The following is a 57,671-nucleotide window of genomic DNA, read 5'->3' as shown; positions in this document are numbered from 1 at the left end:
CACCGACTAAACGGCTCGTATTAAATTTCTCCATGTACTCGCTCATGTCAATCCGGATCATACTAGACTCATCGCCAAATACAGTTTCTGCCAATGCCTTGGCAAGTTCTGTTTTACCAACACCTGTTGGGCCTAAAAACATGAAGGATCCCATCGGCCGTTTATCATCAGAGATACCCGAACGGCTTCTACGAATTGCGTTTGCTACTGCGCTAACTGCTTCACTTTGCCCAATAACACGCTTGTGTAACTCTTTTTCCAAATTAACTAGGCGTTTCATCTCGCTTTTGCTCATTTGTGTGACTGGCACACCAGTTAAATTAGAGACGACAGCAAATACATCCGTTTCTTTTACTCGACTGATATGCTTTTTACTGATTACCTTTTCGCGTTTCTTAATCTGTTTCTCAAGCGAGGCCCTCAAGGCTTTTGCTGCTTTAAACGCTTTATTTATGACTGCTTCTTGGAGTTGTGCTTCTAAAGACACAAGTTGCTTGTCAAGTTCACGCTGTTCAAGCAAATTATTTTTAGTTGCTATTTTGACAGCTGCTGCTGCCTCATCTAGTAAGTCAATCGCCTTATCTGGTAATCTGCGACTAGGCATGTAACGAACACTTAGCTGAACAGCTGCTTTAACGGCATCATCATCAAAACTAACCTGATGAAACCCTTCAAAGGTTGCCTTTAAGCCTTGTAAAATGGCAACAGTTTCATCTGCTGTAGGCTCCTCCACAGTCACCTTTGCAAAACGACGTTCTAAGGCTGCATCTTTTTCGATATACTTTTGATACTCATTAAAAGTTGTTGCACCAATCAATTTAAACTCGCCTCGAGCCAATGCTGGTTTCATGATATTAGAGGCGTCCGTGACGGAATCTGTTCCACCTCCAGCACCAACAATCGTATGTAATTCGTCAACAAAAACAATCGTATTCGCATCTTGACTGACTTCGTCTACAATGGCTGTCATACGATCTTCAAATTCCCCACGGAATTTAGTCCCTGCAACCACATTAGCGATGTTTAGCGACATCAAGCGAAAGCCTTGCATGCTAATCGGAATATTGCCATCTACGATCCGCTGTGCAAGTCCTTCAATGATTGCAGATTTACCAACACCTGGCTCACCAACGAGGACAGGATTATTTTTGGTACGACGACTTAAAATATGGATGACGCGTTCAATCTCTTTATCTCGCCCAATCATAGGATCAATGCGACCTTGCCTTGCATCATCTGTGACGTCACGCGCTACAGAGTCAAGCGTAGGTGTCAAGCTTGACGCGGAAACATCAGACGCAGCATCGCGTTTCCCCATCGGTGTAACTGCTTTTCTAGTCACTTTTTTGACAGTCAGATTACCCAGTTCAACTAAATCTTTAACAATTTCAGTCGTCTTGATTTTATTCAATTCTAGTAGTTTCTTAGCGACATTATCATCATCTGTCAACAGGATATAAAGCAAGTGTTCAGATCCTGTTTCTGATAAGTGATTTTGCAGGGCAAAGGCATCAGCTTCTGATAATAAGCGGACGACCTTAGGTGAAAATTGAATGTTGGACACCTGCAGTGTTTTTTCGGGTAAGTGCTGGCTCTCAATTTCAGCCAAGGCCATATCAATCGTCACATCGTGATCAGTTAAAATATTTTGACTAAAGCTATCATTGACAGATAACATACCTGCTAAAACATGTTGTGTTTCCGCATAATCTGCGCCATTTCCAGCCGCAAAAATACGCGCTGTTTTCAAAATTTCTTGAAGTATAGGTGTCTGTTTTTGTGTCATTTATACGTTATTTCCTTTTTTATATGGATTACTATTCAGTCTTCAGTTGTTACGATTAAATCGAGTCGTGATCTGCTCAATACAGTTTGTCAAAGCCATGAACTAATGTTGTAAAAAGAATTGCCCGCTGTAAATCCGTTAAGACAGGACTACTTAAGGTCAACAATAATAAATTCCCTTCACGTTCATCTACAATCTTTTCATTAAAAAGCAATTGTAGTAAATCTTGTAACATACTAACTGATAATTTTTCGGGTATTTTGGGTATGAGCGCCATCAAAAAGTCATGCTCGTCAGAATATTGAATTCTCACAATCCGGATATAACCGCCACCCCCACGTTTACTCTCAACCTCAAATCCCTTAGGCAAAGTAAAGCGTGTTTTGATCACATAGTTGATTTGACTGGGTACAACCCCAAAATTAGCAGCTATTTCTGAGCGCCTAATCTCAATTTCAGTCGCCTGAGAAAGTAGCTCTTTGAGGTATTTCTCAATCATATCCGATGTATTTCTCATATAATCCTCCTCAACATGCAGTAACATGAACAAGTCTCTGCACTATTTTTAGTCATCATCTTCATAGGTCAAGTAGCTATCTACTCATCGTTTATTACACGATTTTCTATTCATTTGCAAGGGGTCATAGACATGAAAAGCACATACTATTTTCTCTGACCTTATTCGACCATTGTATCATTTTCCAGTTTTTTTTGCTACTTTAAACGCCTTAAAGCACTTGTCTGCCTTTAGTCCATCCTGTTATGACCAATTAAAAAAAGGCCCTCCATTTTATGTAGAAGACCCCATATGTTCTAGATAGCATCCTAACCTCAGATGTGACTATTTAGTTGATACTTTAACGATTTCAACTTTCATCTCACCAACTGGCAAAGGAATAATCACTTCATCACCTGTTTTTTTACCAATTAAGGCTGCTGCAATCGGTGACTCATTTGAAATTTTACCATTAAAAGGATCAGCCTCTGCTGAGCCTACAATTTTGTAGGTTTCACTATCTTTCTCACCAATTTCAGTAAAGGTTACAGTTTTACCTAGTGCAACCTCATTGCGTTTAACACCTGCGTTATCAACAATTTCAGCATTTCTGATCATTGTTTCAACTGTTGCAATGCGTCCCTCAACAAAGGCTTGTTCGTCCTTAGCTGCTTCATATTCAGAGTTCTCTGATAAGTCACCATATGAGCGTGCGATTTTAATGCGTTCAACAATTTCTGCACGCTTAACAAGCTTGAGGTTATCTAGCTCTGCTTCTAATCCTTCAAAGCCCTCACGGGTCATTTGGTATGTTTTTGTATCTGCCATCATTCATTACCTAGTCTGCTAAAAAATAGGAGGTCATATGAAACGCCTGTCGCCCATTTTAAAGTGCAAACTTCTTTCCTTTCTTTATCAAAAAATTGCTTGACAATCAGCACGCTTCATCATTCATGAGGTTTACTAGTCGACGCTGAAGATAATTTGTCATTCACATATTTTTTTACATTCGCATCATGTTCTGCTATTGTTTCAGAGAAATAAACTTTCCCTGTTGTGACATCTGCCACAAAGTAAAAATCATTATTAGCTGTTGGTTCAACCGCTGCTTTTATGGCTGATAAACTTGGGTTAGTTACTGGACCTGGTCCATACCCTAGATTGGTATATAGATTAAATGGTGAGTCCAAACTTGTATCAACTGCTGCATCCTCAGCCAAGGTCGTTTTCTGACCCAATTTGCCTTCTGCATACAAAATAGAAATATTTGAGCCCAATGTCATGCCAGCATTGATACGATTGTAGAAAACCTGTGCAACGTTTCTACGATCTGCATCATTATTTGCTTCTTTTTCAGTTAAAGCTGCAATGGATAAAATCTCATTCACCGTGCTTGGCATTGCTTTGATTTTGGCATAGTAAGGTTGCATATTTTGGTTCATTGCTGCAAGCATCTCTTCAACGACCATCGTCACCGTTGAATTTTTTGTATACTCATAAGTTGCAGGGAACAGATAGCCTTCTAGTTGATATTTAACACCGGATGCTTTATCCGGTAAATCACCCAATAGATCCGGATAAGCTGTTTTCATCTTATCTATGAAAGCTTGATCTGTAACCACCTTCAGAAAGGCATCTTTAGTGAAGGGTGTTTTGGATTTACTAGCATCAGCATTTTCTGAAATCTGATTAGACATTTGATCAATCGTATAGCCTTCAGGAATAGTAATCTTACCTAATATAGGGGCAACTGGTTTATCTGTACCACCCTTTTGTAACGTTTTAGCTATTGCCGTCAAGGTCATATTAGGTGACAAATTATAATAACCTGATTTAAAGTCTGTAAAACTATTTAACTTAGTATAGTATTTAAAGACCGTTGCATTCTTGATAATCTTATCTTTTTCAAGTAGTATACCGATATCTTTACTTGATGACCCTTTAGGAATGTTAACTGCCTTGACTGTCGTATCTGTTAAACTATAAGGCTGGCTTTCACTCTTAAGATAACGAAAACCAAAATAGGCTGTCGCACCTCCCACAATAAATAAAATCAATACAATCGATGCGATAATTTTCCCAGCCAATTTTTTAGATTTCTTTTTGGCTGATCGTTTTAAATTTTCTTGTGTTTGTCTTTTTTGAGGGGTCATGTCAGCCATCTTCTCCGGTGGGGTAGGTATCTCATCAGGTGTTCGACTATAATGCACATTTGATTCATATGCCTGTTCATATTCAGAATTGGCAGCCGTTAGTACTTCCTCAAGTGCTGTATCACCTATTTCAGTGGAACTGGTAGCATGACTATTGTGGGTAACATCCTCCGTTATTTTCTCGCCTAGTTTGACTCGATCAGCGAATAAATTAACATCACTATTGCTATCCTGTTGCACATCAGAAAAAACAGTCTCCGGTTCAATATCATCCAAAGATTGATTACCTGCTGCTAATTGACGGAGAATTTTTTCTTTAAAACTCTCTCGCTCAAAATTTTGCGTATCTTTATCTTCCAAATTTACTTTCTTCTACTTTCTTATGACAGCGTGCTTCATTATACTACATCGCTGTCAAGCGTTATCATTTTTGATTATACACGAAAATCCTTGAAAATCAAGAATTTAACAAAAAAATATGGATTTCTCCATTATTTTTTCTTATAATGTGTTAAACTTCCTCATCATCATCGTCGTCATCGTCAAGATCTTCAACAGCGACATCGTCTAAATCAACTTCCTCAAGTTCTGTATCGAATGCTTCTGCTTCATCTTTTTCATCATCCGGATTTTCATCCTCATATGTTACATCAGCTTCATCGCTATTATCATCGTCTTCTGGATCATCATCGCTATAATCGATGTCGACACCATCAGCTGCAAAAGCATTCACTTTTTTACGTTTTTTAGTCGGACGTTCGCCCTCATCATCTAGTTCGTCAAGTGCGACAACTTCCTCATCGATTTCATCAATCGCATACCATGAGCGTAAAGCCCACACATTATTACCTAGAGGAATAAAACTACCATCTGTATTCAGTTCTGTATAGAAGCGTGATAGGCGATCACGGATCTCACTATCTGATTTTTCAAGATAATCTTGGATATCGTTAACAAGGACGTTAAAATCAATTTCCTTGCCTTTTTCTTCTAACATGGCATGTGCCACTTCAATCATAGAAAGTTCTGATAAATCTTGCTTTGCAAATGCTTTAATTTTCAATCTCTTATCTCCATCAAACAAAGTATAGGATCCATCTAAAAAAATACGATTTAAAGATGTCCTATCACGTTTACTATCCCTATTTTACCATAAGCTAAGCCATTTTAGTAATGCATTAGCACTTTATAAGCATAATCGCCTATTTTTTCACGGCCTTTTAAGTCATCAAGCTCAATTAAGAATGCACAACCAGCAACAACACCGCCAAGTTTTTCAATCAGTTCAATCGTCGCTTTAACTGTTCCACCAGTTGCCAGTAAATCATCCACGATTAAGACACGTTGCCCTTTTTTAATCGCATCAGCATGCATGGTTAAGGTATCAAACCCATACTCTTTTTCGTATTGCGCTTCAATCACTTCTCTTGGTAGCTTACCTGGCTTTCTGACAGGTGCAAAGCCAATACCCAAATCAAATGCAACCGGACACCCAACGATAAATCCCCTGGCTTCAGGACCTACGATGACATCAATTTCTTTATCAATCGCATACTGGACAATTTCTCTAATCGCATAGCTATAAGCATTACCATCTGCCATTAAGGGCGAAATATCTCTAAATACAATCCCTTTTTCTGGGTAATCTGGTATTGTTGCAATATACTCTTTTAAGTCCATTTTATTTCTCCTTCAATTTCTCATAGATCTCACCCACTGGTGATAGGGCAAAAACTGATTGTATCTGAACTAACACTTGTAAGTCTTGATAGATTTGACTCTCAGATATCTCTCTTTTTTTCGCCTCTTTATTGACCGTCATAACGCCATCTTTAATGTTAACAAATGCTAATTCTTCAAAAATTTGTACCATTTTAACTAATAAAATAAGCGGTATTTTCAAATAATCAGCCAAATCAGCGAGTTTATATCGGACATCGAATTCTGGGTATTGGTAAATCGTTTTATAGAATTTAGCAAATTGTTCATGTGTCCCACCACCAGTCAAGTAATAGGTTTGTTTGATGCTATTTTTAAAATAAACTGCAGTGAAGTCCTGACTCGTTATCATTTGTTTCAGCCGATCAAGGCTAGTTTTATCAAGAGGTGTCTCTTCAACCACCAATACCTGGGTCAGCTTTTCCTGTTCGACGATTTCATTTGTGAACACAGATGCACCATCTGGAATGGCTGTTTGATGCTGTTGATTTCTCAAATCAATCAGCTGACTCCCATTAACCTTTGCATCAACGACCATCAATTGTACTGATGTATTGCCATTCCACGTATTTACTGATAAGGTTACCGCAAGATCAGGTGCGGCTTGTTCAAACTCAAGTGCTGCTATACCTTGACCAAAATAAACAGCTTCTAGCTGAGTTTTATCTTGCTGGATTTTCAGTTTCAGGTGTGCATTTTGTTGCCCCATTGCACGACTTTGAACCACTTGATACTCTTTTATCAACAAAATGGGTTTAGGATTATCTTGCCCAAAAGGTGCTACTTTGCCAAGTGATTTAATCGTATCAAGCGTAATATCAGAAAGCGCAATCGTGTCATCCAAAACAAGTGGTGCTTTCTGAGACATATCGAGTTTCTGATGTGCAATAAATGCCGCAATTACGGCTTTAATAGCCGGTAAATTCGTTAGTTCAAAGGTCATGCCAGCCGCTTGCGCATGCCCACCAAAAGCAATAAATAAGTCGTGATGCGCAGACAGGGCTGAAAAGATATCAAAAGCCGGAATCGATCTGGCAGATCCTTTTAGTATACCTGATTCTTCTGTTAACATGACGATAGGCTTGCCAGTTTTTTGAACTAATTGACCGGCAACAATCCCAAGAACCCCTGGGTGCCAGCCCGGTTGATAAATAAACTGAACTGGACTATCATCTAGCTGAGATTCGGCCTCTACTAACATCTTGGCAACAATCTCTTTACGCTCTTGATTCTTTTGGTCGATCATCTCAGCAATTTGCTGCGTTTCTGCCTCGTCCCATCCTGTCAATAAGTCAATTGCAGGATTTGGATCATCAAGGCGACCCAACGCATTTAGCCTGGGCGCAATCTGAAACCCGATTGATTCCTCAGTTAAGCTATGCTTATCAACACCCGCAATCTTGATTAAGGCTTCTAGACCAACACGCTCTGTATTTTTTAGAATTTCCAGACCAAATTTGACCAACGTTCGATTTTCATCAGTTAGTGACATCATGTCTGCAATCGTGCCAATGGCAACCAGGTCTAACATTTCTGACGGAACATACTCTAATAAGGCGCATGCCACTTTAAAAGCGACACCACATCCAGCTAAATCAGGAAATGGATATTGGCCATCTGGATGCTGGGGATGGATAATTGCATAAGCATCAGGTAGTGTCTCAGGTAGAGAATGGTGGTCAGTGATGATGACATCACAGCCATTTTCTTGGGCGTAAGCGATCGCTTCATGACCTGCAACACCGTTATCAACAGTGATGATCAGGCCTACACCTTCATTCTCTATAAAGTATTTATAAACATCTAAATTCGGTCCATAGCCATCCGTAAACCGGTTAGGCAGATAAACCAAGCTTTCAGCACCTATTTCATCAAGTGCTGTCTTCATAATACTCGCACTTGTCATCCCATCTGCATCATAGTCACCATAAATTAAGATGATTTCTTGCATCTCAATTGCTTGGCGAATCCGTTCAACAGCACGTCGCATGCTATAAAATAAAAATGGATCATGCAAGGTTTCTAGTGTTGGATTCAAAAAGCTTGTTAGGGCATCTGCTGTTCTGATTTGCCGTTTCCAAAGAATCTTGGCTGTAAGTGTATCTAATTTTTGTTTTTTGACTAACTTAATAAATTCAGCTGTCGGTTCATCTGAATTAAGTTGCCAATCATAGGTAGGTATGATCATTTTAAATTGAAAAACCTCCGTGTCATGCTTTCCGTTAAAACTGGGAATAGTGTCGCAAATAATCTTGCAATGTTAAGTTGCCAAGGGAGGTTCAATTCCCTTTTGTTTGTATCTAGATTGGCCACGATTTTCTTAGCCACAAAACCTGCGCTAACAGCATGTCTGCCAACTTTTGCTAAGTAGCCTGTATTAGTCTGATGAAATTTGGTCACTACTGGGCCTGTATTCACAACCAGTATTTTTATGTTGTCGTTGAATACTTCTTGCCGTAAGGCATCTGAAAAACCACGTACAGCAAATTTACTGGCAGCATAACTTGTCGACTTGGCAGTTGCCATATAACTGGCGATTGAGGCGATATTGATGATCTTTCCAGTTCTTTTGTGTATCATGTCGGGTAAAAATGCGCTAGTCACCGTCATTAATGAGAAGACATTGACCTCAAAAAGTTTGCGAATCTCATCTGAGCTATAAGCTAAAAACTCTCTAAACTCACCATATCCAGCATTATTAATTAAGATATCGATGCTCCCAAATTTAGCGCTGATTTGTTTACACGTTGCAACTAAAGCTGCTTCATTTGATAAATCAACCTGATAGAGGTAATCAGAAACACCCGATAAGTCGCTGATATCACGCGACATTAAAATTAGCTTATAGCCTTTTACTTGCCTTGCAATTTCCCGGGCAATGTCCCCATTAGCACCTGTAATCACCATATTTTTCATCATTTAAATCGTTTCTTCATATAAATCTTTGACAACAAAACTATTTTTAAAGGTCTGTTTTGTTTCTTGTAGTAACTGACTCACTAATGGGCCAACGTAACGCGCTGAAATATGTGTCAAAAGCAAGCGTTTAACTTGTGCTTGGTGGGCAACTTCTGCTGCTTGTTTGGTTGTTGAGTGCCCATGATTTCTAGCAACTTTAGCTTCGCTAGCTTCATAAGTTGCTTCGTGAACCAGTAAATCACTGCCAATAGCTAAGCGAACCGCTTTATCTGTCTGCCTAGTATCACCCAGAATCGTCACAACACGACCTTTTTTATCTGGGCCAATAAAGTCAGCTGCCTTGATCAGTTTACCAGATACCTCGATATCTTGACCCTGTTTGACTTTACCAAATAAAGGACCAAAAGGGACACCTGCAGCTTTTAAAGCAGCCGCATCTAGTTCACCTTTTTTGTCTTTTTCTACAACGCGATACCCCATACAATAGATGGTGTGATCCAAAGGTGACATGTGCACCTCAAATGAGCCATCTGAAAAAATCTGTCCTGTATGTGTTGCATCCAGCTCATGAAAATTGATCCGATAGCCTAGTTTACTGCCTGACAGCCTGAGTGAGGTCATCACATAATTTTTAATCCCGACAGGACCATACAAGTCTAAGTCCTGTTGTTGATCTTCTAAAGAGGATGTTTGAAAGCTTCGACTAGATAAAAATCCCGGCAAACCAAAAATATGATCTCCGTGCATGTGTGTGATAAAAATTTTCGTTATTTTTCTAGGCCTGATACTGGTCTCTAAAATCTGATGTTGCGTTGCCTCGCCACAATCAAATAACCAGATTTCATTTCGTTCTGCCAGTAATTTCAATGCAATAGACGTGACATTGCGCTGTTTGGCAGGCTGTCCTGCACCTGTGCCCAAAAATTGAATTTCCATGATTTCCTTTCGCTCACTAAGCAAAGATACACAAGTCAAAAAGAGATTGCGTATAAAAAGAAAAAAAATCCGTCCTGAGGGAATCGAACCCCCATCTCAAGAACCGGAATCTTACGTGATATCCATTACACTAAGGACGGAATTTTTGTTTGACAACTACTCTAGTTTAACAGATTTTTGCTAAAATGGCAAAAAAACTTAATCATAAGGCAATCATGATGCATTCCTTTGTTTCAGTTAGTCTGCAGTAAGCCAGTATAAAACAAAAAAATATTCTGAGTAGGCTAGCCCACTCAGAATATTTTTAATTTAGTACACTAATCGGTTAACCCTTAGCAGCAAGTGCTGTTAAAATTTGAGTTCGAATATCTTCAATCCCATTTGGTTGACTTGGTAAGAAGACTGATGAATTACCATTAATCGCAAATTGATTCAAGGTATCAAGATATTGGTTAGTTAACAGAATCGACATGATTTGGTCTTCTGAAATATCTACTCCTGTATCTTTCATCTCCTTGATTGAAAATGCTAGACCATCAACAATCGCTTTACGTTGTTCAGCGATACCGACACCATGAAGTCTGTCTTTTTCTGCATCTGCTTCGGCAGCAGTAACGATTTTAATTTTATCAGCATTAGCCAATTCTTGTGCTGCAACACGTTTTCTTTGTGCAGCATTAATTTCATTCATTGATTGCTTAACTTCAGCATCTGGTTCAACTTTAGTAATCAGTGTTTTAACAATGATATAGCCATAAGTTGACATTTCTTCTGCAACTTGTTTTTGAACCTCAAGCGCAATCTCATCTTTTTTCTCAAACAACTCATCCAGTGTTAACTTAGGCACACTAGAACGCAAGGCATCTTCGATATATGACTTGATTTGTTCGCCTGGATTCATTAATTTGTAGTAAGCATCTGTTACATTTTGCTCATCTACACGATATTGCGTCGCGACTGTCATCTGTACAAAGACATTATCTTGCGTTTTTGTCTCAACGTTCATATCGTTTTGCAGCAAACGGAGTTGTACGCGAGCAGCAATACGATCAATGCCAAACGGCATTTTAAAATGAAAGCCTGAATGCGCTAATGAGGTAAATTTACCAAATCGCTCAACAATCGCAACACTTTGCTGTTTGACAACGAAAAACAGACTTGATAGACTTGCTAAAACCAAGATGATAATAACAAATAAAATAATTAACATAACAGCCATTTTTTTCCCTACTTTCTTAAATACAAGTTAAATTCTCTATGCTTGAATTGTATCATTTTTTCAGTTTTTTCGCAATTTTTTAGTAATGCTTCATAGCAAGCTAGTCCGTCTGCTATATTGAATGTTGTGACTCTGGTATAGGTCTTATTCTCACTTTTTCTTGTTAAATCAGTCAGCTCTTCCTCAGCACTAAAAGCTTCAAATGACACTTTAGCCAATGTCACATTACTATCAGTTGCTGTCACAACATACTCAGGAAATAGTTTAGCAATTTCAAATAAAAGTGTATCGCTCAATTTTTCATCAGCTAATTCACTAAATATAAGTGCCTCTCCATCAGTATTTTTATAGACTAACCCAAATGACTTACCTAGCAGATTTAAACGAATGATTCGGAGTGTCGGTGCTGCTTTACTCCCCTCTAACTCAAAGCTTGGCCGCTCAGAGACCCCTTCAAAAGTCGTCGATAAGGTCAAGAAATAGGCCATGGCCTCGTCAGGTCCTTGTTTTTGATAAATCTCAGAAAAATAAGCATTTACGACACTTGCTGGTGGCATAATGTAAGCCAATTTCTCTATATCCGTTGCTATTGCTGCTAACCGATTTTTTAAAAATACACGGTCCATTGCCATAAAACCACCCGACTTTATGGCAAGTTCAACGTAATCCATCTTATGATATCCTCCATTTGTCTGCTTGGGAAATACTACCCGAAACAACGTACACTTCTGCTTCATCTAGCTCAATAATTTGATCGATTAAAGCAATCTTTTTAATCATGGGCAACCTGTAAGCTTCACTAAAGGGAATCCTTAAGTCAAATGGTGTAAACAACTCACTGATTTTATCAATTATCGCTTGTCTGAGTCGTGCGATACCTGCCTCACTTTTTATGGAAATCTGAACATTTGGCAGTACTGTCGGCGAAAAATGCTCAGCCAGGTCAAGTTTATTGTATATAGTCAACACAGGAATATCTGACATCTTTAATGAGGTCATAATATCCGTCACAACATCTTCGTGTAGACTATGGGCTGGATTTGATGCATCCACTATATGAAGTAATAAATCCACATTTTTAGATTCTGCTAGTGTTGATTTAAAGGCTTGAACTAGCTCTGTTGGTAAATCCTGAATAAACCCAACTGTATCAGTCATTGTGACCATAAATTCATCTTTTAATGAAAATTCTTTGGTAGTTGCATCTAATGTCGCAAATAACTCATCTTTTTCATATTGTATTTTATTGGTCAATGCATTGAAAACAGAAGATTTCCCAGCATTTGTATAGCCGATTAATCCTAGCTTAAATACTGATGATGCATTTCTTTTTTGACGACTATTTTCCTGTACTTTTTCAGCTTTTTTAAGTTGGGACTCGATCATTTCAACACGGTGACGAATATGTCTACGATCTGTTTCTAGCTGACTTTCACCAGCACCCCGAGCGCCTATTCCGCCCCCTTGACGACTGAGTTCTAGACCCTTACTACCTGATAAGCGAGGTAAGAGATACTTCAGTTGCGCCAATTCAACTTGGAGCATACCAACGTGTGATCTGGCCCTAAGCGCAAAAATATCTAGAATCAGCTGCATACGGTCAATTACTTTGACCCCAAGAAAAGTTTCCAAGTTGACATTCTGACGCGGCGTCAATTTCTCATTAAAGATCACCATATCAATATCATCAGCTTCGATTGTCGTCTTGATTTCTTCTAACTTACCTATCCCAACGACATATTTTCCATCCAAGCGTTCTTTTTTTTGCGTAAAAGTTGCATGGACAATCGCACCTGCTGTCTCTGCCAAACTAGCCAATTCTAGTAAGGAGACATCAAATGTCTCACGATTGCCATACGTTTCTGCACCAACTAATACGACTTTTTCTGCTGCTATTTCAGTTGCTATCATCTAAAAACCTCTCTATTTTTTGGCTTGTTTGTGTTTTAAAATCAGCAGCAAATACATCTAGAAAATCCACTGCCATCCTATTTTTAAACCAGGTAATTTGTCGCTTACTATAGCGTCTCGAATTCCGCTTGACTAATTCAATTGCATCCTCTAGTGTACTTTGACCAGAAAAATAAGGGAAAAACTCTTTATAGCCAATCGCTCGTGCAACCTGAGCATCTGGTAACGTGTCATATAGCATTTTGGCTTCTGCTAGTAAGCCATCCACCATCATCTTATCAACACGGTGATTAATCCGCTCATATAGGAGAGTGCGATCCATGTTTAGTCCGATAATGATAAACTCATAATCCGACACGATGTTCTCAGCATCCCCACCAAAAGTGACTAACTCTATCGCTCTGATTGCCCTACGCCGATTGGGTTGTGCAATCTCAATACCATGACTTGATACCTGATGAAATAATTCCTCGTCCGTCATCACCTCTAATTCTTGACGCAGCGCACGCATCTCCTCATGATGTCCCTGACCACCAAGATGGTAGCCTTCTATCAGACTTTGAAGATATAGGCCTGTTCCCCCAACGATAATCGGTAATTTGCCACGTGCTAGTATATCTGCTATTGCTTGATTGGCTGCAGTTACAAAGTCATGGGCACTAAAGGTCTCTGACAAGGCGCGAATATCGATTAAATGGTGCTTAATTGCTTCCTGTTCTTCCTTAGTCGCCTTGGCTGTACCAATGTGTACATCCTGGTAGACTTGTTGACTATCACCATTAATAACCTCCCCATCATAGGCTCTTGCAATCTCTATAGATAAGGCTGTTTTGCCAACTGCAGTTGGTCCAGCGATAACAATCACTTTATTTTTTATCAAATTTTTCACTTTTTTCTTTTTTTTTGTTATGATTAAATTATAGCATATTAATAAGGAGGATTTTGAAATGAACAAATTTGGAAAAGGTATCATCACTGGCGTTATCGGAACAATTGCCGCAACTGCTGCAGGTGTCTTCGCAGTCAAAAAAACAATTATCGATCCTGAACTCAAAAAAGAAGAGTTTGTAAACGAAAACCGTCGTAAGGCTGCTCGGAAACGTGTATCTCATTAAGCTGCTTTTACTAGCATATAAAAAAACTGTCGCATGACAGTTTTTTTATATGCTTATTTATTAAGTAAGTCTTTGCCAGCTTCAAGCGTCTCAACAGCTTTATCAGATGCTTTATCCACAATCTCATCAGTTTTGTCAATCAGGTCTTCTTGATCAAGTTCTAGCGCAAACTCGTCTTCAAGATCAGCAACAGTCACATCTGATTTCAACTCATTGACCTTATCTGAAAGCTTGTCTTTTGTAGCGGCTAAAAGCGCCATCACTTTTTCTTTGGATAACTCTCCAGAGTCAACTTTTGCTTTAATTTCTGCTTTTTTAGAAACGAGAAATGCTTTAACTTTATCAGTAGAGATTTCACCGTTATCAAACTTTTCTTTCATTTCATTAAATTTATCTGTAGAAAAATCAACTACTTTTCCAGACTTCTCATCATAAAAATTAAGGGCTGTATCCTTTACCTCATCAAATTTCGCCTTAGGATCTTCCTTATAATCTTGATAGAAATCCTTCACATCTTTTCGAAGTTTTTTACCTTCTTTAGGCGCTGTTGCTAATGCGGCTACTGCACCACCGATGACACCTAAAATAGCACCTACTAAAAATCCTGTTTTCTTAGCCATTCTTTTTCTCCTTTATACTATCAACACAACTGTCTTAGTTTTAACAAAAAAAGTTGTGCTTGACAGCTATACTGCATGCTTTAGTTGCATGACGTTATTTCTTTTTTTCTTCAGCTCTTTTTTTTCTTTTTGTAAATAATTTACTTGCGCCACGCCCCAAAGTGACAACCGCAGTCGCCTTACCAGCATTTGAGGCTGTACTCTTCATACGTGTGGCAAATGTGTTACCTGTATGATTCAGTCTGGAAACACTGTCAGATAAATCAGCAACAGCAGTAAAAAGCGGATCAATCGTTGCAACTTTACCGTTAATATCCTCTAGTAGTGTGTTGGTTTTTCCCATTAGTGTATCTGCCTGTTTAAGCAACACATCTGCATCTTGTGTCACAACGCCAATTGTCCGATTGATTTCATCCACAGTTTTCATCATCTTGACAATTAAAATAACCAAGAATAGGACCAAAATTGCAACGGCAACAGCGATGATAATCAATGCTGTATCTCCCATAAATACCTCTTCCTAAAATTTGTATACTTGCTTGTGACAAGCAAGTATGCCGATGATTCATAATTAAATTATAGCAAATTACTGCTTTTTAAGGAAATATTTACCCGGCTTATGATGTCGCACGATAATAGCAAGACCCACAACGATTAATACTAAGGACAAGGCTTGTGATACACGTATGGGACCGAACATGAGACTATCTGTCCGCATACCTTCAATAACAGCACGACCGAGGCCGTACCAAACAAGATAAAAAGCAAAAATATCCCCAGATTTAAGATTTTTTAGGCGATGTCTCAGACCCATGACTAGCCCAAAGCCGATTAGATTCCATACCGACTCATATAAGAAGGTAGGTGTCCGATAGCTATTGTCTATATACATCTGATTTTTGATGAAACCTGGTAGAAAGTCTAGAGAATGTAACGGTTTCCCAAATGCTTCCTGGTTGAAAAAGTTGCCCCATCTGCCCATTGCTTGGGCAACGAGGACACCTGGTACTGCAATATCTAAGAAATCAAGTGGTGCGATCAGTTTATAATATGAAAAGACTAATAAGGTAATCCCTCCAGCGATCAAGGCACCATAAATTGCAATACCGCCATGCCAGATAGCAAATATCTCACTTGGATTTTTACTGTAGTAACCTAAATCAAAGAGAACATAATAAATTCGTGCACCGATAATCGCAATCGGGAATGCAATCAAAATAAAATCTAAAATATCATCTGGTCTGATTTTTTTTCTAGGTGCTTCCTTCATCGCCAGCCAAACTGCAAGGACAACACCAGTTACGATACAAAGTGCATACCATCTAATGTCAAGTGGTCCTAATTTTAGGGCAATCGGATTAATTGCTAATACTGTATTTACCATCTTATGAATTTCTCGCAATCAGTTTTGATAGACGTTCTTCAAACATCTTTGTTGCATCAAATCCCATATTTTTTGCCCTAAAATTCATAACTGCTGCTTCTATAATAACAGATACATTTCGACCTGTCGTAACTGGTATTTTCACCTGGGGTACTGGGACACCTGAAAAAACAACCGTTGTTTCGCCATTACCTAATCGATCATAGGTGTTGCTTTTTTCATAATTCTCTAAATTAACCGTCAAGTCTATTTGTGCAGCATCCATTACAGCACCTGCACCAAAAAGACTCATCACATCAATAATCCCAACACCGCGAAGTTCAATGAGATGGCGTAGTATTTCAGCAGGTTCACCCACTACAGTAAATTCATCTTTTTGATAAACATCCACCCGATCATCAGCCACTAAACGGTGACCACGCTTGATCAACTCCAAACCTGTCTCAGACTTACCAATCCCAGATGACCCCTGAATTAGGACACCAACACCAAAAATATCCATCAAAACGCCATGCACCGTCGTACGGATAGCTAATTTTTCGTCTAAGAATGCCGTAATCGCACCATTTAGTCGACTTGTTGGTTCACTTGACTGTAAAAGAACGGTATCTCGTTTTTTAGCAACATTTAGCATTTCATCTGGAACCGCTAGGCCTCTGGCAATAATAATCGCTGGTGTTTCATCTGTCACAATGTTTTTCAATAAATCATAGCGATTATCGCCTATCTCATTGTGTGCATATGACCATTCCTTCATCCCAAACAGTTGGATACGTTCAGGCGTATAGTACTCCAAATAGCCAGTCATTTCTAGTCCTGGACGTGTGACATCAGAGGTTGTAATCTCTTTTTTTAATGCCGTTTCAGACGCATAAATCACATCAAATTTTATTTTCTCAAGTAAATCCGCAACTGTTACTACCATCTTTTCTCACTTTCCTTATATCCACTACATTATGGGCTGAGTCATAAGTGTTCGTCTACTTAACTTATCAGTCTATAATGCTATTTTTGCTAAACTTTGCACAATAATGACCTTTTTGATTAACTTTAGTCTAAAAAATAAAATCGCACTTGCCTTCATTATATCAGAAAATACAAAAAAACGCGCCATGCTAAACAGCCGCGCATTTTTGTATGCTATCACTAAAACTGTGACCATTCATCATCATCGTCAAAAGGTGTCACATCCTTCCTTTTCTTGGCATGATTATTTTTATCGCCAGGCCACTGTGAAAATCCAGAAAAATCCTGTTTGTTTTTTCCGTTCTTTTTTGGCGCATCTGGTAGAATGATGGCAACAATAAAGTAGACTAATATAAGTGACCCAAAGCTTGTAAATGCAAAGATGGCATAGACAATCCGGATAATGAGCACAACATCCTCAGGCCAACCAAAGTAATCCCCGAAGCCACCAATGACACCTGCGATTTTTTTGTTGGTTCGCGATTTAGTCAATTGTTTACTCGACATGCTTATCGGCCTCACTCTCATCCAAAGGACTTGCAGGTACTTCTGGTTCAGATTGGACCACTTCTGTTGGTGCTACTTCTACTGAACTAGATATAGGCTGCTCATCGCTTACGACAGTCGTTTCTTTTTCTGTCTGTTCAACTGATTCGCCATCTTTGAGCCAGATACTACCTGTATTTGTAGCAATATCTAAGGTCAAACTATTGACTGCTGTTCTAACGAGCGCTGCACCATTTTTAGTGATTTCCAAAGGGCTATCCAAGTCGATACGTGTCTTATATTTACCAAATGTTGTTTTAACATAACCGACTAAGCCAATATTTTTCGGAACTGATATTTTGATATCACCATTCACATTTTTGACTTTAAGACTTTCACCATCAATAGCCGATTCAGTGATGATTACTTCTCCATTTACACTGTTGATATCGGCTGTTTCAAAGTCTGTTGCAACTCGGATTTCACCATTTACAGTCTTAACAGTTACTGCGTCAGCTCTGCCGCCTTTAATATTCACATCGCCATTTACTTTTTTGACATTTAAATCTGCTAGAACTAAATTCTCTATGGTCATGCTACCATTCACGACATCAAATTTAGCATCTTGAAGTTGATTAGTCGCCATCGTAATTGTTAGATCAACAACAATTCGTTTACTTTTGACTGCGACAACAAGTTCACCTTGCTCAATGTCAATCGTAACATTTTCACGTATAAACGCGTCCAAGGCATCTTCTGAAATACCGCCGTATACTTTATAACTTACTTCGACAATTGTTTTCTGAACATCCTTAGCAATAACAGTCACATCACCTGAAGTGGCAGAGACTGACAAAGCTGTTACTTGCTCTTCAAATGCTTTAAAATCTGATTTTGTTACATGTTTCAGACTGGGAAAACCATTACTAAAATCAACATTATTATCAACAGACTTTTTAGCTGAATGAAACATCGTTTTCATGAACGAGCCTGCTTGATTGACAAATTGTTTGATGGCTTCTGATGAGTCAGTTTGGTAACCTTCTTTGTCGGTTTGACTCGTATTAGCTTGATTCCCATCACTTGTGTTGTCATCAGTTGATAGGCCAGATTTTTCAAGCAATTCAATCGCTTCTAGTTCTGTGATGATGCCTTTACGCATCAGATCCATAATTCTTTCTTTTTGATTATTCATATATGTCACACTTTCTTTTTAAATGTCTTAATTGAGGTAAACTGATGAGTCAATTTACTTTTTAAAATAGGATGTATAAAGAGTGATATCTCTTATCTACATCTTAATTATGACATACTTGTGATTCAAAAAAATCAGGCCTAAGTCTGATTTTCTTTTTTATTATTATTTCGCTTCAAATCCATCAACAGCAACTTCTGGGAATGTCGCATTAACAATATGCGAACAGTTGTCACAAAGTTCCACATAGTTTGGATTCTCATTTTTACCAACCGTCTCATCAGTACGTCGACAACGTTGGCAAACATGACCAGATGCATGTACAACCATGATGTCATTATCTGAGACTGTCAAGGTGACATCCGATAGCGGTTGATCAGAAAGGTTGAATTCCGATACGATGAGTAAGGTCGCAATGTCTTCTGCCATACCGATTGTTTTGAGCAACACTTTTGTGACATCATCAGGATGAACAGTCACACTAGCTTCAAGCGATTTACCAATCACTTTTTCATCTCTAGAGATTTCTAGTGCTTTATGTACTGATGTACGGAACTCTAGAAAGGCTGTCCAAACATCCAATATCTCATCTGAATTTGGGATATCCGAAGCTGTTGGCATCTCAGTTAAATAAGCATAGGCCGCTTCTTCTTGTTCTAAATATGTCCAAATTTCTTCTGCAGTATGCGGAATAACAGGTACTAAGAGTTTAGTTAATGTTACCAAGACTTCATACATAACAGTTTGCATCCGTCTACGATCTGAGCTTGTTTCTGACGCAATATAAACAATATCTTTTGCAAAATCAAGATAAAAGGCTGATAAATCGTTTGTCAAGAAATTAAAGATCGTGCGATAAACATCCATAAAGCTATAGCGATCGTACGCTTCACGAACTGCAGTGATGACTTGATTTAATCTAACTAGCATATACTTATCAGATCCATGCAAGTCATCAAACGCAATCGCATCTTTTGCTTTATCAAAATCTGATGTATTGGCAATCAAGAAACGTAGTGTATTTCTGATTTTACGGTAAGATTCTGATGTTTGACCAATCAAGTCCATTGACACACGGACGTCAGATGTACTGTCGACACTGGCAACCCATAATCTAAGGATATCAGCACCATATTGTTTAGTGACATCTTTTGGTGCAATCCCATTGCCCAAAGATTTAGAGAACTTACGACCCTTGGCATCTTGTACAAATCCTTGTGATAGGACAGCCTTGTATGGTGCAATCCCATTTACAGCAACTGACGTTGTGATAGATGAATTGAACCACCCACGATACTGGTCTGATCCTTCTAGGTAAAGGTCTGCTGGATAATTTAGTTCTTCTCTTTGATTTAGCACGCCGTTCCATGATGAGCCTGAATCAAACCAGACATCCATGATATCCGTTTCTTTAGTAAAAATACCATTTGGCGAACCAGGATGTGTAAATCCTTCAGGCAATAAGTCTTTGGCATCACGTTCCCACCAGATAATTGAGCCATTTTCTGCAAACAATGATGCGATATGTTCAGTTGTTTCTGGTGTGATAACTGCTGTGCCATCTTCTGCATAGAAGATAGGTAATGGGACACCCCAAGCACGTTGACGACTGATCACCCAATCGCCACGATCACGAATCATATTATAGAGGCGTGTTTTGCCCCACGGAATGACCCAATCAACGCGTTCTACTTCAGATAGAATGTTGTCACGGAATTTATCAATAGAGGCGAACCATTGTGGTGTTGCACGGTAAATAACCGGTTTTTTAGTACGCCAGTCATGTGGATAACTATGGGTAAAGAAATCAAGTTTTAATAAGGCACCTGATTCACTTAATAGCTCACTCACTTTTTTATTACCTTCGTCGTAAAACAAACCTTCAAAACCAGGTGCTTCATTTGTATAGTAGCCACGATCATCAATCGGCGACAAGACATCAAGCTTGTACTTGCGACTGTAAACATAGTCATCTTCACCATGGCCAGGCGCAACGTGTACAAGTCCTGTACCTGAATCTAAGGTAACGTAATCCGCATTCATGACAAGCGCATCACGGTCGTAAAAAGGATGCTTAGCTACCATACCGTCTAAGTCTGATCCTTTGACTGTTTGCAAGACTTCGTAATTTTCCCATGCCAATTTCTCAGCAACGGTATTTAGCAGTTCAGATGCAACGACAAATTTGCGATCATTAACCCCAACTAAAACATAGTCATAGTCAGGATGGGTAAAGATACCTTGGTTGGATGGAATTGTCCATGGTGTTGTCGTCCAGATGATGAACTCTGAATCATTTGGTAAAAGTCCTTTGGTATCAACTGCTTTAAAAGCGATGTAGATAGAGGCTGAGCGTACGTCTTGGTATTCAATCTCAGCTTCAGCAAGAGAACTCTCAGATGATGGCGACCAATAGATTGGTTTTGCACCCTTATAAATATAGTCCTTCTCTGCCATTTTACCAAATACGCGAATTTGAGCTGCCTCAAATTCTGGTTTTAGGGTAATATATGGATTTTCCCAATCGCCCAAGACACCCAAAGACTTGAACCCTTTACGTTGCAAATCAACCTGTGTTAAAGCGTATTCTTGACACATTCTAAGATATGCTGCACGATCAAGCTCTTTACGCTTGATCCCTTTTTTGGTTAAAACTTGTTCAATTGGTAAGCCATGCGTATCCCAACCAGGTACATAGGGTGCACGAAATCCCGCCATATTTTTATAGCGCATGATCATATCTTTAGAAATTTTGTTTAAGGCATGACCGACATGGATATCTCCATTTGCATATGGAGGGCCATCATGTAAAATAAATGAAGGTTTACCCGCATTTTCTTTCAAGCGATTTTCATAGAGTTTCGCTTCATCCCAAGCCTCTTGCATTTTAGGTTCTTTGTTTGGTAGTCCTGCACGCATTGGGAATGCTGTTTTACCAAGATTTAAAGTATCTTTAATTTTCATAGTCAATTATGAGATGGCAGTTAACTGTCATCTCAAACCTCACTTTCATTTTTTATACAAATTGTTAATCACTCAGTATTGCTTGTCTTACCAGGTTATCTCGACGGCAACATCTCTTGTCTCAAATAAAAAAGTAATAAAAAAAGCTTTCCGAAAGGGACGAAAAGCCGTGGTACCACCCTAATTCACTTGTAAAAACAAGTCTCAGTGGTCCGATAAAGAAGACCAGTCTTTATAAAAGTATACCTGCATCACCTCTTTTATAACAGATGTTAACTAGAGATGGGTATAGACAAGTTGATCGTCCTAAACTGAGTGATTGCAAGGCTTACACCATCTCTTGCTCGCTGTAAATATCAGTTACGGACGCGGTCTTGTTTTATGCTTCAGAATCGTCTGATGTGTCACTGCTTGTCTTGCTTTCTGTACTTGTTGCTAAATTAGCATCCGTACTACTTTCAAGATTAGCTAACGCTTCTGTATTTTTTTCCTCATCCTGTAAGTCAAGTATCGCTGATACTTCGCTTACAGTCTGACTAATTTGGACAGTGTTACCTTCATGTGTCTCGATAATTTCTTTTAGCTTATCGACACCATCACCAATGTAAGTAGCTGTTGGCTTAAGAATTTCTTCCCATTCCCGAGATTTAATCCCTTCAAGTTGTGACTCTACCATCAAAGCCATGCGTTGGTGGTAGATTCTCATCTTACGTTTCAGTTCATCTGTTTCTTTTACCAAACGACGTGCGTCATCTGAAGCAGAATTAAGGATGACACCTGCTTCTTTTTTGGCAGACTCCAGAATATACTGTGCTTTTTGACCAGCTTCTCCTGTGATACCGTTTGCTTCATTAATTGCATGCTCTTTTAAATTATCAGCAGCACTCTGTGCAACGACGATTGATTTATTTAGAGAGTCTTTCATCCCTTCAAAAGATTCGACACGCTCACGTAAACTTTTTAGTTCACGCTCTTGGTCTTTTATCTTTTCAGAAAATCCATCATAATCTCTAATAATCAAATCAAGAAAATCATCTACGTCAGCCTTATTATAGCCACGCATTTTGGTTTCAAATGTTTTATTTTGAATATCTAAACTATTTAAACTCATCAGTTCACCTTTCCATCTATTGCCCTACTATTTTTGACTTGATATGATTTGGACTTCAATCCTAACCTTATCTTTTTTTGTCAAACCTAGGTTCTGACCTATCTTAACTCTACCTAATCCTCTAACACTAATGAGGTCTCCTGTCGTTAATTCAAAGTCATTCTGCATAATTTCTGTATAATTGACTTTTACTTTACTAGACTGTATTAACCCTTGTGCTAGACTACGAGATTTGTTGAAAATACTCGCTATCGCTTTGTCTATACGTAAACTTGACAGCATCACTACCTGATTTGTTGCTTGTTCTGGTAGCCTTATAAAGTCATTGGGTGATACTTCACTAATTTTGACACCACTTCGTGCAATCTTAGATACAGACTCCGTAAAAACCGATACCATTTTTTTACTCACACATACCTGTGCGAACGATTGATGTACTGATATATCACCAATCTTCAATCTATCCAGACCAGTTTCTCCAAGCAACGTCCCTAGTATCTGTGCATGTTTTAGCGTCACAAATTTACTAGCAAAGTCTATCTGTAAGCAAGCTAAATCAAAATCAAGTATATCTAGCTCATAATAACTAGGTGCTAAAATTAACTTGACATACTCGGTATCAACAATCGATGCACTCGTAAAGACTTGCAGGTCATCTTTATTATAACCATTCATCATTGTTTGCAGAATGAAATACTGCCTTGGATTTAAGAAATCTGTCACAACAATGCTATAAGTATCAGAGACTTTCTCCAGCCAATCGGTCACCTTATCAATAAAAACACGTTCACTAGGCCTAAAATGCTGATATATATCTTGAGACATCAGGCAATCATAAGCAACAAGCGTTGAATCGCATTCAAGGCAATGATTGCCACAACGATAGTGAAATCTAGTCCACCAAATTGGAGGGGTAACCGATCAAAGATAGATAAAAAAGGTCTCGACAGTTTCTCAATGATGCGGCCAACTTGACTATTGCGAATATCCGGTGCCCAGCTCATGAATGCATGAATAATTAAAATCCATTCATAAACTGTAATCAATTTATATAGAAAATAAAGTAGCATTAGAAAGCATCCATTCCTTCAAAATTTCGACCAGCAAGAATACTCATTTCTTTTTCAGCATCTACAGTCATACCATTTGGTGTCAATAAAAATATTTGTCCGCCAACATTTTGAATATCACCATCAATGGTGAAGACAACACCCGTTAGAAAGTCGATTGACCGACGTGCTTGTTGATCACCCATATTTTTAAAATTGACCAGTACACTTTCGCCATTACGAACAATTTTTGCTGACTCCATGATATTATCATAAGCAGCTGGTTCCTTAATTGCTATCGTTGGTATAATGCTTGACGTATTCACCTGACGTTGTTGTGTGGCTTGTCGCATATTCTGAGTAGCAGCCTCTGATTGACGAACTTGCTTTCGTTCCATTTTTACCTCTGTTTCTTGAGGTGAAGGGTTATTTACCGCCTGCATCTGCGGTTGAACTGGTGTTGGGTTTTGAACCACTTGCGGTCTCTGTCGATTAACCGTTCCCGCTTCATCCTCTTCACCTAAATTAAAATAATCTTTTGCTTTTTCAATGTAATCTTTGAATGCCATTAATTTTTACCTACTTACTCTAGTCATCTCTATTTTTTAGACAATATAGACCTATTGTCTATTTAAAAAATTCACTACCAATTCTGACAAAAGTAGCACCATGCTTAATTGCTTGCTGATAATCTTGACTCATCCCCATCGACAATTCTGTACATGGTATATTTGGTAATTTTTGACTGGCTATTGTTTCTTGTAACGTCTTTGCTTGTTCAAAGAAATCTGCCAGTTCTGCTTCTGTTGCGCCTAATGGCATCATCGTCATTAAACCAACAATTTCAATGTTAGTAAACCTTGAAAATTCTGGTAAGACTTGAGCTAACGCATCAGGCAATACCCCGTGCTTACTTGCTTCACCTGAAATATTGACTTGTAAGAAACATTTGATGGTATGATCAGCGCGCTTATCAATTTCTTGCGCTAATTTAACAGAATCTAGGGCATGGAAGTAATCAACTAAGTTGATGACGTCTTTAACCTTACGACGCTGTAATGTCCCAATCAAATGCCAATTAACTGATAATTCAGCCAACTGTTCATATTTGTCAAGGAATAATTCAACCCTATTTTCACCAATATCAGTTATACCTGCCAAAACAAGTTCTCGAGCTTTTTGCGCATCAACATATTTTGTAACACCGACAACAGTCGTCGGCTTATTTTTTTTTGATGTTGACTGTCCCTCAGCAAGACTGACCTTATTTAATACTGCTTGAACTTTTTCAATAAGTGTCATATTAACGCTTCAAAAATGGTGGGATATCTAAATCATCATTGTTTGCTGAAGTTGTTGTGCCACCAAATGTATTAACGCCTGACGTATTCGTCGACTCTGATGGTGTTTGACGAACTGAATTTTCCTTACGGATATCCCAGCTACCAAATGCTGATTCAGGTGCTGAACTTTCAGGTGTTGCTGTCTTTTGACGAGACCCAAAATTGTCTTTTGCAGCATCAATATTTGATGAGCCTAAAACACGGCGTCTAGGCTGTTCTGAAACAGGTGCACTCATCGTTTGACGAGGCATTGCTTTTTGAACGTCTTCCTCTGATACGCCAGTTGCAACAACAGTAACACGAATTTCATCTTGCAAGCTGTCATCAATTGATGTACCTAAGAGGATATTCACATCATTACCAGCAGCTTGGATGACAAGCTCTGATGCATCTTGTGCTTCTGTCAAGCTCATGTCCATACCACCTGTGACATTAAGCAAGACATTTTCAGCACCTTCGATGGTTGTCTCAAGCAATGGTGAGTAAATGGCTTTACGCGTTGCTTCGATGACACGGTCTTCACCACTAGCAACACCGATACCCATTAGTGCATCACCTTTATTTGCCATTACTGTTTTGACATCAGCAAAGTCTAGGTTAATCATACCAGGATTAGTAATTAAATCTGTTACACCTTGAACACCTTGACGTAAGACGTTATCAGCCTCTTGCAAGGCTTCTTTCAAAGGTGTTTTCTTATCGACAATTTCAAGTAAGTTATTATTTGAAATGATGAGTAGCGTGTCAACAGATGATTTTAAGAGTTCAATCCCCTCAGAGGCAAAGTAGCCACGTTTAGAGCCTTCAAAACCAAATGGACGTGTTACAACACCAACTGTCAAAGCACCTAACTCACGAGAGATTTGAGCAATGACAGGCGCAGCACCGGTACCAGTTCCGCCTCCCATACCAGCAGTGATGAAAACCATATCCGACCCTTGCAAGGCTTGCTCAATCGTCTCAGCTGATTCCTCAGCAGCTTTTTGGCCTACATCTGGTTTTGAACCTGCACCTAAGCCACGCGTCAATTTTGGTCCGAGTTGAATGACCGTATCCGCTTTTGATGCACGTAGTGCTTGAACATCAGTATTTGCGGCAATAAATTCAACACCTGAAACACCTTCTTCAACCATGCGGTTTACAGCATTACCACCTGCACCACCAACACCAATAACTTTAATTACAGCGCCTTGAGTGAGCGCTTCGTCAAATGAAAATTCCATTATTTTATATCTCCAAATTCATTTTTATCTCAATCAAACAAAACATGAGCCAACTACTTTTTTAAGTTGTCTCACCTTAATTTTGATTATAGCCAATCAATCAAACATACTACCGAAAAGGTTTCGGACTTTATCTACAAGACCTTCTTTAGGTTCTTTAGTTTGTTTAGGTACATTTGATTGTGATACTGGTACAGCATAACTTGTCTCATCTGCTGTTTGTACGAAATTATTTTCTGAAAACGATACGACAGGTTCACGATACGTTGCTTGCGTGTCAACAACTGGTTCACTGAATACAGCATTACCAGCTGCTGCTAGAGTCACAAGATTTTCAATTTCTGAGCGACTACCAACATAATCTACTATCGAGATGACTTGAGCAAATGTTGGGTTACGAAGTCCCATCTCATTTGGTACATATAATCTGACATTTGTACCAATAATTTCAGTTGCAAGTTCAGCAACACCTGGCATCGCCGCAGCACCACCAAGTAGGACAATGCCTCCCGGTAAATTTAAGCCACGAGACCGCTCCAAATCTTGACGAACGCGAGAAAAAATTTGTGTTAACCGTGCCTCAACAATTTCAGAAAGATAATATTCTGTAATTTCAAGAGGTTCCATATGGCCAACAACTGATACTGGGAATTTCTCCTCTTGACTTGCACGTGCAGTTGAGGCTTCTCCATAATTTAATTTCAAGCTATCTGCTTGATCAAGAGAGGTATTTAAGACTGTAGAGATGTCTTTAGTAATATAGTCTCCACCTTCAGGTATAATATGTGCAAACTGTAACTCTTGATCTCGAATTGCAAGTACGGTTGTTTGACCAGCACCAAGATCGATGACAACTGTGCCAAATTCACGTTCACCTTCAGTCAACACGTGGTGTGCTATAGCTAGCGGCGCAATGACGATATTGTCCACTATCAATCCTGCACGCTCAACTGCACGGCGGATGTTATGTACCAATGTCTTAGGTCCTGTGTAAACAAGCCCCTTCATTTCAAGACGAACACCAAACATCCCTCTCGGATCTGATATACCAGAGAAACCATCTACAGTGAACTCTTTGGGTTCAACCGCAATGATTTCACGTTCAGGCATCATCCCACGCATAAGCGCGCTAGAAACGACCTGGCTAATATCACTTTCAACAACTTCTTTTGATTCACTGTTGATTGTTACCATGCCTTGACACGCATCAACTTCAAGTCGATTAGCTGGAACAGCTACATTCAACCCTTTGATTTGGATGCCTGCGCGTTCTTCTGCAGCATTTACAGCTTTTCGAATTGCTTGAGATACCTTTTCGATATCAACAATTGTCCCATTTTTCAATCCGTCAGATTTTGCATTTCCGACACCAATTATATTCATTTCACCAGAGACATATTCAGCAACTAGCACTTTAATCGTGTTAGTTCCTATATCAAGTCCCGTATAAAGTCCACTTTTGGCCATTAAAGCGACTCCTTCCATTATCTATTCATCATTTTTAAAGTTTAATTGTATAAAAAGTCATCACACTGACCATCAGCATAAACACTCTTTTTCATTTTAACACAAAATCACAGCAAAACAAGATATTTACTGTGATTTCTGTAATTTATTAATAACTTTTTAGCTGCGTTTTATTTTCCCTATAGAGAAAATAGCAAGCGTTCCTGTCCCTGTATGTGTTGCAATTGTCGGTCCGAGTGGTGTCAAGATAACTTGCTGCACGACCTCCGACATCAATAATCTTGTTTTTACTGATTCCGCAAGATCCCGACTACCAGAATAGCCAATCACGACTTGTGGAAATCTATCATCAAATCCGTCAAGTGTCTTTTCAATCAATAAATTGATTGCTTTTTTCTTGCCTCTAATCTTGCCAACTTGACGTAGCTTACCATCTGGATCAACATCGATAATCGGCTTAATATTCACTAATGTCCCAACAGTTGCGGCCGTTTTTGAAATCCGTCCCCCTCTAGCCAAATGAAACAAATCATCTGCCATTACCCAACTACGCAAGCGAGGTGCTATCTCTTTTAGGCTGTCAACTAAATCAGCAACTGATTTCCCTTGATCACGGAGTTGAACAGCTTCTCTAACTAAATACCCTTCTCCTGACGCCGCTGCTAAGGTGTCAAAAATCGTAATTTTTGCTGCAGGCATCTCCTCTAAGAGCATACTTCTAGCCATCTTAGCACTTTGGAGCGTGCCTGAAAGACCAGATGAAAACCCAATGTAGAGTACGTCATCACCAGCTAAGACAACTGACTTAAACACTTCTAAAAACTGTCCAGCATTAATTTGAGAGGTGACTGGATTTTCGCCTTCAGCCATTTTTTCCAATAAAAAATCACTTGACAATCTGTTTGGTCCGATCGTTTGGTAGGTGATGTCGGCTAGCGTGACTGTCAACCCAAGCATGATGATATCATGTGAGCTGATATAGCTTTCTGATAAATCTGTCGTTGAATCTGTGACAATTTTATAAGTCATCGTCACTCCCTTCTGATTAGTTGACAAGGCCCTATTCATGTTCTCCTAGTTTAAACAGGAGCGATTTGAGATCTGATAGCTGTGTATCGTCCCAAGATGTCCGTGGTTTTTGTGTTGTCAGGACTTTATTGTGTCTTGTCAAATCTTGTTTTCTAAGGTTGACACGTTCTTCAAGTTCTCTTGCAGATACCCGCATCGCACCTTGAGAAAAAATCACCCATTGTTCCGCTAAGTCACTTGTCGCAACATAAACTGTCGTCAAGACATTTTGGCACTCTCCAGCAAGTTTTTCGATATAGGCATCTGCCGTTTCATCTTCTTCCGTGAAGATGACCATGACGTTATGGTGTGTAAACTTACTTGCCACACCTGGTACATATTGGGCATCAAAGACACAAATCACTTCGATCCCTTCAAATCCCGCATAATTTGATAACTTTGAAAGTAAAATATCCCTTGCTTGTTCTAGTTGATTATCTTGAAAAAGGCGATGGGTTTCTGTCCATGCCCCAATCATATTATATCCGTCAACAATTAACAGTTGTTTTTTCATAGCTAACCACTTCTGACTTATTTAAAATTTCGAGCCCACTCATACATGAGAATACCCGCAGCAACTCCGGCATTTAAACTCTGCACATGACCGACCATAGGGATTGTAATCATTTCGTCTACTTGTTTTTTTATATTTGGCGTGATGCCCGCGCCTTCAGCACCAATGATCAAGGCAAGCTTACCTTGCGTTTGCCATTTATGATGCGGTGTCCCATCCATGTCGGTACCAAAAATCCAAAATCCAGCATCTTTTAGTTTGTCTAGGGTCTGAGAAAGGTTGGTCACACGCGCAATCGGCATGTGATTCACTGCACCAGTCGACGTTTTGACGACAACTGGCGTTACCCCAACTGAACGATGCTTAGGGATGATAATTCCTGAAACACCTGTCGCATCAGCAGTTCTTAGGATGCTACCAAGATTATGTGGATCCGTTAAGCCATCGATAATGATTAACAGTGGATTGTCAAGTTCCTGAGTAATTGCTAGTAAATCAGACAATTCTTTATAGGCGTAGGCGCTTGTTTTCAATACAAACCCTTGATGTACACCCCCATCAGACATTTCCTTTAATTTGTCCTTACTTAAAAAAGAAATACCAACTTTTTTTTCACTAGCGAGTTCTTTTAACTTGTCAATATTTTTACCGCGTATGTCATCTTGGATGTATAATTTATTCCCTAGATTTTCCATAAGAGAATCTGTAACAGCATGCACACCATAAACTGTATCATTCGCTGGCGCTAGGTCATGCTGGTTGTCCTGGTTAACTTGATTATTTTTTTCGTGATTTTTTTTCATACTCTTATTATAGCAAATTTTTCCGAGACAGAGAAATCCACAATCCTATTCACCCCTTACAGTTCCGCTTCATTATACCTTTACTTACCACCTTCCTGAAAGCAGCATGACTTAGCTTAACTAAAAAAACCATCTACTGACGGTTTTTTACATAAAGTTTTGCGGTTCGTTATCGATGATGATACGTAATTTTTCATGTGCGCGATCCTGCGTCATCTCTAAAACTGAATTTAACACTGGCACCAAATTTGGTTCAAATCTATATTTAATCAAGAGTTGATAATGATATAGATTATGGGTCCTAGCAATCGGCTTGGGGATTGGCCCTAAAATCCGAGCATGTTCAGTGAGTTGCGCTGTTAAAAGCGACATGATTTCATAGGATGCTTTTACCGCTTCCTCTTCAAGTTGATGAGAAACAACCAGTTGCACCGTATAAAAGTAAGGTGGATAGTTGAGTTGCCGCCTAAATGCCATCTCTTGCTTATAGAATCCTTCATAATCATGCGTTTGCGCTAGCTTAATCGCATAGTGTTCAGGGTTAAAGGTCTGAATCAGGACTTCTCCTGCTTTTTCTGCGCGACCAGCACGACCTGCCACCTGCGTTAATAGCTGGAAAGTGCGTTCTGAAGATCTAAAATCAGGCAGATTGAGCGCTGTATCGGCATTGATGACACCCACCAGAGTAACGTTAGGAAAATCAAGACCCTTAGCAATCATCTGTGTCCCTAGTAATATGTCTGCTTCTCCTGCACCAAACCGGGATAGAATTTGCTCATGTGCACCTTTTTTCTTTGTTGTATCCACATCCATTCTTAAAATACGGGCACCAGGAATCAAGTCCTGTAATTCTTCTTCCACTTTTTGCGTCCCACTGCCATAATACCGAATTTGCTTACTTTGACAGTTTGGACAAGCATACGGTATAGCCGCTGTATGTCCACAATAATGACAGTTTAGCGTCTTAGTATCCATATGTAGTGTTAAGGAGATATCACAATTTGGACAATCAGGCACGTAGCCACAGTCCCGACACATAATAAACGAAGAATAGCCCCGTCGATTAAGCATCAACACAACCTGTTCCTGTCTAGCGATTTTTTCCGAAATTTTATCTAATAGCACTTTCGAGAAAGAGGCTGACTGGTCGTTTAAGTGCTTGCGCATATCCAAAATCCGAACTTCAGGAATCTTAGCTTGCGCATTAGCTCGGTGGCTAAGATGAAGTAACTGGTAGACTTCTTTTTGTGCACGTGCTCGTGTTTCTAGGCTTGGTGTTGCTGAGCCTAAAACTAGAGTAGCTTGCTGGTAGCCTGCACGCCAAATCGCAACATCTCTTGCATGATAGCGGGGATTGCTATCTTGTTTGTAACTCGTTTCATGTTCTTCATCAATAATAATCGTGCCAATATTTTTTAGTGGGACAAATATTGCTGATCGTGCACCAACAACAACTTTCGCTTTACCAGATACTATCTTCCGCCATTCATCATACTTTTCGCCATCCGACAATCCTGAATGCATAATCGCAACACGATCTCCGAATCTAGCGATAAAGCGATTGGTCATCAGCGGTGTTAATGATATTTCTGGCACTAACATAATCGCTGTTTTTCCTTGTGCAAGTGCATGGGCAATCACCTGTAGATAAACCTCTGTTTTACCAGACCCAGTAACTCCTTCTAATAGAAACGTACCACCTTTAGCTTGAACGATCGCCTCATATGCACGATTTTGTTCTGCATTTAGTTGCTTCTTCTCATCTGGTACCACCTGATCAAAGTAACCTTGTGAACGCGACACTTCCACTTCTGTAAGCCGTAAAATCCCTTGGGACACGAAAAACGTCACAACATCTCGAGAGAATGTCCCAAGCAGTTCTGAGTAAGTCCAAACCGTTTCTTCCGGATGCGTTTCTAGAAAAGCCTTCATAGCCAAGCGCTTTGTCGCACGCGATGTGATTGCCAAGTTCACCAGGGCAAGTTTATCAACTAATGACACGCGCTTTTCAGTTTTGATACTTGCTTTAGACTGCGCAACGTACCGCATGTTGATACGCCCTTCTCGGTGGTGTTTCATCATCACAGCCTGTTCTTTAGTGTCCAAGCTTGAGAAGTGAATCTCCTTTTTAGTAGCAAAATAGGTTTTAGCTACTTCCGAATCTGCTGTTGTCAGTACCTTATCATAAGAAGAATTAAGTAGATTAGGTAGCATGGCTTTGAGTATCGAGATTTTATAAGAGAAAACCGTTTGTCGCATATCATCTGCAAGGGCAAGCTGTTCGCTGTTGAGCACGGGTTCAAAATCCAACACTTCGGCAATTGCCTTTAATTCAGCTACATCAGATAACTCAGTTTCATCTGATGCATCTGAGAGCGCCACGATAAACCCTTGCATGAGCCGATTACTACGCCCGAAAGGTACATGCACCCGCATGCCAATTGCTACTAATTGCCTCAATTCCTCGGGTATCAGATAAGAAAAAGGCTTGTCAGTTTGCATGGTCGGAACATCAATAATAATCTTGGCGATTTGATAACACATCACAGCTCTCTTTCTATCCTAGCAAGTCAAGTCCCTAGTTTTTAAAACACTTGTATTTGCGACATAATCAGACACGTTTATTGTCATTCTTCCTATAGTTAGTTTACACAAAAAGCTGATCAAATTAAAGTAAAATGTGTAGCAACAAATATAGTACAATCAGAACGAACAAAACTCAGACAAAAAAACTGCCTAAGCAGTTTTTTCTTTACTCACCCTCAACAGCTTTAGCAATCGGTGCCTCTACTGTTTCGACAACTGGTGCTTTAGCAGCTTGAGGAACACCTTTATCTTTGCGTTGTTTGGCTTCTTCTTCAGCTTGCTCTTTTGCTATCTGCTCTTTAATTTTACGTTCTTCTTCAATCTTAAGTAGACGTTCTAATTCACGTTTTTCTTTTAATGCTGTTCGTTTTGCTTCTGGCGCTGGGTGAATCGTTACGTTGCCTTCTGCTAACTCTTCCAATGCTTGCAAAGTAGGTTTTACAGATGAAAATTTTTGTGTTGCAGCTTCCCCATCACGTAACTCATGTGCACGCTTTGCTTCTAAAACTACTAATGAATATTTTGAATCGACTTTGTCCAACAAGACGTCGATTGACGGTTTTAACATCATATTTTCTATTACCTCTTACTATTTAGAACTTGAATTCTAATCTTTAATACATGATCAAACAAGGTGATGCGACATCTTAGCTAACCTAATTAAAAGGGGAGCTAAGAGCTAGTCGGTACCTTTATCCAATATTATGCGCTGCAACGTCTACCATATTTTGATAGCGACCAATCACCCGGTCTACTCGAAAATGCTCTGCTTCAACTATTTTCTTGACGCGTTCCACCGCTAAGTGGACTTCGTCATTCACAACAGCGTAATCATACTCGCTCATGAGTTTGATTTCCTCACGCGCTTTCTCCATTCGCTCGTTGATCACAGCTAAACTGTCAGTCCCGCGACCACTCAGTCTACCGCGTAATTCATCTAAGTCTGGCGGTGTTAAAAAGATAAATACGCCATCAGGTACTTTTTCTTTGACTTGTAGCGCACCTTGCACTTCAATCTCAAGAAAAACATCTTTACCTTGGTCAAGCGTTTGATTGACATACTCTAGGGGCGTACCATAATAGTTACCGACATATTCGGCATATTCAAGCATTTGCCCAGATTTAATTTTCTCTTCAAACGCTTCTCGCGTCGTAAAGAAATAATCTTTTCCGTCTACTTCACCTGGCCGCTGTTGACGTGTCGTCATCGACACTGAATAGTCAAATTGGTGTTGGCTCGATTCGAAAATCGCTGCCCTTACTGTGCCTTTACCGACCCCTGAAGGGCCAGAAAAAACAATGAGTAATCCACGTTCTGGCATGTTCACGCTCTTTCTTTGCAGGATATCATAAAAAGGAGATGTCCTTTTCATAAATTTATGAGTTATTTTACCTATTTTAACACAATTTCTTTAATTTGAAAAGCTGCTTGACCAAAGTAATTATTATGTCACTAGATGGCCTAGCTATCTATATGACTCCTTTTAAAATCAGTAATCAGGCAACTATCTGAGTCAGCAAAATCAGTAAATAAAAACTTGGATTGATTCATTTAATCAGTCCAAGTTGTTACTTATTCAGTTATTTTGCGTAATCAATGACGCGTGTTTCACGTATCACTGTCACTTTGATATTTCCTGGATAGTCCATATCGTTTTCTATTTTTTCTTTGATGTCATGTGCCAACACCGTCATCTTATTATCCGATAACTTGGCTGGGTTTACCATAACGCGAATTTCACGTCCAGCCTGTAAGGCAAATGACGTTTCTACGCCTTCAAATCCGTTAGAAATTTCTTCCAGATTTTGCAATCGCTTGATATAGTTATCAATCGACTCACGACGCGCACCAGGTCGAGCAGCTGACAAAGCATCTGCTGCTGCAACTAGGATAGAGATGTTGTTTGTTGGTTCTGTATCACCATGGTGACTGGCAATCGCATTAATCACAACTGGGCTTTCCTTATACTTCTTAGCTAACTCAGTGCCAATTTCAACGTGACTACCTTCAATTTCGTGGTCTAGCGCCTTACCAATATCATGTAAGAATCCTGCACGTTTTGCAAGGGAGACATTTTCACCCATCTCACCAGCAAGATTTCCCGCAAGATTAGCGACCTCGATCGAGTGATTCAAGACATTTTGGCCATAAGACGTTCTAAAATGGAGACGTCCCATAATCTTCATCAGATCCGGATGTAAGGTATGCGCACCTACTTCAAACGCTGCCTGTTCGCCGTACTCTCTGATTTTTCGTTCTAGATCTTTACGATTCTTCTCGACTAATTCTTCTATACGTGCAGGATGAATACGACCATCTTGTACGAGTTGTTCCAAAGTCAATCTCGCGATTTCTCGACGAATTGGATCAAATCCAGATAAAATAACTGCCTCAGGCGTATCATCAATGATGACATCAATCCCAGTCAATGCTTCAAATGTTCGAATATTACGACCTTCACGACCGATAATCCGACCCTTCATACCATCATCTGGCAAAGTCACAACACTGACTGTTTGTTCACTTACAAAATCACCCGATACACGTTGCATGGCAAGTGTAATGATGTTTTTTGCTTTTTTATCAGCTTCTGCTGTTGCTTTTTCTTCACTAGCCCGAATCAATTGTGCCATTTCTTTCGATAATGACCCTTTAGTTTGGGTTAAAATAATTTCTTTTGCTTCATCATGACTTAAACTTGCAATACGTGCTAGTTCAGCGGCCTTTTCTGCTTCAATTTGCGATAATGCTTCTTCGCGCTTGCTGAGCGTGTTAGTTTTGTTTGATAGATTTTCTTCTTTTGAATCTAGAGATTGTTCTTTACGCGTCAACGTATCATCCTTACGATCAAGAATTTCTTCACGCTGTTTCAGACGTTTCTCTGATGCTTTTAACTCAGTCCGAGTTTCTATAAACTCATTTTCTATCGACTCACGACGTTTTTGGCCTTCTTCTTTTAATGCTAAAATCTTTTCTTTTTCAAGATTTTCAGATTCTTTCTTAAGAATTTCAGCCTCGACTTTCGCCTGTTTCGTGAGCTCATTCGCTTTGCGTTCAGCTTGTTCAATTAAGCTCTGACTATCTGCCTGGGCACTTTTTAATTGTACATTCCGAAATACAAAACCAATTCCTAATCCAATCAACAAGGCAATGATGCCAGCAATAAGTGCTCCAATCATTGTATTCCTCATTATTTTCTATTATCAAGTTCCACTAAAAGCAACGACTTGAACAATATAGCAAATCCAATAATTCATATCTCTTTCCAGTTACTTTTTTACCTTAGCAGTTCGCATAACGCATCTCTGATAAGGCAGAAATCGTCACTAAACTTTTCTATAAGTCTACTGTTCAAACAACAAACATACCACCTATTTGGCAACTTAGTATCACTGACCAACTTGATATAGCTTCTTTATTATTTACATTTGATATAGGTTATTTTCATCATACTTTTTTAAGGAAACTTAAAAAATTCGTGTACATCAGCTAAAGCCATGCACACGAATTAATTATATCATATTATCGCGTTTTTCACAAAAGCGCGCTTAAAATTTCTACTTTATCTAGTTTTTCCCATGGTAACTCGACATCTGTCCGACCAAAGTGGCCATAGGCAGCCGTTTGACGGTAGATTGGCCGTTTCAAATCAAGCATTTTGATGATACCAGCTGGACGAAGATCAAAGTTTTCTCTAATTGCACCAATTAGCAACTCATTTGATACTTTACCTGTCCCAAATGTGTCTACATGAATCGAGATAGGTTGGGCAACGCCTATTGCATAGCTTAATTGAATTTCAGCCTTTTCTGCGAGACCTGCGGCCACAATGTTTTTTGCAATATAGCGTGCTGCGTACGAAGCAGAACGGTCTACTTTTGTTGCATCCTTGCCTGAGAAGGCACCACCACCATGATGGGCATACCCACCATAAGTGTCCACGATAATTTTACGACCAGTCAAGCCAGAATCACCTTGAGGACCACCGATAACAAAACGGCCTGTTGGATTGATGAAATACTTGGTTTGATCATCTAACAACTCAGCAGGAATGACAACTTTAATCACTTTGTCGATCACATCGGCTTTGATTTGTTCGTTAGTTGCATCTGGTGCATGTTGGGTTGAAATCACGATGGTATCAATCCGTTTGGCAACATCATTTTCATCATATTCAACAGTCACTTGACTTTTCGCATCTGGACGAAGGTAAGCAATCTCACCTGTTTTACGCAAATCTGCTAGTCTTTTGACTAATTGATGTGATAGCGAAATCGCAAGCGGCATATATTCTGCAGTCTCTTTGTTGGCATAGCCAAACATCAACCCTTGGTCACCAGCTCCGATAAGATCAAGCGCATCTTGCTGGTCATTACCTCTGACTTCAATCGCTTCATTGACCCCTTGGGCAATATCTGCTGATTGTTCGACGATAGATGGATGAACACCGACTGTCTTATAGTCAAAGCCAAAACTCGCATCAGTATAGCCAATTTCTTTAATCGTCTGTCTGACGATTTCGTCGATATTGACATAAGCTGTTGTTGATATTTCACCAAATACATGGACAGATCCAGTATAAACAACTGTTTCTGCCGCGACGTGTGCATCTGGATCCTGTGTTAGAATCGCATCTAAAATCGCATCTGAAATTTGATCTGCAATCTTATCTGGATGTCCTTCTGACACACTCTCGCTTGTAAATAAGTTCTTCTCTGACATAATTTTTCCCCTACTTTTCTTTCTATTTAGGTTACAGGAAACGGCGCTATGGAAAGGTTAGCGCCACCTTCGGAAAGTAACAGTCCTATTCTACCACTTCATTGTGCATTTCGCCATCATTTCCGGATAATTCCATGATATAATTTAAACATGATAGACATTAACGATATTCTTGAAAAAAATCCCTGGCTAGTCAGTGCTTCTGCTGTCGAAAGCAGCGCATCAACTCAGCTTGACGCAAAAAACGACCTCGTCGATAAAAAATTATTTATCGCTGATATGCAGACCAATGCCCGTGGCCGTTTTGGCAGACAGTATCTCGCCTCTAAAGGCAACGGTATCTACATGTCACTTGTTCTCAACGTATCTGAGGAAGTCAAAAACTACACGATTTTAACAGCTGCTGCTATCGTGACTGCTATAGAAAAGCTAACAAATAAAAACCCTCAAATCAAATGGGTTAACGATATTTATCTCCACAATAAAAAAATAGCAGGTGTCCTAGTTGAATATCTGATATCTAGTCAACAAATTGTCATCGGCATCGGCTTAAACTTCAACAGTTTTGACTTGCCGATCGACTTAAGGGAAAAAGCTAGCTCACTATTTTCGGATGATGCTCCCACGATCACACGCAGTGACTTGATTGCAGAAATATGGGCTCAATTTGATAAACTAAGATCTGATGATGCCTTTTTCAACATTTACCACGCCCACTCCTTCATCCTTGGTAAAACCGTCGAATTCGAAGAAAATGGTCAGCTAATAAGTGGTACAGCAACAGATCTGACAGAAACAGGCGAGCTGATTGTCAACACTGGCGGCCTCATAAAAGTCCTCTCTTCTGGAGAGATTTCCTTAAAAAAATGGCTCTGAGCTTATCTTTCTCAGAGCTTTTTTTGTTATGCTCATCTGTTTCAGACAGGCTTAATTCTTGATATTTAATCTAATCCATTTGTCTGCTTTATAAGCAATGAACGCCTTACGCATCAAAAGAAGACTCCAAAATCCAGTCAAAAAAGATTGCCCTGTAAACAAAGCATCTGCAAAAAACCAGGCATAGATTATCGTACCAATACTAAATACATAAAATTGTTGTTTAATCATATACCTATAGTGTAACAAATTACAGAAATAATTCAATTCAAGCGTCCTCAAATCCTTTATTCGGCTCAGTAACGTTATAGCCTTTTTTATAGTGATACTTTGAGAAATCCCTAACAGCAGGTCAATCAAAAATGATGCAAGATTTTCACTTGCATCATTTTTTTATGCTGTCATTTCCTCTGCTTCCTTTTCGTCTTCCAGCCAATGCTCTAGGAGTTCTGCAAAGTTTTCATACATGATATGTTTTGTTTGTGCAATCTCAGCCCGATGAAATTCTTTATTGCCAATAAAAATTTCTGCAATCTTCTCTTGATTATGCCCAAGTTGCTTAAGTTTATAGACCATCTGTGCTTTGTTCATACATCGTCTCCTTTATTCTTAAACTGTTTTAGAAAGCGCTTACTATAGTTTTTATTATAACATAAAAACGCCCAAATGAGCGTTTAAAGTATGTCTATTAAATCCTTTGCGATGTTCTCTGGTTTTTTAGCTGACCCATAGCGCTTGACAACTTTACCTGACTTGTCTACAAGAAATTTTGTAAAATTCCATTTAATATCTGCGGTCAAGGCACCCGTTTTTTCACTTTTTAAGTAGGCATAGAGCGGATCAGCAGTTTGACCATTGACATCAATTTTTGCGAACTGAGGAAAGGTCGTATGATAACGTAACTCACAAAATTCAGCAATCTCTTCGGCGCTTCCTGGGGCTTGATCACCAAATTGATTACAAGGAAAATCTAAGATCGTAAAGCCTTGATCTTTATAGGTGTCATATAAGTCCTGTAATCCCTTATACTGCGGCGTAAAGCCACATCCGGTAGCCGTATTGACAATGAGGAGTGTTTGTCCCCTATATGCTGATAAGGAAATTTGCTCTCCCTTATTATCTTTCACTGTATAGTCATATATATTCATAACTACATTATACACCTATTTTGTTAGATCTATCCGTTTTGAAACTTGAACAACGATCACACTACCGATAAGTAAGGAAACTAACTCACCCAGGCCAGTGGTCAACCAAGTTAAAAAGAAGGGTAAATCCAGCATAATGCTAAGTTCTGCTGCAACTGTCACCATAGTCAATGAAAAGAAGATGGCAAAATAGAGAAATGCTTTATTTGTTAATCCACCCAATATGTCTTGCTGCATGTATCTTTTAAACAGATATACGCCCAATGTTACAAATAATAAGGTTGATAGACTACCGACAAAAACATCAACCAAGGTACTAGATATATAGTTTGAGATGACACAGCCTATGGTGACTGCCCAAATATATTTCTTATTGTAGAAGGCTAAAAAGTTAAATAACTCGGATAGCCGAAACTGAATCGCGCCAGAGCCAAGCGGCCCCAGGACAACTGTTACGATGACATAGAGCGCAGCAACAACTGCTATCTGAACCATGTCAATAACTTTAATTTTATTCAAATGAATCTCCTTTATCGCTCCCGCGATTTTAATATGCTCCGTCAAAGTGAGAAAGTACGAAGGGCTCGTTACAAGCAATATCTAGTATAGCAAATTCCCCTTAATAATGATATACTTTTTAACATGAAACATAGCCTTAAAAACATTGCAAGTCAGCAAGTCGTCACCTACCTTGTTGCTGGTGTTGGGACAACGATCATTTACTTTATCATCAAAATGTGCCTATTTTCTACTACAGAAAACGGCGTTATTTCTGAAATCGTCGCTCAAGGTATCTCTATCTTATTTGCTTTTTTTACAAATAAATTATGGGTATTTGAAAAAACATCAAATCGCTTCTTGCATGAATTTATCAAATTTGTTATCAGCAGACTACTTGTCCTTTTATTGTCGGTGATAGCAAATTGGTACTTTGTAGATAGGCATCCTCAGCTCTTAGTTAAGACCCTTTCCTTGAACTTGAAACAAAGCGTCTTTGTCCTCAGTCTATTTTTACAGGTGTTCACCATTATTTTGAATTATATTTTTTCAAAGTTTTTGATTTTCACAAAAAAATAAAGAAGATACAAAAAATCCGGCTCATCATGAGCTGGATTTTTCTTCATTTTTTTTACTATTGACACTCTTGATGATATCTACGATTTCCCCACGTCTTGTTTCAATCTTACTATTGCGTTTCAAATATACAGCATTTAAAATGGCACCGAATATCAAGACTTTGGCAATAAAGATGAACCAGAGCATGAGACCGAAGACAACTAAACTACCAACAATTTTAAAGTCTTGCATCGCCTCTGTTGTCCGACCAATATATTTACCAAACACATTCGTTAAAAATGTCAGGACAAAGGTCGAAAATAGTGCACCAGGCAGGACATATTTGAACTTACGAATCTTAACATTTGGCATGATAAAATAAAGCAAAGACAAGGCACAAAAAACAGTTAGCGCTACTGCTGGTATCGTCATATTATGTAATGCTGCATATAAGTGCTTATCAAATTGGATAGACCGATAGATACGCTCAAGCACCAGTTGCCCAAAAGTTGATAGGAAAACAGCAACAAATAGAAAAATAATGATCGCTAAACTAGCTAGAATTGAAAAGAAATGGCCGACTAGGAAATCCCTATGATCCTTGACACCATATGACTTATTCATGGCCATCTGCAGACTTGTCATGGCTTTTGAAAACGTCCAAAAAGCAGTGATGACTGAGACTGACAAGAGACCCGCACTCGGTCTTGATAAGATATTTTCAACGATGCTAGCAACCGTTGTGTACAGTTGGCTCGGTAAATTATCCTGCAACAAGCCTAGAATAACTGCTGTATCCAGATTTAGAAACGGGAGAATATTCCCAACAATCATGAGCAAGGGAAAAAGCGATAGCAGTAAGTAGTAAGCGACTGCAATACTGGATAAATTCATCTCGGCTGACTTGTAAAAAGCCAGAAAATAAGTCAGACGCTCAGATGCTAAAATTTTCTTGATTAACGCTTTCATACAAGTTTAGCCTCCTCCTGCTCCCCACGATTTAATAAGTACCTTCCTCGCCTTGGCTTGTCAAGATCACAGGCCCATTTTTAGTGATGACGAATTGATGCTCATATTGGCATGAAAGACTCCCATCAAGTGTAGTATAGCCACGCTCGTTTGACGGATGATCAATTTCCCAGTCTCCGGTATTGATCATTGGTTCGATGGTCAATACCATGCCTTCTCTTAGACGAAGACCTTTACCCGGCGTCCCATAATGAGGTACCATCGGCTCTTCATGCATTGTTGGTCCAACGCCATGCCCAACAAGATCTCGAACCACACCATAGCCAAAACTTTCAGCATAAGCTTGAATGGCATGCCCGATATCACCAATACGATTACCGACTTGTGCCATTTCGATACCACGATACAGACTTTCCTTAGTCACCGCCATGAGCTGCTTAATTTCATCAGATACGTCACCCACTGCATAAGCCCAGCAAGAGTCAGCAACTCCACCGGTAAAGTTATCGGCTAGCGCTTTCATGGCCATGCCATCGTCAAAATTCGCCCGACTCATGTCAATACCGCCACCTGTTCCGATGACCATATCTACTTTGATTAAGTCACCTGACTTAAGGATATGCCCCTTACGAGGAAAGCTGTGTGCCACCTCATCATTTAGGCAGCAACAAGTCGCATAAGGGTAGGGATTAACATTCCCTTCATCCACACCAATTTGGAGTGGAATTGCATTTTTTTCTTTACATACACGACGAACATACTGCTCAATATCCCACATATCAACGCCTGGCTTAATTATCTCACGTAATCCGATGTGAATACCTGCTAGTACGTCAGATGCATCTTGCATCATGGCAATTTCTCTTGGTGATTTTAATGTTATCATTTTTTATAAACTATCCTTCTGTTTTTTAGACTACTCTTATTTTAGCAAATTTACTATCGCTTTAATAGCGTTATTATCGGTAAATGTCTCTTTATTGTTGTAAAAGATAGCATTTTTTGACAACATGTCCTTATTGTGTCACTCTGGTATATAATTGCTGATAAATAGCAGAAAACAAGCAGAAAACTTGATTTTTTAGGTAAATTTGGTATAATTTCCTTAATATAAAATTAAAAATTGGAGATTATAATGGCTTTAGCTAAGATTGTATACGCAAGTATGACTGGGAATACAGAAGAGATCGCTGATGTTGTAGCGGAAAAACTTGAAGCACTCGGTCTAGAAGTTGATATAGATGAGTGTACAACTGTTGATGCATCTGACTTTCAAGAAGCCGACGTCGTAATCGTTGCATCTTATACTTACGGTGATGGTGAGTTACCTGATGAGATTGTTGATTTTTACGACGACTTACAAGATTTAGACCTAACAGGTAAAATCTTTGGTGTTGTTGGTTCAGGTGATACATTCTACGATGAGTTCTGTAAATCAGTAGATGACTTTGAAGCTGCGTTTGCAAAAACATCAGCAACAAAAGGCGCTGATAGTGTCAAAGTTGACCTTGCTGCCGAAGAAGCTGATATCACTAAACTAGAAGCTTTCGCTGAAGCATTAGCTGCTAAAGTTAACTAATATCAAAATATGAACATGAGGTAGCTAGATTAGCTACCTCTTTTTTATATGTTTGAGAAATATAACAGACTAGTAAAAAATGTGCTTGCATCTTCGTGCAAACACAATTTTTACTTAATTCGAAGGAGCAGTGCATTGATTGCCACAATCACAGTACTTAATGACATCAAAACTGCACCAAATGCAGGACTAAGTACGATACCAGCAAACGCAAGGACTCCAGCTGCTAGCGGGATTGCAACAAGATTATATCCTGCCCCCCACCAAAGATTCTGTTTCATTTTTGATGTCGTATGTCGTGCCAGCTTTAAAAATTGAACACTATCATTAGGATTACTTTTGACTAGCACAACATCAGCAGCGTCAACTGCGATATCAGTACCTGCCCCTATGGCAATACCAATATCAGCTCGGACGAGACTAGGTGCATCATTAATCCCATCCCCAACCATCATAACAGGCTTACCTTGTTCTTGATATTGACGGATGATCGCCTCTTTATCCTCTGGTTTTAATGCTGCTTTGAAGGTGTCAATCCCGAGTAAATCAGCCACCCTTTTAGTAGCGCTTTTGTTATCCCCTGTCAACATAATAGGCTCAATAGCCATTTTCTTAAACTGCGTGATAGCTTGTTTGGCTTCGGGCTTGATTTGATCACCCTGCACAACAAGACCAACTAGCTGGTCGTCAACAAGTAATAAACTCATTGAATTGCCTTGATTCTCAACTTCTTTAATCAATGCTTGATCATAAGCAATATGTGTTTCCTTGAGATATCTTAGATTCACAAGCTTCACTCCCTTACCATCCAAAGTAGCCGAGATCCCAGTGCCAGCAATATTTTTCAAGTTCTCTGCTTTTGGTATAGACATCCCCAACGCTTTTGCCTGCTCAACTATACTAAAAGCAAGTGGGTGTGTACTACTTTGTTCTAAGGCAGCCATCATCTCAAGTACTACGTCATCGCTATATCTCTTATCAAGACTTTGGTAATTTATCACGGTAAAGTTACCATCAGTTAACGTCCCAGTTTTATCCATCATAACAACCCTGATTTTGGGCGCCTGCTCAAGCGCCTTGCGATTTTTAAGCAACAATCCATTTTGTGCAGCTAGTGATGTTGAGCGAGCAGTTACCAATGGGATGGCCAAACCAAGTGCATGCGGACAAGCAATGATCAATACCGTGACCATTCTCTCTAATGCTACATTTGCATTTTGGGTAATCAATAGCCAGGCAAGAAAAGTGATCAAGCTAACAAAAACGGCGATGTAGAAGAGATATTTTGCCACCCTATCTGATAGGGACTCAATTTTTGATTTATCACCTTGTGCATCCTGGACTAATTTGATGACTTGTGATAAATAACCTGATGCTCCGGTTGCAGTCACCTCAACGCTAATCGTTCCTGACCCATTCACAGAACCACCAATCACCTGACTACCAACAGATTTACTGACTAATTTCGCTTCTCCTGTAATCATTGATTCATTAATCGTTGTCTCACCAGAGATGACAATACCATCAGTCGGTACCTTATCGCCCGCTGAAACTAATACCTTTTGGCCCTTTGTCACTTTAGCCAAAGCAACAGTTGATAGGTTCTCTTTATCATCAATTAGTTTCGCTTCATTTGGTAGTAGTTCCGCAATTTTTTGAACGGCATTTCCTGCTTTTGCAACTGCATGCATCTCTATCCAATGTCCTAAAAGCATAATCACAATCAGGCTAGCAAGTTCCCAGAAAAAATCCATGACGTGTTCACCGTGCGCCAATATAGTGTTTTGAATGAAGGCATATACACTATAAAAATATGAGACCGAAATACCAAGGGCAATTAATGTCATCATCGCTGGATTTTTCATCGACAATTCCATTTTTGCACCAGATAAAAAGGGCATCCCACCATAAAAATAGAGTAGCGTTGCCAGCCCTAAAACAAGCCATTCAGACCCATTAAACTGGAAAGAAAAAGGTAAGTCAATCCCCATCATTGGTGACAACAATAAAATGGGTATGGCCAAAATAAGAGAGATGAAAAATTTCTGTTTCAAATTCCCCATATGCATCATGGCGTGATCCATTTCACCATGCATCTCTTTGGTATCATGCACCATCTGGTCGTGCGTCATCTCCATGTCCATATGGTGCATCTGACCACTATGGTGGTGTCCACCATGACCATGTTGATCTGGTATGTGATTCTTTTCTTCTTGCGTTTTCATTTCTACCTCCCTTAATTACTGGCATGTTAGGTTGCCTTATAATTAAAGTTTACAACTGTAAACTTTAATTGTCAACTATTTTATATGACAAAAGAAGTTATGTAGTCGGCAAATACAAAAAAAGCCCCCAAAAAGGGGGACTTTCAAATAACCTAATGATTAGAAGTTTGGATCTACTTTGATACCAGGACCAAATGTAGTTGTAACTGTCAAGCTTTCGATGTAAGTTCCTTTAGCAGTTGCTGGTTTAGCAGCAGTGATAACTGAGTTAATCGCTTTAAAGTTTTCAACTAATTTTTCAGCTGAGAATGATACTTTACCAATTGCAACGTGAACGATACCAGCTTTTTCAGCACGGTAAGTTACTTTACCAGCTTTGATTTCTTCAATCGCTTTAGTAACATCCATCGTTACAGTACCAGTTTTAGGGTTAGGCATGAGGTTACGAGGTCCAAGAACACGACCAAGACGACCTACAACAGCCATCATGTCTGGCGTTGCAACTACAACGTCAAAGTCAAACCAACCACCGTTGATTTTTTCAACGTATTCCATTTCGCCAACATAGTCAGCACCAGCAGCTTTAGCTTCTTCAGCTTTTTCGCCTTTAGCAAAAACTAAAACTTTAGCTGTTTTACCAGTTCCGTTAGGCAATACCATTGCGCCACGGATTTGTTGGTCAGCTTTTTTAACGTCGATGTTAAGGTTGTAAGCAACCTCAACTGTTGCGTCGAATTTAGCAAAGTTAGTTTCTTGTGCTAACGCGATTGCTTCTTCAGCTGTATATACTTTTGTTGCTTCTACTTTTTCTAAAGCAGCACGCAATTGTTTGCTTTTTTTAGCCATTATTCTTTCTCCTTGTGGTATTAACGGTTGCAAGCAACCTTCCACCGCTTCATCTTATGTCGATCGGGTGGTTTTTAAGTATTCAGACCTAAATCTGAACATGTCATTTTTAAGCTGGTCGGTCAAGCAAAACAATAGGTTCGCCTAACGCTAGCAATAAAAATTAACCTTCGACAGTGAATCCCATAGAACGTGCTGTTCCTTCGATCATGCGCATTGCAGATTCGACAGATGACGCGTTAAGGTCTTCCATTTTTGTTTCAGCGATTTGTTGTACTTGTGCTTTGGTAACAGTTGCCACTTTAACAGTGTTTGGTGTACCAGAACCTTTTTCAACGCCTGCTGCTTTTTTAAGTAAAATAGCTGCAGGAGGTGTTTTAGTAACGAAAGTAAATGATTTATCTTCATATACTGAGATAACAACTGGGATGATCATACCAGCTTGGTCAGCTGTACGCGCATTAAATTCTTTTGTGAAGCCCATGATGTTAACACCAGCTTGACCAAGTGCTGGTCCTACTGGTGGAGCTGGTGTTGCTTTTCCGGCTGGAATTTGCAATTTAACGATATTTTGTACTTCTTTAGCCACGATAATTTCCTCCTATTAATGATTTCTTACGAAATCTCTTCTCGTGATGTGGTTTAATGGGCGGATGCCCTCCCACGCAGTATACCTTTATTTCAAGCATACCGTATTATTATACTGCTATCAAGACCATTTGTCAAGTGACTTTTTTACTAGGCTTTTTTAGCCTAACCCTTTGCTATCTGCTATTATTTTCTCAACCATTTCTGCTGCTGAGCTATGCTGATTGAAAATCACTTCGTTTTCAATCCCTAAGTAATCTTTTTCAACCCACCAGCGCCGCATCACATCTGCTCCCCACTGCTGACTTTTTTCTCTGGTCTGATGTCTACGAACGGTTTCATCAAAGGGAATATCTAAATAATAAGCTGTCATATCAGCGCCATAGGCTGCTAGTAGCTGCCGCAACATATTTTCATAGATAGCTGTATTTAATATCCCCTCAATGATAACGAGGCTTACCTTCCCCTTGACAAACAGGGCAATATGCGCCATCAAGTCAGGCGTTAAATTACCAACTCTATCTTTGACATTTAACATGCCTAGCCGAATCTCGTCCTGAGGGATGAGCATGACCTCCCCTCGTTCAAAATAAGCACGAACTTGCTTGGCAATCGTTGATTTGCCACTCGCAGAGTTTCCACGTATCACGATTAACTTAGTTTTCAAAACAGACCTCTTCCTTAAATTGGTAGACCTGATTATACCACTTTTTGATGTTGAGATCTATCTACTAACAGGACATGATAAAAAAATTTACGGATAAGGTCTCGCTTAAGCAAGAAAAAAGAGCTGCATGATTTAACTGTATCACAAATAAAGGGTGAGGATACTCTAGCGCTTTCCTGTCCGCTACATGTTTTGTTTTACTAAAGACACTATCTATTTTCAGATAGCCTAGTAACCCTGTCTTTTTACAAGTCCACTTCTCGTTTCATTCTAAGCATGGCAAGCTTTTGCCACCCCATTAGCAGTAACATACCACCAAACAAACCTGTTAGAAACACTAGAGTTGACCGATAATCTCTTTTTTGACTATCATTCTGTGCTTTTTTCTCTGGCGTCATATTTTTGGCTACAATTGGCTTGACAAAGAAATCATAGATTGCAGTCGTATCTACGCCTACTGTTCTAGTATTGGCCAATACTTTCGAAAAATTTGTATAGTAATTTTTGATTGCATCCAAGTCATATAGCCCTGTATCTGCTAAATAAGTCGTATTATGCAATACTTTTTGAGCATCGGCTTGCGTTGTATTAGCAGAAACAAGTAACCGTTCAAACTCACTTGAATTATCCTGAACTGACTGCGCATTTTCTACAATACTTTGACTCGCTTCATTGCTGCTCGTAATTAATGCATTAAGTTGGTCATTAAGCTCATTCGCATTATTAACGTATAGCGCAGACCCATCAAAATTAGGCCCATCAACATTTTTCAGCTCAAGTAAGCTTGCTTCTTTTACTTCCCAACTACTATAGATGTTATCGATACTAGATAGGGTATCTGTATGCCAAAATTCATACTGTTGGTAATTTGTATCGATCAAATGAGTCATTTGGTCATACCAATCTTGAAGTGACTGCAGAGTTGTTGGGAAATAGTCTTCAGGAAGTTTAACAGCCAAACTTAGTTGATCTTTTTCTAGCGATTCGACTACACTATCTATTTGTTTTATGAGCGCTATCACTTGCTTTATTTTCTGCTTACCTTGCTTACGAAACGCAGCAACATCTTTTTTACTTAACTTATCGGGTATGCCAGCCACAGTGATATTACCATAAATATTGAAAATCGAATCATCTGTGAAATTTTCAAACTCCTCCTTGCTTTTCACATCAGACAAGTCTGTATAGGGTTTTTCCGGATCTGCATAGAAAGTACCGATTAGATTAGCGGTCAGGTCTATTTTATTGAACAGATTAGTCAATTTGTCAAACTGTTCAAGTCCGACATACTTAGCATAGTTCGTTAACTTACCTCTTGGTCCAAAAATAAAGGTCAACATTGCGCTATAAATCGGGGTATCATTTTGTGAATTTTTCCAAGTCACATCAAAACTTTTAGTGTTCTCCCCATCAAGCGTTACGATTAACGTAATCGTATAGTCGACACTATCGTCAGACCTATTGTCAAGTACAAGTTCCCTATCTCCCTTAACCTGTCGAGTATACCTTGATTTACTTTTACCATTCTCTTTTTTAGATTTTTCAGGATCTGCCGGATCTACCGGATCTACCGGATCTACCGGGTCTACCGGGTCTACCGGGTCTACCGGGTCTGCCGGGTCTGCCGGGTCTGCCGGGTCTACCGGGTCTACTGGGTCTACTGGGTCTACTGGGTCTACTGGATCTACTGGATCTACTGGATCTACTGGATCTACTGGATCTACTGGGTCTACTGGGTCTACTGGGTCTACTGGGTCTACTGGGCCTACTGGGCCTACTGGGCCTACTGGCGTCCTACCTGTTTCCTCGATCGTAACATCTGATATTGAGCTCGAGAGGGCATTAGATGTATATATTGTCTGAGGTGGCACTTTTACAGTTATTTTTTGTGTCATTGTATGCTTAACTACATCATCTTCACCTGGCATTTCAGCAAGGACAACCTGACCAGGCGTTAACTCATAAGCAGTTGCATAATTTTGAATGACGTTTAGTGCATTTTCATAGCTTGTCTTTGTTTCAGGACTAATAGACCCATTCGCCAAAAGTGTCTGTAATTTATAATCTGAAGCATTCACAGAAATTTGGCTAACCAATTTTTGAATTGATTTTACCGCTTTTTTATCCTCAGTTAACGGTAAATTAGCTTCCTTTACAAACGACGTTTTAATTTTATTTGCTAAAGCTTTTCGAGCAAAATCAGATGTCATTGATTTTTTAACCTGCTCATGATAATTATCATAATTATCTTTAGTGATCGATAGATCAGCAGAAAAGAACTGGGCATAAAGCTCTTTTTCAACAGTTAAAAGTGCATCACGTTTACTTGCCAACTTACCGATTTGAGTAGACACATCTTGCTGCGTTTCCTCAGTCGTCTTGTTATACGTTTTCACCTTATTTTCTAACTGACTAAAACTTGCCTTATATGCTTCAAAGGGCTCGTCACTCTTACTATCTCGTTTCAGTGGACTAAGTAAAGTAACGCGATCTACAAAGTTAGTATTTTGACTTGTAAACTGTGAAAAGTAGTATGCTTGATTTTCTTTGGCTTGACTCTCAATTCCTTGATTCGCATTCAATACATTTTGATTCCCAATTTGCCTTTGTAAGTCAAAATAATCATTAACATATGATCCCTGTTTAGTAAAGCTATCACTTGTTTGCAAAAGCCTTTTCGTCGTCATATCCGTGAAATTATTAAGCGTTGAGATAGTCGCTTGATTCACGTTTTTTAGACCATCTGCTCCAGAAATAAGCAGATTATAATTAGGGATGCTATCAGTAAATGGCATTTTTACTTGACCGATTAAGTTGGTCACAAGTTTTGTATTTTTACCAATGACACTGTCCATACTATTTTCCGCTTCAGCAACGTTGCCTGCAATACTTGCATAATACATTTTGACAATATCTTGATTAAACGCATATAAAATAGACGCAACCTTATTGCCCAAAACGGTATCAAGTAAGTCATCTGATTGGTGTTGAACCTTGTAATCCACCTTGGTTTGCGTTGGGGAAATTTCCTGTAAGGATAATAGATCACGTGAAAAAGACTGTGGTAGATAAATAATCGCATCCACAGCATTTTCCTTATACGCTCGGTCTGCGACTGAACGGGATACCACTTGCCAGTTGTAACGCTTGTCATTAGACACTGAGTCAACAAAACTTTTTCCCAGATTATAAGTTACTTGATTAAAAGGCACTGGAAAATCTTCGTTGACAAGCGCAATCGTTGGCCTTGAGAGCTTCTTTTTTACCGCCGCTGACTTTTGATTGATCATGATCAATGTCCCAACCAAAGCAATAACTGCTAACACCAAAATAGTCATGACAATATTTTGAAGTCGTGCCAACTTTTCGGCTAATTTATAGTAATCCCGCATTCTGCTACTTTCCTTTACTTCTGTTCCACCATGTTGCGCATGACATGACGTGCTGTCACAATTCTTAAATGATCATAAACATCACTTTTGAGACATCGTATTTTTCAACGCCAATTAACAGCCTCAATTTTAAAAAGGCGCATGTGACAAATGATACTAAATGTCTTATGGGTCGATAGGTAATCGATCCTACCGATAGACTAACGCTAATCTGCCAAATCACGAATTGAGGCAAAAAGATCTTCTTCTTCAACTGCTTCTAGCGCTGTAGCTTGTTTAACACCGTCATCAATATCTTTTTTCGCTTCAATTTCAGAGTTACGTCGCTCGATTGCGGCATCAATATAGCTTATAAAAAGCGTGTCATCATCATCAGTAAATCCATGAAACATGACTTTTGAAATTTGCTCCTCATTAAAATACACCAAAGAGTCTTCAATTAATCCTTGTGGATAGAGGAACGCACCATAATCATAATAATTTTCCTCCACCAACATCCCACGTGTAATAATTATTAGTTTTTGTGTTGTTTGTTTTAGAACAATGATACTTCCCAAAGGAAGAAATGTCGTTTTGTTTGTCATTTGTTTGACCTCTATCTTTCGTCATGTAACGCAATTATTTTTTGAAGTTTAGCTGAGTAATACTTATGGGGAAGTGTTCTCGCTAGATACCAGCCTAAAAGAATAGGACCCACTAACCAAATTACCACATTAAGTAAAGGGAACGGCGTATTCCCACCTTTCCAATTATCGATAGTTGTACCAGCTACACTAATCAACACAAATAGAACCACAGTATAGGCTACATAAACAGATATAATGCCACCAAATGGTGGAATAGAAAGTAAATCTGTCTCCATTTTCACTTGTTCAGAGTGCAACACATCTTTTCTCGCACGTTGGTACCCTTTCAAATGCATATACCATGTACCAAATAAAAATAGCAAGGCACCTAAAGATAAAATTGATGTTGCTTTTAACTCAAAGGTACTTTTCCAAGCAGATGATATAATCACAGTTGCTGCTAAAATCTCTATTAGCATATAAACTAATCCTATAACTGAAATCGCAATACACAGTGTAAAATTATCTTCACTATATCTATTCACAATTTTTGGCAGATAGAAAGTAAACAGAATGCCTATTACCAAGGAGAATAACCCTACATATAAACTAGATAGCAGTGAGGGATTACCATCATATAAAAACAAAATCAAAACACTCATTACCTACCTCCCATAGCCAAATACGGGTTGTGTAAATCGACCTGATAATTTTGTTAACCCAACTAATCTCTTAGCCGTTGGGTTATCCGATGCATTATCTTCAAAGACCGTATCATGAATGTATTCAGCCAAATTCAATTTGTATCTATTAGTTTCTTTTCCCATTTTTTTTAACCTTTATTTCTTCGTTATGTAACGCAATTATTTTTTCAATCTTAGCTGAGTAGTACATACGAGGTAATGTGAGTGATAAATACCAAACTAAAATAGTTGGAATTATAAGCGAGATAATTATATTAATAATAGGAAATGGTGTAATAGTTAATTTAATTTTATCTGTTGTTGGCCCAACAAATATTATCATTAAACCCATTAAAACAGTAAATGAAGAGTAAATAGCAACAATCTTACCGAATGGTGTTGCATCTAATAGTGTTTTCCCGTCAATCATTTGATCATATAATACATCTTTTTTTTTGACAAAATAATAAGCCTGAAAATACATATACCATGTTCCTAATAGAAATACTAATGTTGCTAAAGTCATAATCATTGTTGATTTAGGTATAAAATCACTTTTCCATATAAGTGATATGGATATTGAACTAGAAAAAGCTTCTACCATCATATATATAACTAATAAAAGGACGAATACATCGATTATAAAATTATCTTCAACTTGCTTTTGTATCACTTTAGACAAAACGAAAGTAACAATGATACCTACAAATAAAGAGAAAACACTTGATAAAACCTCTAATTTTAAAGGTGCTGATCCCTCATATAAATAAGTAATGAATATACTCATTCTCTATTACCTCCCATAGCCAAATACGGGTTGTGCAAATCGACCCGATAATTTTGTTAACCCAACTAATTTCTTAGCCGTTGCTTTATCCGATGCATTATCTTCAAAAACTGCTTCATAAATAGGATCAAGAACCATATTGCTAGCCATCTTTTTAGCAGTGCTATCTACTGTTGCCTGACCGTAGGCTAAGGTAATTTGTTTTACCGCGAATTTATCTAGTTTTGCACCTTCCGCTAGATGAGGTAACAGTTGTGAGGTTAAAACATTCTTATTATGACTCATGACACTTACTGCTTTAGACATCGGATTGCCAAAAACAATCTCAGACCCACTAAAAGCGGTTTTGAAAATCGGTTTCACTTGACCAATCGTTCCTTTTGCGACACCTGCATTTACAAGTTTGCCATAAGCTGCACCACTGCCTACGACTCCTGCTAAAATACTTGTCCCAGTCCATATTGTTTTTGCAGTATTTTCATTTAGCCCCACATCTTTTAAATACCCTACTACATAATTTGTTGTATTCCCTGTATTAATTTGCCTAACATCTGACGCAATATCGACTGCTGCTGGCAAGGATGAAATGATCAGCGCTGCCGCAAGCGGTGCACCTGCGCCACCTGTTGCAACCGTGATTAATGCACCAGTCAATAGGAAAAAAACATCTCTCCCCAAGTTGTCCCAGCCCTTTTTTTTCGCTGCGGCCTTTTGTATCTTTATTTGATCTGCCTTATAAGCCTTGCCTATGCTCTGCCAATTCTCCTGAAACGCTTTTTGATTAGCCTTATTACTGGCCGACTGGGCATTACTCTTAAAGGCATTTAGAAAATCAGGTGTCATTAATGCATTAAAACTACCTGGACTATAGGCATAACCTCGAGGTACCTTCACTGTCTGTTTTATGAGAGATTTCGTTCGTGCGATGAGATCCTGGACTTGATCAAATCCTGGGTCATGTTGTTCATAGGTCTCCCACTTCTCTTTCAGCTTTTGCGCTATTTCTTTCATCTGATCCATCTCTGTTGCGACACGACCAAGCCGATTGCCTCCTGCACCACCTAGCCAGACAAGATCATCTACTTCGCTTGAAATCGCTTTTAGTTGTCTCTCCAATTTAGTAAAATCAGATCGATGAGCCGTTAACTGACGGACATGTGCATCCAAGTCTTCTTTTACAAGTTTAAAATTACGGTTACTATCTACTGCTAAATAACCTTTAACATATTTCCCTAAAGCCATTTGGTAATTGTTCAGAGCCAATTGCAAGGCTTGAATTAATGTCAGATGCACTTCTCCAATATAAGCTTTCATGCCGTCTGCTGCTTTACCTTTAATCGTATTCGTCCTGATCAATAGATTAAGGGCTTGATTCAACTCTCCCAAAGGTTCAGTCCTATTCCTCAAACCACTTGATATCCTTATGGCAAGGTCAGTTAACGCATCATAATAAAGTTCATCGTTTCTCATTTACTCCCCTCCCTATCTGTTTGCTGAATATTGACACCAACTTGTCTGAATTCCTGTAAATCTTTCTCTACCATTTCACCGTAAGCAGAAATTAATCTAGATAAGTCATCATAAATCTGAAAAATGGTTTGGATATGAGCCACTTTTAGATGAGACGTGCTTGTATTTAAGCCATTTTTTACACCCGATACTTTAGCAGTTATCTTACCAACTTGCATCGTTAGCGTTTCATATCCTTTACTATCTAATGTCTGTTTTGTCATCCTAACCCTCCTATGAAAATGTCACAATGGCTAAAGCTTGTACTTTTTTACCTGGGTCATCGATTGACCAAGCAAGCCTATACATTTTTCTTCTACAAATCGAGATTACTTCTTCTATTTCGGGGGCTACCATTCTCAATTGTTTTGATGCGTGTTGGTAGTGTTCATTAAACTGACTGCTTTTTACTTTACCAGACCAATTCTTACTGCCCGCAGCATTAAACTGGGTGAAATTTAAACCATAAACCGAATACACTAGTTTCTTCAACCTGTTTATAGTCCGATTCAATCGTCTAATCTGATTAATTTTTTGCGAATCACTCATAGCTAGTTTCCTTTCTTGATACCATGCACATGTCTAACTTTTAATTTTATGGCTTACTGATTTTTTATATTTCTGTTTAAGTTCATAAAAGGGATCATACGGATGTTCACTTTTCTTTGGGACATCAGTCGTTTTAGTACTCACAAGTAAACTGGGTTCCTTTTCACGTGCATTTGTATCTTCAGTAGTCATGGACACCTGTTTTTTTTGAGGTGCATCTACTATTTTTTTAATCTGCTCTTTAGTAAATGCCATGTCCAACTCATCTTCATATCCTTGATGAACAACTTCAGTTATTATATCTGTTGAGATAATCATCGTTTTATACTGACTATTTTGTCCATAAGGATGTGGAATACCTGCATATCCCGACACGATCTCACCCTTTTTTTCTGAAACCCACGAGAAATAATGATGTAATAGCTATCATCATTTATAATTTTTACAGCTGTCCCCAATGGGAGAAGCTGTGATTTTTTATCAGACATCATCTAAACCTTCTTCTAATTTTGGTAGCTTGATTTTATCATAGGCTGAACCACCTCTTAAAACAAAATAGCATGCTTGATTATCAAACTCAGGCTCACTTGATAATCCTGAGCCTTTGATCAATGCACTATCATAAATTCTTGACCCAATCAATCCGCTAAATTTTAACTGTCTAATGGCTTTTGGCACATCATCAAAACTTTTAGAGATATACTCATGTGGGCCGAAGATTATTATATCTAAGCCAGCTTTATACGTATTTTTAAGTAAAACCATAAAATCACTCGCTGAAATAGCCGTCTTTTTGATGAAATCTTGTATATTCGAAATGACTAGAATAACACTTTCCCCTACCTCATGTCTTTTAAGCAACTGTCCATAACCTACCATGCCTTTTATGATTTCTCTGGCTTCATTTTTATCTGTAATGACTGTAACATTCTGAGATAGAGTAGTCTGATCTATAGTCTCTTCAAAACTTTCGTTAAAGTCTATTAGCAATACCTCTGTTTGCACTTTTGAAATTTGTCTCAGTAAAAGTTGTTGAAACAGACTGTTTTGATTGTCATCCATCGGTGCAAATAGAAAATATGGCTGCCGACCTGGGATAAAGCCAAGACTATCGGTTGTTTCATAGGACATGCCTAATGGCAGTTTTTGTTCATTTTGCCACTGAATGACTTGTGATAATCTATCAAACCCCTCAATTGTCAACTCCGCCGGTACCATCGGAATCTTAGCGGGTCGCGGTCCTGTCCAGTTCTGGTTTAATTGGGCGACTGCCTGTTCAAGATTAGCGAGTAGGTCAGAATCATTTTTACCAGCGACTGGCAGATAAAACTGGATAGCGGTAGGTAGTTCACGCATAACTTGACCACGACCAAATAGATCAGTCTGACCCAATTTGTCGCGCCCCATAATTGTTGCAACATCATTTTCATCATTCAGGTAAAGCAAGAACTTAGTGGAAATATTACTCATCATATTCGGCCTAATCGCACCAACTCGACCTGCTGTTAGGATAAGATAAATCCCTAATCCTGCACCATCACGTAAAAGTTGAATTAAACGTGTATCAATTTTATCTTTACGAGGATCATTTTGATCTATGCTATCATAGCTATCTAAAATCGTCAGTATGACTGGTAATGTGTGTGTCGTTTTTGTTTCATATTGGGCAAGACTTGCAACTCCTATCTCTTTAAAAAGCTTTTTACGCTTTGCAAGCTCAGATGCTAATTTCGCCAACATTTTCTGCAGTTTTTCATCTTCCTCTAATGTCACGATATCCGCCACGTGCGGTAGATCTTTGAGTGGCAATAGGCCATTTGTTCCAAAGTCAAGTAGATTAAACTGAACTTCTTCAGGTGTATTTTGTCGTGCCAGATTCATGACTAGCGTTTGCAGTACTGTACTTTTACCATAACCTGGACTTGCGAAAATGACTGTATGTCCTTGTTTTACTAAATCAAACAAATAGACTTCTTGTGCTTGTTTAGCTGGTATGTCAAGAAAGCCAAGTGGGATCGCAAGCATTGGACTTTGACTATTTTGCGTTATTTGAACGATAGGTGTCACTATTTTTTCAGATAAATTTGCTAACCAAGGTCTATCTGGCATGAGGTATGCTCGCTCTTTAAAACAGCTCCCTATGGCATCAATCACTGCATCAAGCTGACTTGGCAAGTCACTTGTATCCTTACCTTGCACGACTTCCTCAGTTGGGTCATACATCAGCTCATACTGGCCTAAGGCATTGATGCTAAAGATGCGCTCATCGACTTTTGCTTCGTTTTCCACTTCAGGATTATAAGGCACACCTGCATAGCCACTTTGAAACAAATCATACACCTCATTTTCGCCTACCCTTAGGTAACCACGACCTGGATTAGTGATATGGGCTGCATCAGGTGTTTTGAGCAATTCATTTGAATCCTGAACACCTGCCATCTTAAGCGCAATTTTTGATCTAGAGTTGGCTTCAAT

Annotated in this window: 58 protein-coding genes, 1 tRNA gene, 1 pseudogene and 1 riboswitch (1 of these 61 running past the window's edge); of the genes and pseudogenes, 4 read left to right on the top strand and 56 right to left on the bottom strand. The window is 39.0% G+C overall.

Features of this window, described 5'->3' with window-relative positions:
- The 14 genes from RU86_RS07310 to miaA form a co-directional block, all read right to left on the bottom strand.
- Positions 1-1,786 carry the 5' portion of an ATP-dependent Clp protease ATP-binding subunit gene (locus RU86_RS07310; protein WP_096814744.1) on the bottom strand. 656 nt of this gene lie to the left of the window's left edge, so the window shows 1,786 of its 2,442 coding nt (coding positions 1-1,786); it begins with the start codon at positions 1,784-1,786; the stop codon falls past the left edge of the window.
- A gap of 76 nt (positions 1,787-1,862) precedes the next feature.
- Positions 1,863-2,303 carry a CtsR family transcriptional regulator gene (locus RU86_RS07305; protein WP_047915985.1) on the bottom strand — a complete coding sequence of 147 codons (441 nt, stop codon included), beginning with the start codon at positions 2,301-2,303 and terminating at the stop codon, positions 1,863-1,865.
- 324 nt (positions 2,304-2,627) lie between these two features.
- Positions 2,628-3,110 carry a transcription elongation factor GreA gene (gene greA / locus RU86_RS07300; RefSeq protein ID WP_047915986.1) on the bottom strand — a complete coding sequence of 161 codons (483 nt, stop codon included), beginning with the start codon at positions 3,108-3,110 and terminating at the stop codon, positions 2,628-2,630.
- 119 nt (positions 3,111-3,229) lie between these two features.
- Positions 3,230-4,795, bottom strand: a complete 1,566-nt coding sequence (mltG, locus tag RU86_RS07295) for an endolytic transglycosylase MltG (protein ID WP_096814743.1) — start codon at positions 4,793-4,795, stop codon at positions 3,230-3,232.
- 151 nt (positions 4,796-4,946) lie between these two features.
- Positions 4,947-5,498, bottom strand: coding sequence for a DNA-directed RNA polymerase subunit delta (gene rpoE / locus RU86_RS07290; RefSeq protein ID WP_096814742.1), 552 nt, complete (start codon positions 5,496-5,498; stop codon positions 4,947-4,949).
- A 104-nt stretch (positions 5,499-5,602) separates the two neighbouring features.
- Entirely contained in the window at positions 5,603-6,115 is a 513-nt protein-coding gene (locus RU86_RS07285) for an adenine phosphoribosyltransferase (protein WP_079507040.1), read from the bottom strand.
- 1 nt (position 6,116) lies between these two features.
- A complete protein-coding gene (recJ, locus tag RU86_RS07280) occupies positions 6,117-8,342 on the bottom strand; it encodes a single-stranded-DNA-specific exonuclease RecJ (RefSeq protein ID WP_096814741.1) in 2,226 nt (741 codons plus the stop codon).
- Positions 8,339-9,073 carry an SDR family NAD(P)-dependent oxidoreductase gene (locus RU86_RS07275; RefSeq protein ID WP_096814740.1) on the bottom strand — a complete coding sequence of 245 codons (735 nt, stop codon included), beginning with the start codon at positions 9,071-9,073 and terminating at the stop codon, positions 8,339-8,341. The genes recJ and RU86_RS07275 overlap by 4 nt, the downstream gene beginning before the upstream one ends.
- Positions 9,074-10,009, bottom strand: coding sequence for a ribonuclease Z (rnz, locus tag RU86_RS07270; protein ID WP_096814739.1), 936 nt, complete (start codon positions 10,007-10,009; stop codon positions 9,074-9,076).
- Positions 10,010-10,077: 68 nt separating this feature from the next.
- Positions 10,078-10,149, bottom strand: a tRNA-Arg gene (locus RU86_RS07265).
- Between the two features lie 185 nt (positions 10,150-10,334).
- Positions 10,335-11,219, bottom strand: a complete 885-nt coding sequence (locus RU86_RS07260) for an SPFH domain-containing protein (RefSeq protein WP_372487105.1) — start codon at positions 11,217-11,219, stop codon at positions 10,335-10,337.
- A gap of 17 nt (positions 11,220-11,236) precedes the next feature.
- Entirely contained in the window at positions 11,237-11,899 is a 663-nt protein-coding gene (locus tag RU86_RS07255; RefSeq protein ID WP_096814738.1) for a hypothetical protein, read from the bottom strand.
- A 1-nt stretch (position 11,900) separates the two neighbouring features.
- Positions 11,901-13,139, bottom strand: coding sequence for a GTPase HflX (gene hflX, locus RU86_RS07250; protein ID WP_096814737.1), 1,239 nt, complete (start codon positions 13,137-13,139; stop codon positions 11,901-11,903).
- Entirely contained in the window at positions 13,126-14,019 is an 894-nt protein-coding gene (miaA, locus tag RU86_RS07245) for a tRNA (adenosine(37)-N6)-dimethylallyltransferase MiaA (protein WP_179296242.1), read from the bottom strand. Before miaA ends, hflX begins: the two co-directional genes overlap by 14 nt.
- A gap of 67 nt (positions 14,020-14,086) precedes the next feature.
- Here miaA and RU86_RS07240 point away from each other — a divergent pair, with 67 nt between their 5' ends.
- Positions 14,087-14,254, top strand: coding sequence for a DUF3042 family protein (locus tag RU86_RS07240; RefSeq protein WP_068876852.1), 168 nt, complete (start codon positions 14,087-14,089; stop codon positions 14,252-14,254).
- Positions 14,255-14,307: 53 nt separating this feature from the next.
- On the opposite strand, the gene RU86_RS07235 is transcribed toward RU86_RS07240, so the two are convergent.
- From RU86_RS07235 to metK, 22 genes and pseudogenes are all read right to left on the bottom strand, one after another.
- Positions 14,308-14,874 carry a YtxH domain-containing protein gene (locus tag RU86_RS07235; RefSeq protein WP_096814736.1) on the bottom strand — a complete coding sequence of 189 codons (567 nt, stop codon included), beginning with the start codon at positions 14,872-14,874 and terminating at the stop codon, positions 14,308-14,310.
- Between the two features lie 94 nt (positions 14,875-14,968).
- The gene (locus RU86_RS07230) at positions 14,969-15,382 is read right to left on the bottom strand and encodes a DUF948 domain-containing protein (protein WP_096814735.1); all 414 of its coding nucleotides are present in this window, start codon (positions 15,380-15,382) and stop codon (positions 14,969-14,971) included.
- A 78-nt stretch (positions 15,383-15,460) separates the two neighbouring features.
- Positions 15,461-16,258 (bottom strand): prolipoprotein diacylglyceryl transferase, encoded by a 798-nt coding sequence (lgt, locus tag RU86_RS07225; protein ID WP_096814734.1) that lies wholly within the window; start codon positions 16,256-16,258, stop codon positions 15,461-15,463.
- Position 16,259: 1 nt separating this feature from the next.
- On the bottom strand, positions 16,260-17,183 hold the full coding sequence (hprK, locus tag RU86_RS07220) for an HPr(Ser) kinase/phosphatase (RefSeq protein WP_096814733.1): 924 nt from the start codon (positions 17,181-17,183) through the stop codon (positions 16,260-16,262).
- 221 nt (positions 17,184-17,404) lie between these two features.
- Positions 17,405-17,731 (bottom strand): PspC domain-containing protein, encoded by a 327-nt coding sequence (locus RU86_RS07215; protein WP_068876854.1) that lies wholly within the window; start codon positions 17,729-17,731, stop codon positions 17,405-17,407.
- Positions 17,721-18,905 (bottom strand): DUF4097 family beta strand repeat-containing protein, encoded by a 1,185-nt coding sequence (locus RU86_RS07210; RefSeq protein ID WP_096814732.1) that lies wholly within the window; start codon positions 18,903-18,905, stop codon positions 17,721-17,723. Before RU86_RS07210 ends, RU86_RS07215 begins: the two co-directional genes overlap by 11 nt.
- Before the next feature lie 165 nt (positions 18,906-19,070).
- The gene (ileS, locus tag RU86_RS07205) at positions 19,071-21,869 is read right to left on the bottom strand and encodes an isoleucine--tRNA ligase (protein WP_096814731.1); all 2,799 of its coding nucleotides are present in this window, start codon (positions 21,867-21,869) and stop codon (positions 19,071-19,073) included.
- 379 nt (positions 21,870-22,248) lie between these two features.
- A complete protein-coding gene (locus RU86_RS07200; RefSeq protein ID WP_096814730.1) occupies positions 22,249-22,980 on the bottom strand; it encodes a DivIVA domain-containing protein in 732 nt (243 codons plus the stop codon).
- A 27-nt stretch (positions 22,981-23,007) separates the two neighbouring features.
- Positions 23,008-23,805 carry a YlmH family RNA-binding protein gene (locus RU86_RS07195; RefSeq protein ID WP_245810498.1) on the bottom strand — a complete coding sequence of 266 codons (798 nt, stop codon included), beginning with the start codon at positions 23,803-23,805 and terminating at the stop codon, positions 23,008-23,010.
- Positions 23,805-24,050: a YggT family protein gene (locus RU86_RS07190; RefSeq protein WP_096814728.1), complete on the bottom strand. Its 246-nt coding sequence runs from the start codon at positions 24,048-24,050 to the stop codon at positions 23,805-23,807. Before RU86_RS07190 ends, RU86_RS07195 begins: the two co-directional genes overlap by 1 nt.
- Positions 24,050-24,598: a cell division protein SepF gene (locus RU86_RS07185; RefSeq protein ID WP_096814727.1), complete on the bottom strand. Its 549-nt coding sequence runs from the start codon at positions 24,596-24,598 to the stop codon at positions 24,050-24,052. The genes RU86_RS07190 and RU86_RS07185 overlap by 1 nt, the downstream gene beginning before the upstream one ends.
- Before the next feature lie 58 nt (positions 24,599-24,656).
- Positions 24,657-25,331 (bottom strand): YggS family pyridoxal phosphate-dependent enzyme, encoded by a 675-nt coding sequence (locus RU86_RS07180; protein WP_096814726.1) that lies wholly within the window; start codon positions 25,329-25,331, stop codon positions 24,657-24,659.
- Positions 25,332-25,637: 306 nt separating this feature from the next.
- Positions 25,638-26,595, bottom strand: a pseudogene (gene ftsZ / locus RU86_RS07175) (cell division protein FtsZ); the annotation flags it as partial.
- 96 nt (positions 26,596-26,691) lie between these two features.
- Positions 26,692-28,062, bottom strand: a complete 1,371-nt coding sequence (ftsA, locus tag RU86_RS07170; protein WP_096814725.1) for a cell division protein FtsA — start codon at positions 28,060-28,062, stop codon at positions 26,692-26,694.
- A gap of 159 nt (positions 28,063-28,221) precedes the next feature.
- Positions 28,222-29,091 (bottom strand): DegV family protein, encoded by an 870-nt coding sequence (locus RU86_RS07165; RefSeq protein ID WP_096814759.1) that lies wholly within the window; start codon positions 29,089-29,091, stop codon positions 28,222-28,224.
- 31 nt (positions 29,092-29,122) lie between these two features.
- On the bottom strand, positions 29,123-29,644 hold the full coding sequence (locus tag RU86_RS07160) for an NYN domain-containing protein (protein ID WP_096814724.1): 522 nt from the start codon (positions 29,642-29,644) through the stop codon (positions 29,123-29,125).
- 17 nt (positions 29,645-29,661) lie between these two features.
- Positions 29,662-30,447: a 23S rRNA (guanosine(2251)-2'-O)-methyltransferase RlmB gene (gene rlmB, locus RU86_RS07155; RefSeq protein WP_096814723.1), complete on the bottom strand. Its 786-nt coding sequence runs from the start codon at positions 30,445-30,447 to the stop codon at positions 29,662-29,664.
- A 147-nt stretch (positions 30,448-30,594) separates the two neighbouring features.
- On the bottom strand, positions 30,595-32,991 hold the full coding sequence (locus tag RU86_RS07150; protein WP_096814722.1) for a primosomal protein N': 2,397 nt from the start codon (positions 32,989-32,991) through the stop codon (positions 30,595-30,597).
- 208 nt (positions 32,992-33,199) lie between these two features.
- Entirely contained in the window at positions 33,200-33,604 is a 405-nt protein-coding gene (rpoZ, locus tag RU86_RS07145) for a DNA-directed RNA polymerase subunit omega (RefSeq protein WP_243994813.1), read from the bottom strand.
- 121 nt (positions 33,605-33,725) lie between these two features.
- On the bottom strand, positions 33,726-34,355 hold the full coding sequence (gmk, locus tag RU86_RS07140) for a guanylate kinase (protein ID WP_096814721.1): 630 nt from the start codon (positions 34,353-34,355) through the stop codon (positions 33,726-33,728).
- A 259-nt stretch (positions 34,356-34,614) separates the two neighbouring features.
- Complete coding sequence (rny, locus tag RU86_RS07135) at positions 34,615-36,213, bottom strand: ribonuclease Y (RefSeq protein WP_096814720.1); 1,599 nt, start codon at positions 36,211-36,213, stop codon at positions 34,615-34,617.
- A gap of 355 nt (positions 36,214-36,568) precedes the next feature.
- Positions 36,569-37,756: a methionine adenosyltransferase gene (gene metK, locus RU86_RS07130; protein WP_096814719.1), complete on the bottom strand. Its 1,188-nt coding sequence runs from the start codon at positions 37,754-37,756 to the stop codon at positions 36,569-36,571.
- 150 nt (positions 37,757-37,906) lie between these two features.
- Between metK and RU86_RS07125 the strand changes: the two genes are divergently transcribed.
- Positions 37,907-38,632 carry a biotin--[acetyl-CoA-carboxylase] ligase gene (locus tag RU86_RS07125; RefSeq protein ID WP_096814718.1) on the top strand — a complete coding sequence of 242 codons (726 nt, stop codon included), beginning with the start codon at positions 37,907-37,909 and terminating at the stop codon, positions 38,630-38,632.
- Between the two features lie 51 nt (positions 38,633-38,683).
- On the opposite strand, the gene RU86_RS07120 is transcribed toward RU86_RS07125, so the two are convergent.
- From RU86_RS07120 to RU86_RS07105, 4 genes are all read right to left on the bottom strand, one after another.
- The gene (locus RU86_RS07120; RefSeq protein WP_096814717.1) at positions 38,684-38,863 is read right to left on the bottom strand and encodes a DUF3272 family protein; all 180 of its coding nucleotides are present in this window, start codon (positions 38,861-38,863) and stop codon (positions 38,684-38,686) included.
- Positions 38,864-39,025: 162 nt separating this feature from the next.
- Complete coding sequence (locus RU86_RS07115; RefSeq protein WP_047916040.1) at positions 39,026-39,223, bottom strand: hypothetical protein; 198 nt, start codon at positions 39,221-39,223, stop codon at positions 39,026-39,028.
- Between the two features lie 83 nt (positions 39,224-39,306).
- The gene (locus RU86_RS07110; protein WP_096814716.1) at positions 39,307-39,780 is read right to left on the bottom strand and encodes a glutathione peroxidase; all 474 of its coding nucleotides are present in this window, start codon (positions 39,778-39,780) and stop codon (positions 39,307-39,309) included.
- 15 nt (positions 39,781-39,795) lie between these two features.
- Positions 39,796-40,299: a QueT transporter family protein gene (locus tag RU86_RS07105; RefSeq protein WP_096814715.1), complete on the bottom strand. Its 504-nt coding sequence runs from the start codon at positions 40,297-40,299 to the stop codon at positions 39,796-39,798.
- Positions 40,297-40,393: riboswitch (PreQ1 riboswitch) on the bottom strand. It overlaps the preceding gene by 3 nt.
- Positions 40,394-40,422: 29 nt before the next feature.
- On the opposite strand from RU86_RS07105, the gene RU86_RS07100 reads away from it, so the two are divergent.
- Positions 40,423-40,857 carry a GtrA family protein gene (locus RU86_RS07100; protein WP_096814714.1) on the top strand — a complete coding sequence of 145 codons (435 nt, stop codon included), beginning with the start codon at positions 40,423-40,425 and terminating at the stop codon, positions 40,855-40,857.
- Between the two features lie 24 nt (positions 40,858-40,881).
- Here RU86_RS07100 and RU86_RS07095 read toward each other — a convergent pair whose 3' ends face one another.
- Together RU86_RS07095 and RU86_RS07090 are read right to left on the bottom strand one after the other, a co-directional pair.
- Complete coding sequence (locus RU86_RS07095; protein ID WP_096814713.1) at positions 40,882-41,805, bottom strand: YihY/virulence factor BrkB family protein; 924 nt, start codon at positions 41,803-41,805, stop codon at positions 40,882-40,884.
- Positions 41,806-41,836: 31 nt separating this feature from the next.
- Complete coding sequence (locus RU86_RS07090; RefSeq protein ID WP_047916044.1) at positions 41,837-42,691, bottom strand: methionyl aminopeptidase; 855 nt, start codon at positions 42,689-42,691, stop codon at positions 41,837-41,839.
- 249 nt (positions 42,692-42,940) lie between these two features.
- Here RU86_RS07090 and RU86_RS07085 point away from each other — a divergent pair, with 249 nt between their 5' ends.
- Entirely contained in the window at positions 42,941-43,384 is a 444-nt protein-coding gene (locus RU86_RS07085) for a flavodoxin (RefSeq protein ID WP_096814712.1), read from the top strand.
- Between the two features lie 110 nt (positions 43,385-43,494).
- Here the strand turns inward: RU86_RS07085 and RU86_RS07080 are convergent, their stop codons facing one another.
- The 14 genes from RU86_RS07080 to RU86_RS07020 form a co-directional block, all read right to left on the bottom strand.
- Complete coding sequence (locus RU86_RS07080) at positions 43,495-45,609, bottom strand: copper-translocating P-type ATPase (protein WP_245810497.1); 2,115 nt, start codon at positions 45,607-45,609, stop codon at positions 43,495-43,497.
- A gap of 159 nt (positions 45,610-45,768) precedes the next feature.
- Positions 45,769-46,455 carry a 50S ribosomal protein L1 gene (gene rplA / locus RU86_RS07075; RefSeq protein WP_047916046.1) on the bottom strand — a complete coding sequence of 229 codons (687 nt, stop codon included), beginning with the start codon at positions 46,453-46,455 and terminating at the stop codon, positions 45,769-45,771.
- 163 nt (positions 46,456-46,618) lie between these two features.
- Positions 46,619-47,044, bottom strand: coding sequence for a 50S ribosomal protein L11 (gene rplK, locus RU86_RS07070; RefSeq protein WP_047916047.1), 426 nt, complete (start codon positions 47,042-47,044; stop codon positions 46,619-46,621).
- Between the two features lie 159 nt (positions 47,045-47,203).
- Positions 47,204-47,710: an AAA family ATPase gene (locus tag RU86_RS07065; RefSeq protein WP_096814711.1), complete on the bottom strand. Its 507-nt coding sequence runs from the start codon at positions 47,708-47,710 to the stop codon at positions 47,204-47,206.
- A gap of 245 nt (positions 47,711-47,955) precedes the next feature.
- Complete coding sequence (esaA, locus tag RU86_RS07060; RefSeq protein ID WP_096814710.1) at positions 47,956-51,102, bottom strand: type VII secretion protein EsaA; 3,147 nt, start codon at positions 51,100-51,102, stop codon at positions 47,956-47,958.
- Between the two features lie 206 nt (positions 51,103-51,308).
- Positions 51,309-51,686 (bottom strand): DUF4176 domain-containing protein, encoded by a 378-nt coding sequence (locus RU86_RS07055; protein ID WP_096814709.1) that lies wholly within the window; start codon positions 51,684-51,686, stop codon positions 51,309-51,311.
- 11 nt (positions 51,687-51,697) lie between these two features.
- On the bottom strand, positions 51,698-52,330 hold the full coding sequence (locus RU86_RS07050) for a hypothetical protein (RefSeq protein ID WP_096814708.1): 633 nt from the start codon (positions 52,328-52,330) through the stop codon (positions 51,698-51,700).
- Between the two features lie 3 nt (positions 52,331-52,333).
- Positions 52,334-52,495 carry a hypothetical protein gene (locus RU86_RS12080; protein WP_179296240.1) on the bottom strand — a complete coding sequence of 54 codons (162 nt, stop codon included), beginning with the start codon at positions 52,493-52,495 and terminating at the stop codon, positions 52,334-52,336.
- Entirely contained in the window at positions 52,479-53,138 is a 660-nt protein-coding gene (locus tag RU86_RS07045) for a hypothetical protein (protein WP_096814707.1), read from the bottom strand. Before RU86_RS07045 ends, RU86_RS12080 begins: the two co-directional genes overlap by 17 nt.
- A gap of 6 nt (positions 53,139-53,144) precedes the next feature.
- On the bottom strand, positions 53,145-54,608 hold the full coding sequence (locus RU86_RS07040) for a T7SS effector LXG polymorphic toxin (protein WP_096814706.1): 1,464 nt from the start codon (positions 54,606-54,608) through the stop codon (positions 53,145-53,147).
- Positions 54,605-54,871, bottom strand: a complete 267-nt coding sequence (locus tag RU86_RS07035; protein WP_096814705.1) for a hypothetical protein — start codon at positions 54,869-54,871, stop codon at positions 54,605-54,607. The genes RU86_RS07040 and RU86_RS07035 overlap by 4 nt, the downstream gene beginning before the upstream one ends.
- A 10-nt stretch (positions 54,872-54,881) precedes the next feature.
- Entirely contained in the window at positions 54,882-55,196 is a 315-nt protein-coding gene (locus RU86_RS07030) for a hypothetical protein (RefSeq protein WP_096814704.1), read from the bottom strand.
- Between the two features lie 33 nt (positions 55,197-55,229).
- On the bottom strand, positions 55,230-55,571 hold the full coding sequence (locus RU86_RS07025; RefSeq protein ID WP_218839035.1) for a DUF4176 domain-containing protein: 342 nt from the start codon (positions 55,569-55,571) through the stop codon (positions 55,230-55,232).
- 105 nt (positions 55,572-55,676) lie between these two features.
- Positions 55,677-57,671 (bottom strand): FtsK/SpoIIIE domain-containing protein (locus RU86_RS07020; protein WP_179296239.1); only part of this gene is annotated, 1,995 nt, incomplete at its 5' end.

It is taken from the genome of Pseudolactococcus piscium (assembly GCF_002441695.1).
GTDB lineage: Bacteria > Bacillota > Bacilli > Lactobacillales > Streptococcaceae > Pseudolactococcus > Pseudolactococcus piscium.
The sequence above is the reverse complement of the archived record's forward strand: the minus strand, read 5'-3'. Positions and strand labels throughout refer to the sequence as shown.

Bases quoted from the DNA above. Each gene is read 5' to 3' on its own strand.
- RU86_RS07240 (WP_068876852.1), top strand. From the start codon at position 14,087: ATGAACAAATTTGGAAAAGGTATCATCACTGGCGTTATCGGAACAATT.
- RU86_RS07150 (WP_096814722.1), bottom strand. From the start codon at position 32,991: ATGTGTTATCAAATCGCCAAGATTATTATTGATGTTCCGACCATGCAA.
- RU86_RS07200 (WP_096814730.1), bottom strand. From the start codon at position 22,980: ATGAGTTTAAATAGTTTAGATATTCAAAATAAAACATTTGAAACCAAA.
- ftsA (WP_096814725.1), bottom strand. From the start codon at position 28,062: ATGGCCAAAAGTGGACTTTATACGGGACTTGATATAGGAACTAACACG.
- RU86_RS07085 (WP_096814712.1), top strand. From the start codon at position 42,941: ATGGCTTTAGCTAAGATTGTATACGCAAGTATGACTGGGAATACAGAA.
- RU86_RS07180 (WP_096814726.1), bottom strand. From the start codon at position 25,331: ATGACACTTATTGAAAAAGTTCAAGCAGTATTAAATAAGGTCAGTCTT.
- RU86_RS07080 (WP_245810497.1), bottom strand. From the start codon at position 45,609: ATGAAAACGCAAGAAGAAAAGAATCACATACCAGATCAACATGGTCAT.
- RU86_RS07215 (WP_068876854.1), bottom strand. From the start codon at position 17,731: ATGTCGAGTAAACAATTGACTAAATCGCGAACCAACAAAAAAATCGCA.
- lgt (WP_096814734.1), bottom strand. From the start codon at position 16,258: ATGGTAAATACAGTATTAGCAATTAATCCGATTGCCCTAAAATTAGGA.
- RU86_RS07285 (WP_079507040.1), bottom strand. From the start codon at position 6,115: ATGGACTTAAAAGAGTATATTGCAACAATACCAGATTACCCAGAAAAA.
- rplA (WP_047916046.1), bottom strand. From the start codon at position 46,455: ATGGCTAAAAAAAGCAAACAATTGCGTGCTGCTTTAGAAAAAGTAGAA.
- rnz (WP_096814739.1), bottom strand. From the start codon at position 10,009: ATGGAAATTCAATTTTTGGGCACAGGTGCAGGACAGCCTGCCAAACAG.
- RU86_RS07040 (WP_096814706.1), bottom strand. From the start codon at position 54,608: ATGAGAAACGATGAACTTTATTATGATGCGTTAACTGACCTTGCCATA.
- RU86_RS07190 (WP_096814728.1), bottom strand. From the start codon at position 24,050: ATGCTACTTTATTTTCTATATAAATTGATTACAGTTTATGAATGGATT.
- ileS (WP_096814731.1), bottom strand. From the start codon at position 21,869: ATGAAAATTAAAGATACTTTAAATCTTGGTAAAACAGCATTCCCAATG.
- RU86_RS07235 (WP_096814736.1), bottom strand. From the start codon at position 14,874: ATGGCTAAGAAAACAGGATTTTTAGTAGGTGCTATTTTAGGTGTCATC.
- RU86_RS07045 (WP_096814707.1), bottom strand. From the start codon at position 53,138: ATGAGTATATTCATTACTTATTTATATGAGGGATCAGCACCTTTAAAA.
- RU86_RS07055 (WP_096814709.1), bottom strand. From the start codon at position 51,686: ATGACAAACAAAACGACATTTCTTCCTTTGGGAAGTATCATTGTTCTA.
- RU86_RS07090 (WP_047916044.1), bottom strand. From the start codon at position 42,691: ATGATAACATTAAAATCACCAAGAGAAATTGCCATGATGCAAGATGCA.
- RU86_RS07260 (WP_372487105.1), bottom strand. From the start codon at position 11,219: ATGTTAATTATTTTATTTGTTATTATCATCTTGGTTTTAGCAAGTCTA.
- RU86_RS07095 (WP_096814713.1), bottom strand. From the start codon at position 41,805: ATGAAAGCGTTAATCAAGAAAATTTTAGCATCTGAGCGTCTGACTTAT.
- RU86_RS07030 (WP_096814704.1), bottom strand. From the start codon at position 55,196: ATGAGTGATTCGCAAAAAATTAATCAGATTAGACGATTGAATCGGACT.
- RU86_RS07110 (WP_096814716.1), bottom strand. From the start codon at position 39,780: ATGAATATATATGACTATACAGTGAAAGATAATAAGGGAGAGCAAATT.
- gmk (WP_096814721.1), bottom strand. From the start codon at position 34,355: ATGCCAGAACGTGGATTACTCATTGTTTTTTCTGGCCCTTCAGGGGTC.
- RU86_RS07230 (WP_096814735.1), bottom strand. From the start codon at position 15,382: ATGGGAGATACAGCATTGATTATCATCGCTGTTGCCGTTGCAATTTTG.
- RU86_RS07165 (WP_096814759.1), bottom strand. From the start codon at position 29,091: ATGACTTATAAAATTGTCACAGATTCAACGACAGATTTATCAGAAAGC.
- esaA (WP_096814710.1), bottom strand. From the start codon at position 51,102: ATGCGGGATTACTATAAATTAGCCGAAAAGTTGGCACGACTTCAAAAT.
- rpoZ (WP_243994813.1), bottom strand. From the start codon at position 33,604: ATGATGTTAAAACCGTCAATCGACGTCTTGTTGGACAAAGTCGATTCA.
- greA (WP_047915986.1), bottom strand. From the start codon at position 3,110: ATGGCAGATACAAAAACATACCAAATGACCCGTGAGGGCTTTGAAGGA.
- RU86_RS07185 (WP_096814727.1), bottom strand. From the start codon at position 24,598: ATGGCATTCAAAGATTACATTGAAAAAGCAAAAGATTATTTTAATTTA.
- RU86_RS07195 (WP_245810498.1), bottom strand. From the start codon at position 23,805: ATGTCTCAAGATATATATCAGCATTTTAGGCCTAGTGAACGTGTTTTT.
- hprK (WP_096814733.1), bottom strand. From the start codon at position 17,183: ATGGTAGTAACAGTTGCGGATTTACTTGAGAAAATAAAATTTGATGTG.
- RU86_RS07210 (WP_096814732.1), bottom strand. From the start codon at position 18,905: ATGAATAATCAAAAAGAAAGAATTATGGATCTGATGCGTAAAGGCATC.
- RU86_RS12080 (WP_179296240.1), bottom strand. From the start codon at position 52,495: ATGGGAAAAGAAACTAATAGATACAAATTGAATTTGGCTGAATACATT.
- RU86_RS07035 (WP_096814705.1), bottom strand. From the start codon at position 54,871: ATGACAAAACAGACATTAGATAGTAAAGGATATGAAACGCTAACGATG.
- RU86_RS07050 (WP_096814708.1), bottom strand. From the start codon at position 52,330: ATGAGTGTTTTGATTTTGTTTTTATATGATGGTAATCCCTCACTGCTA.
- recJ (WP_096814741.1), bottom strand. From the start codon at position 8,342: ATGATCATACCTACCTATGATTGGCAACTTAATTCAGATGAACCGACA.
- RU86_RS07125 (WP_096814718.1), top strand. From the start codon at position 37,907: ATGATAGACATTAACGATATTCTTGAAAAAAATCCCTGGCTAGTCAGT.
- hflX (WP_096814737.1), bottom strand. From the start codon at position 13,139: ATGATAGCAACTGAAATAGCAGCAGAAAAAGTCGTATTAGTTGGTGCA.
- rlmB (WP_096814723.1), bottom strand. From the start codon at position 30,447: ATGAAAAAAAATCACGAAAAAAATAATCAAGTTAACCAGGACAACCAG.
- RU86_RS07120 (WP_096814717.1), bottom strand. From the start codon at position 38,863: ATGATTAAACAACAATTTTATGTATTTAGTATTGGTACGATAATCTAT.
- RU86_RS07160 (WP_096814724.1), bottom strand. From the start codon at position 29,644: ATGAAAAAACAACTGTTAATTGTTGACGGATATAATATGATTGGGGCA.
- RU86_RS07100 (WP_096814714.1), top strand. From the start codon at position 40,423: ATGAAACATAGCCTTAAAAACATTGCAAGTCAGCAAGTCGTCACCTAC.
- RU86_RS07255 (WP_096814738.1), bottom strand. From the start codon at position 11,899: ATGGATTACGTTGAACTTGCCATAAAGTCGGGTGGTTTTATGGCAATG.
- metK (WP_096814719.1), bottom strand. From the start codon at position 37,756: ATGTCAGAGAAGAACTTATTTACAAGCGAGAGTGTGTCAGAAGGACAT.
- RU86_RS07115 (WP_047916040.1), bottom strand. From the start codon at position 39,223: ATGAACAAAGCACAGATGGTCTATAAACTTAAGCAACTTGGGCATAAT.
- rny (WP_096814720.1), bottom strand. From the start codon at position 36,213: ATGATTGGAGCACTTATTGCTGGCATCATTGCCTTGTTGATTGGATTA.
- RU86_RS07275 (WP_096814740.1), bottom strand. From the start codon at position 9,073: ATGATGAAAAATATGGTGATTACAGGTGCTAATGGGGACATTGCCCGG.
- RU86_RS07305 (WP_047915985.1), bottom strand. From the start codon at position 2,303: ATGAGAAATACATCGGATATGATTGAGAAATACCTCAAAGAGCTACTT.